The organism is Acidovorax sp. Root267 (genome assembly GCF_001429215.1).
Taxonomy (GTDB): domain Bacteria; phylum Pseudomonadota; class Gammaproteobacteria; order Burkholderiales; family Burkholderiaceae_C; genus Acidovorax; species Acidovorax radicis.
Genome location: NZ_LMJC01000033.1, coordinates 1 through 56,060 on the forward strand (window position 1 = coordinate 1; position 56,060 = coordinate 56,060).

General features: G+C 65.3%; 50 protein-coding genes and 1 tRNA gene (1 of these 51 running past the window's edge). 29 read left to right on the forward strand and 22 right to left on the reverse strand.

Annotated elements, in window-relative coordinates:
- Window positions 1-206: 206 nt before the first annotated feature.
- Together ASE39_RS23430 and ASE39_RS23435 are read right to left on the reverse strand one after the other, a co-directional pair.
- A complete protein-coding gene (locus ASE39_RS23430; protein ID WP_057272691.1) occupies window positions 207-3,143 on the reverse strand; it encodes a PAS domain S-box protein in 2,937 nt (978 codons plus the stop codon).
- A 10-nt stretch (window positions 3,144-3,153) separates the two neighbouring features.
- Window positions 3,154-4,197, reverse strand: a complete 1,044-nt coding sequence (locus ASE39_RS23435; RefSeq protein WP_242421544.1) for an NrtA/SsuA/CpmA family ABC transporter substrate-binding protein — start codon at window positions 4,195-4,197, stop codon at window positions 3,154-3,156.
- A 382-nt stretch (window positions 4,198-4,579) separates the two neighbouring features.
- Between ASE39_RS23435 and ASE39_RS23440 the strand changes: the two genes are divergently transcribed.
- Window positions 4,580-5,764, forward strand: a complete 1,185-nt coding sequence (locus ASE39_RS23440; RefSeq protein ID WP_057272838.1) for an ATP-binding protein — start codon at window positions 4,580-4,582, stop codon at window positions 5,762-5,764.
- A gap of 275 nt (window positions 5,765-6,039) precedes the next feature.
- On the opposite strand, the gene ASE39_RS23445 is transcribed toward ASE39_RS23440, so the two are convergent.
- The 4 genes from ASE39_RS23445 to ASE39_RS23460 form a co-directional block, all read right to left on the reverse strand.
- Window positions 6,040-6,129 (reverse strand) — tRNA-Ser (locus ASE39_RS23445).
- A 64-nt stretch (window positions 6,130-6,193) separates the two neighbouring features.
- On the reverse strand, window positions 6,194-7,414 hold the full coding sequence (locus ASE39_RS23450) for a GGDEF domain-containing protein (RefSeq protein WP_057272693.1): 1,221 nt from the start codon (window positions 7,412-7,414) through the stop codon (window positions 6,194-6,196).
- Window positions 7,415-7,673: 259 nt separating this feature from the next.
- A complete protein-coding gene (locus tag ASE39_RS23455; RefSeq protein ID WP_057272694.1) occupies window positions 7,674-8,603 on the reverse strand; it encodes a stomatin-like protein in 930 nt (309 codons plus the stop codon).
- A 32-nt stretch (window positions 8,604-8,635) separates the two neighbouring features.
- Entirely contained in the window at window positions 8,636-9,061 is a 426-nt protein-coding gene (locus ASE39_RS23460; protein WP_199864325.1) for an NfeD family protein, read from the reverse strand.
- Window positions 9,062-9,207: 146 nt separating this feature from the next.
- On the opposite strand from ASE39_RS23460, the gene ASE39_RS23465 reads away from it, so the two are divergent.
- Together ASE39_RS23465 and ASE39_RS23470 are read left to right on the forward strand one after the other, a co-directional pair.
- The gene (locus tag ASE39_RS23465; RefSeq protein WP_010461017.1) at window positions 9,208-11,580 is read left to right on the forward strand and encodes an arginine/lysine/ornithine decarboxylase; all 2,373 of its coding nucleotides are present in this window, start codon (window positions 9,208-9,210) and stop codon (window positions 11,578-11,580) included.
- A gap of 210 nt (window positions 11,581-11,790) precedes the next feature.
- Entirely contained in the window at window positions 11,791-12,351 is a 561-nt protein-coding gene (locus ASE39_RS23470; RefSeq protein ID WP_057272695.1) for a fasciclin domain-containing protein, read from the forward strand.
- A 69-nt stretch (window positions 12,352-12,420) separates the two neighbouring features.
- Here the strand turns inward: ASE39_RS23470 and ASE39_RS23475 are convergent, their stop codons facing one another.
- Window positions 12,421-13,284, reverse strand: coding sequence for a DNA ligase (locus ASE39_RS23475; RefSeq protein WP_010461021.1), 864 nt, complete (start codon window positions 13,282-13,284; stop codon window positions 12,421-12,423).
- A gap of 77 nt (window positions 13,285-13,361) precedes the next feature.
- On the reverse strand, window positions 13,362-14,162 hold the full coding sequence (gene fabI, locus ASE39_RS23480; RefSeq protein WP_010461023.1) for an enoyl-ACP reductase FabI: 801 nt from the start codon (window positions 14,160-14,162) through the stop codon (window positions 13,362-13,364).
- Window positions 14,163-14,266: 104 nt separating this feature from the next.
- Between fabI and ASE39_RS23485 the strand changes: the two genes are divergently transcribed.
- The 4 genes from ASE39_RS23485 to ASE39_RS23500 are packed head-to-tail and all read left to right on the forward strand — an operon-like array spanning window position 14,267 to window position 19,846.
- Window positions 14,267-16,093, forward strand: a complete 1,827-nt coding sequence (locus ASE39_RS23485) for an extracellular solute-binding protein (RefSeq protein ID WP_057272840.1) — start codon at window positions 14,267-14,269, stop codon at window positions 16,091-16,093.
- Window positions 16,094-16,111: 18 nt separating this feature from the next.
- Window positions 16,112-17,143 (forward strand): ABC transporter permease subunit, encoded by a 1,032-nt coding sequence (locus ASE39_RS23490; RefSeq protein WP_057272696.1) that lies wholly within the window; start codon window positions 16,112-16,114, stop codon window positions 17,141-17,143.
- A 22-nt stretch (window positions 17,144-17,165) separates the two neighbouring features.
- The gene (locus ASE39_RS23495) at window positions 17,166-18,212 is read left to right on the forward strand and encodes an ABC transporter permease (protein ID WP_035196876.1); all 1,047 of its coding nucleotides are present in this window, start codon (window positions 17,166-17,168) and stop codon (window positions 18,210-18,212) included.
- A gap of 14 nt (window positions 18,213-18,226) precedes the next feature.
- Window positions 18,227-19,846, forward strand: coding sequence for a dipeptide ABC transporter ATP-binding protein (locus tag ASE39_RS23500; protein ID WP_057272697.1), 1,620 nt, complete (start codon window positions 18,227-18,229; stop codon window positions 19,844-19,846).
- Between the two features lie 94 nt (window positions 19,847-19,940).
- Here the strand turns inward: ASE39_RS23500 and ASE39_RS23505 are convergent, their stop codons facing one another.
- Window positions 19,941-20,537 (reverse strand): lipocalin family protein, encoded by a 597-nt coding sequence (locus ASE39_RS23505; RefSeq protein WP_057272698.1) that lies wholly within the window; start codon window positions 20,535-20,537, stop codon window positions 19,941-19,943.
- Window positions 20,538-20,804: 267 nt separating this feature from the next.
- On the opposite strand from ASE39_RS23505, the gene ASE39_RS23510 reads away from it, so the two are divergent.
- Window positions 20,805-21,365: a DUF1003 domain-containing protein gene (locus ASE39_RS23510; protein ID WP_057272699.1), complete on the forward strand. Its 561-nt coding sequence runs from the start codon at window positions 20,805-20,807 to the stop codon at window positions 21,363-21,365.
- Between the two features lie 81 nt (window positions 21,366-21,446).
- Window positions 21,447-22,091, forward strand: coding sequence for a hypothetical protein (locus tag ASE39_RS23515; protein WP_057272700.1), 645 nt, complete (start codon window positions 21,447-21,449; stop codon window positions 22,089-22,091).
- A 101-nt stretch (window positions 22,092-22,192) separates the two neighbouring features.
- On the opposite strand, the gene ASE39_RS23520 is transcribed toward ASE39_RS23515, so the two are convergent.
- Together ASE39_RS23520 and ASE39_RS23525 are read right to left on the reverse strand one after the other, a co-directional pair.
- Entirely contained in the window at window positions 22,193-22,537 is a 345-nt protein-coding gene (locus tag ASE39_RS23520; RefSeq protein ID WP_057272701.1) for a FlxA-like family protein, read from the reverse strand.
- 30 nt (window positions 22,538-22,567) lie between these two features.
- Entirely contained in the window at window positions 22,568-23,491 is a 924-nt protein-coding gene (locus ASE39_RS23525) for a LysR family transcriptional regulator (protein ID WP_057272702.1), read from the reverse strand.
- A gap of 120 nt (window positions 23,492-23,611) precedes the next feature.
- On the opposite strand from ASE39_RS23525, the gene ASE39_RS23530 reads away from it, so the two are divergent.
- From ASE39_RS23530 to leuD, 3 genes are read left to right on the forward strand one after another with little or no spacing between them, the layout of a single operon-like run.
- Window positions 23,612-24,538, forward strand: a complete 927-nt coding sequence (locus tag ASE39_RS23530) for an alpha/beta hydrolase (protein ID WP_057272841.1) — start codon at window positions 23,612-23,614, stop codon at window positions 24,536-24,538.
- The gene (leuC, locus tag ASE39_RS23535; protein ID WP_057272703.1) at window positions 24,535-25,953 is read left to right on the forward strand and encodes a 3-isopropylmalate dehydratase large subunit; all 1,419 of its coding nucleotides are present in this window, start codon (window positions 24,535-24,537) and stop codon (window positions 25,951-25,953) included. The genes ASE39_RS23530 and leuC overlap by 4 nt, the downstream gene beginning before the upstream one ends.
- The gene (gene leuD / locus ASE39_RS23540; RefSeq protein ID WP_057272704.1) at window positions 25,950-26,609 is read left to right on the forward strand and encodes a 3-isopropylmalate dehydratase small subunit; all 660 of its coding nucleotides are present in this window, start codon (window positions 25,950-25,952) and stop codon (window positions 26,607-26,609) included. Before leuC ends, leuD begins: the two co-directional genes overlap by 4 nt.
- 49 nt (window positions 26,610-26,658) lie before the next feature.
- On the opposite strand, the gene ASE39_RS23545 is transcribed toward leuD, so the two are convergent.
- Entirely contained in the window at window positions 26,659-27,657 is a 999-nt protein-coding gene (locus ASE39_RS23545; protein ID WP_029413715.1) for a PhnD/SsuA/transferrin family substrate-binding protein, read from the reverse strand.
- Window positions 27,658-28,042: 385 nt separating this feature from the next.
- Here ASE39_RS23545 and ASE39_RS23550 point away from each other — a divergent pair, with 385 nt between their 5' ends.
- From ASE39_RS23550 to ASE39_RS23565, 4 genes are all read left to right on the forward strand, one after another.
- Complete coding sequence (locus ASE39_RS23550) at window positions 28,043-28,948, forward strand: hypothetical protein (RefSeq protein WP_057272705.1); 906 nt, start codon at window positions 28,043-28,045, stop codon at window positions 28,946-28,948.
- 19 nt (window positions 28,949-28,967) lie between these two features.
- The gene (locus ASE39_RS23555; protein ID WP_057272706.1) at window positions 28,968-29,468 is read left to right on the forward strand and encodes a hypothetical protein; all 501 of its coding nucleotides are present in this window, start codon (window positions 28,968-28,970) and stop codon (window positions 29,466-29,468) included.
- Between the two features lie 182 nt (window positions 29,469-29,650).
- Window positions 29,651-30,871: a hypothetical protein gene (locus ASE39_RS23560; protein WP_057272707.1), complete on the forward strand. Its 1,221-nt coding sequence runs from the start codon at window positions 29,651-29,653 to the stop codon at window positions 30,869-30,871.
- The gene (locus ASE39_RS23565) at window positions 30,856-33,072 is read left to right on the forward strand and encodes an ATP-binding protein (RefSeq protein ID WP_057272708.1); all 2,217 of its coding nucleotides are present in this window, start codon (window positions 30,856-30,858) and stop codon (window positions 33,070-33,072) included. The genes ASE39_RS23560 and ASE39_RS23565 overlap by 16 nt, the downstream gene beginning before the upstream one ends.
- 50 nt (window positions 33,073-33,122) lie before the next feature.
- Here ASE39_RS23565 and ASE39_RS23570 read toward each other — a convergent pair whose 3' ends face one another.
- The 3 genes from ASE39_RS23570 to ASE39_RS23580 form a co-directional block, all read right to left on the reverse strand.
- Window positions 33,123-33,911 (reverse strand): sterol desaturase family protein, encoded by a 789-nt coding sequence (locus ASE39_RS23570; RefSeq protein WP_057272709.1) that lies wholly within the window; start codon window positions 33,909-33,911, stop codon window positions 33,123-33,125.
- 122 nt (window positions 33,912-34,033) lie between these two features.
- Entirely contained in the window at window positions 34,034-34,366 is a 333-nt protein-coding gene (locus ASE39_RS23575) for a metalloregulator ArsR/SmtB family transcription factor (protein ID WP_010461063.1), read from the reverse strand.
- A gap of 96 nt (window positions 34,367-34,462) precedes the next feature.
- Entirely contained in the window at window positions 34,463-35,515 is a 1,053-nt protein-coding gene (locus ASE39_RS23580) for an NAD(P)-dependent alcohol dehydrogenase (protein WP_242421545.1), read from the reverse strand.
- A 297-nt stretch (window positions 35,516-35,812) separates the two neighbouring features.
- Between ASE39_RS23580 and ASE39_RS23585 the strand changes: the two genes are divergently transcribed.
- Both ASE39_RS23585 and ASE39_RS23590 read left to right on the forward strand, forming a co-directional pair.
- On the forward strand, window positions 35,813-36,346 hold the full coding sequence (locus ASE39_RS23585) for a 2'-5' RNA ligase family protein (RefSeq protein WP_057272711.1): 534 nt from the start codon (window positions 35,813-35,815) through the stop codon (window positions 36,344-36,346).
- A gap of 82 nt (window positions 36,347-36,428) precedes the next feature.
- Window positions 36,429-36,821, forward strand: coding sequence for a VOC family protein (locus ASE39_RS23590; protein WP_057272712.1), 393 nt, complete (start codon window positions 36,429-36,431; stop codon window positions 36,819-36,821).
- Window positions 36,822-36,908: 87 nt separating this feature from the next.
- Here ASE39_RS23590 and ASE39_RS23595 read toward each other — a convergent pair whose 3' ends face one another.
- Complete coding sequence (locus tag ASE39_RS23595; RefSeq protein WP_057272713.1) at window positions 36,909-37,802, reverse strand: LysR family transcriptional regulator; 894 nt, start codon at window positions 37,800-37,802, stop codon at window positions 36,909-36,911.
- Between the two features lie 125 nt (window positions 37,803-37,927).
- Between ASE39_RS23595 and ASE39_RS23600 the strand changes: the two genes are divergently transcribed.
- The 4 genes from ASE39_RS23600 (at window position 37,928) to ASE39_RS23615 (ending at window position 43,077) form a co-directional block, all read left to right on the forward strand.
- The gene (locus ASE39_RS23600) at window positions 37,928-39,298 is read left to right on the forward strand and encodes an acyclic terpene utilization AtuA family protein (protein WP_057272714.1); all 1,371 of its coding nucleotides are present in this window, start codon (window positions 37,928-37,930) and stop codon (window positions 39,296-39,298) included.
- A 13-nt stretch (window positions 39,299-39,311) separates the two neighbouring features.
- Window positions 39,312-39,710: a hypothetical protein gene (locus ASE39_RS23605; protein ID WP_057272715.1), complete on the forward strand. Its 399-nt coding sequence runs from the start codon at window positions 39,312-39,314 to the stop codon at window positions 39,708-39,710.
- A gap of 113 nt (window positions 39,711-39,823) precedes the next feature.
- Window positions 39,824-40,774, forward strand: coding sequence for a tripartite tricarboxylate transporter substrate binding protein (locus ASE39_RS23610; RefSeq protein WP_242421559.1), 951 nt, complete (start codon window positions 39,824-39,826; stop codon window positions 40,772-40,774).
- A 182-nt stretch (window positions 40,775-40,956) separates the two neighbouring features.
- Complete coding sequence (locus tag ASE39_RS23615; RefSeq protein WP_057272717.1) at window positions 40,957-43,077, forward strand: alpha/beta hydrolase domain-containing protein; 2,121 nt, start codon at window positions 40,957-40,959, stop codon at window positions 43,075-43,077.
- A 254-nt stretch (window positions 43,078-43,331) separates the two neighbouring features.
- Here ASE39_RS23615 and ASE39_RS23620 read toward each other — a convergent pair whose 3' ends face one another.
- The gene (locus ASE39_RS23620) at window positions 43,332-44,225 is read right to left on the reverse strand and encodes a LysR family transcriptional regulator (RefSeq protein ID WP_057223672.1); all 894 of its coding nucleotides are present in this window, start codon (window positions 44,223-44,225) and stop codon (window positions 43,332-43,334) included.
- A gap of 127 nt (window positions 44,226-44,352) precedes the next feature.
- Here ASE39_RS23620 and ASE39_RS23625 point away from each other — a divergent pair, with 127 nt between their 5' ends.
- From ASE39_RS23625 to ASE39_RS23640, 4 genes are read left to right on the forward strand one after another with little or no spacing between them, the layout of a single operon-like run.
- Window positions 44,353-45,216 (forward strand): MBL fold metallo-hydrolase, encoded by an 864-nt coding sequence (locus ASE39_RS23625; protein WP_057272718.1) that lies wholly within the window; start codon window positions 44,353-44,355, stop codon window positions 45,214-45,216.
- 36 nt (window positions 45,217-45,252) lie between these two features.
- On the forward strand, window positions 45,253-45,693 hold the full coding sequence (locus ASE39_RS23630; RefSeq protein WP_010461080.1) for a nuclear transport factor 2 family protein: 441 nt from the start codon (window positions 45,253-45,255) through the stop codon (window positions 45,691-45,693).
- 14 nt (window positions 45,694-45,707) lie between these two features.
- Window positions 45,708-45,977 carry a hypothetical protein gene (locus ASE39_RS23635; RefSeq protein ID WP_242421548.1) on the forward strand — a complete coding sequence of 90 codons (270 nt, stop codon included), beginning with the start codon at window positions 45,708-45,710 and terminating at the stop codon, window positions 45,975-45,977.
- 3 nt (window positions 45,978-45,980) lie between these two features.
- On the forward strand, window positions 45,981-46,631 hold the full coding sequence (locus ASE39_RS23640; protein WP_057272719.1) for a DsbA family protein: 651 nt from the start codon (window positions 45,981-45,983) through the stop codon (window positions 46,629-46,631).
- 25 nt (window positions 46,632-46,656) lie between these two features.
- On the opposite strand, the gene ASE39_RS23645 is transcribed toward ASE39_RS23640, so the two are convergent.
- Window positions 46,657-47,547, reverse strand: a complete 891-nt coding sequence (locus ASE39_RS23645; protein WP_010461083.1) for a LysR family transcriptional regulator — start codon at window positions 47,545-47,547, stop codon at window positions 46,657-46,659.
- Between the two features lie 120 nt (window positions 47,548-47,667).
- Here ASE39_RS23645 and ASE39_RS23650 point away from each other — a divergent pair, with 120 nt between their 5' ends.
- The 3 genes from ASE39_RS23650 to ASE39_RS23660 all read left to right on the forward strand — a co-directional run bounded on the left by ASE39_RS23650 (window position 47,668) and on the right by ASE39_RS23660 (window position 52,366).
- A complete protein-coding gene (locus tag ASE39_RS23650) occupies window positions 47,668-48,636 on the forward strand; it encodes a DMT family transporter (RefSeq protein ID WP_057272720.1) in 969 nt (322 codons plus the stop codon).
- Between the two features lie 78 nt (window positions 48,637-48,714).
- Window positions 48,715-50,049: a sorbosone dehydrogenase family protein gene (locus ASE39_RS23655; protein WP_057272721.1), complete on the forward strand. Its 1,335-nt coding sequence runs from the start codon at window positions 48,715-48,717 to the stop codon at window positions 50,047-50,049.
- A gap of 160 nt (window positions 50,050-50,209) precedes the next feature.
- The gene (locus ASE39_RS23660; protein WP_057272722.1) at window positions 50,210-52,366 is read left to right on the forward strand and encodes a TonB-dependent receptor; all 2,157 of its coding nucleotides are present in this window, start codon (window positions 50,210-50,212) and stop codon (window positions 52,364-52,366) included.
- Between the two features lie 88 nt (window positions 52,367-52,454).
- On the opposite strand, the gene ASE39_RS23665 is transcribed toward ASE39_RS23660, so the two are convergent.
- The 4 genes from ASE39_RS23665 to ASE39_RS23680 all read right to left on the reverse strand — a co-directional run.
- Window positions 52,455-53,015, reverse strand: coding sequence for an ATP-binding protein (locus ASE39_RS23665; RefSeq protein WP_057272723.1), 561 nt, complete (start codon window positions 53,013-53,015; stop codon window positions 52,455-52,457).
- Window positions 53,016-53,223: 208 nt separating this feature from the next.
- Window positions 53,224-54,210: a dienelactone hydrolase gene (locus ASE39_RS23670; protein ID WP_057272724.1), complete on the reverse strand. Its 987-nt coding sequence runs from the start codon at window positions 54,208-54,210 to the stop codon at window positions 53,224-53,226.
- Window positions 54,207-55,070, reverse strand: a complete 864-nt coding sequence (locus tag ASE39_RS23675) for a GyrI-like domain-containing protein (protein WP_057272725.1) — start codon at window positions 55,068-55,070, stop codon at window positions 54,207-54,209. The genes ASE39_RS23670 and ASE39_RS23675 overlap by 4 nt, the downstream gene beginning before the upstream one ends.
- A gap of 201 nt (window positions 55,071-55,271) precedes the next feature.
- On the reverse strand, window positions 55,272-56,060 hold the 3' portion of the coding sequence (locus tag ASE39_RS23680; RefSeq protein ID WP_057272726.1) for an NAD(P)/FAD-dependent oxidoreductase. The gene runs 168 nt beyond the window's last position; 789 of the gene's 957 nt are visible here — the last part of the coding sequence; its start codon lies off the right edge, out of view; its stop codon occupies window positions 55,272-55,274.

Sequence of the window (56,060 nt, forward strand, 5' to 3'; positions counted from 1 at the left end):
GGACAAAAACCGTTCTTGAACCGGGTTCGGTGAGTCGCCTTGCGGGTTCGGCTCATCGATGGGTTGAACTGTACGCCGCTGTTGTTCAGAGAAAAACCATCGGGTTGCGAACTGACCGTTTCAGTATTACGAACAATGCAGTGGGCCTTTCGGCCCGTGAAGGGCTCTATTTCTGCAATGCTCCGTGGGGTCTGCAATACGCTACGCTACGCTGCCGAGCTTCCGCTGCTTCCTACGAGCCTAGAGAGGTGGATAAAGGTCTTGCGCAACTCCCCGAGTTTGGGTGGTTTGCTGAGGATGCAGTCAATGTGCGGTGGAGTCTCTCCATTGGACATCAGCTTGCGCCCCCAACCGGTCAGAAGAATGACCGGTGTCAACGGTGACATTTGCTTCACTGCTTCGGCGACCCTGCGTCCATCGATATGCGGCATGCCCAGGTCCGTGATGACCATGGCAAACGCTTCCCCCGCTTCTTGTGTTGCGCGAAAAGCGTCGATCCCTGCCTGTCCGCCATTGGCGGTGGTCACGTCATGACCGTCCACCTCCAGGACGTCGCGCAGCGATTTGAGCAGCATGGGATCATCGTCCACGATCAAGAGACGCAGGCGCGGGATGGATACATCGAGTATTTCAGTCGATGCAAGAGCCGCCGCGACAAAGGGCACCGAAAACACCAGGCGCATGGTTGTCCCCAGCCCCTGTGTGCTGTCGATTTCAATTTCTGCGCTGTGACGCTCCACAACGCCATACACCATCGCCAAGCCAAGTCCAGTGCCCCGTGCGCCCTTGGTGGTGAAAAATGGTTCCAGGCAGCGGCGTCTTGTCGCCTCGTCCATCCCCGTCCCGGTGTCTTCCACCTCAAGATGTACTTGCTCCAGTGGAAGGGATGCGTCTGCCACCCTTTGCACTGCCTTCGTGCGCAATGTCAGCGTGCCGCCATCCGGCATGGCATCAATGGCGTTGAAGAAGAGGTTGATCAATGCTTCGCGGATCTCGCTTTCGATGCCCATGACCACTGGCAAATCCGGCGCAAGCTCGGTCCGCAACTGGATCACAACACCCCGCTGCTGAGGTATGTCGTGCCATCTGGCCCGCGTGAGATCGATCACCTGTTGCAGCAGCAGATTCAGTTGTACGGGGGTGAGTGTCAGCTGAGGTTCGCGGTGTCGGTAGAACTCTCCCATACGCGTGACCGTCTGTGCTACGTCTTCAATCGAGCGCTGAATGGTTTCAAGATAATTGCGACCGCGAGCGCTGAGTCCGGGCTCATTGGTCAGCAGCGTCTCGGTATAGAGCGTCACCGGCGAGATGGCGTTGTTGATGTCATGCGCAATGCCGCTGGCCATTTGTCCGAGTGCCCCCAGGCGTTCCTGTTGCATCACAGCCTGCTGGCTCAGGCGCAAATCGTCGTACGCTTGGTGCAGCGTTCCGTAGAGTTGCGTTTGGTGCGCTGCCAGGGCAACATGCTCACTCAGTTGCTGCAAGAATTCGCATTCACCACTGCTGAAGGCATGCGCTGCATGGCGCGCGGTAATCAACACACCGAACACACGGCTTTCCGTCAACAGGGGCGCGACGACCAAAGAACGCAGCTTCCCGCGCGCCAGGCGTTGCGGAAAAGGAAACGCGACCTGACTGATGTCGGGCTCGTACACGAGTTCCCCACGTACACAGCGCGACAAACCATTGGCATCAATGGTCACCTGTTCGTGAGCCGTCATGGCCAGCTCCGTGGCCAATACAGCACTGCGTATCCCCACGCTGGCGATTTCTAGGATGTTGTTGGATGAGTCATGCAGGGACATGCAGGCAAAATCCACGGGAAGCTGGTCCTCCAGGCTATTCACAACCACCTGGAAGATGCTGGGCAGGTCCTGCCGCTCTCCAATCGCGCGAGTGATCTGATGCAGCAAATTAAGGCGTCCCAACTGCGCCTGGAGCTTCTGTTCGCTCAACTTGCGTTCGCTGATATCTCGCACAAATCCGGTGAAGGTGGGGGGGTGTGCAGAGCCGCTACGTGTGATGGACAACTCGGCCGGAAACTCCGTTCCGTCGGCGCGCAGGGCCGTCAGCTCCACACGCTGGCCCAGTATTGGGCCAAGCCCGGTCGCGAGGTAGTGTTCCAGGCCTTGGCGGTGCTGCGCGCGCCACTGTGGCGGGATAAGCAACTCAGCCATGTCCCGGCCAAGCACGTCGCCCTTGGTATGGCCAAAAATGCCTTGGGCTGCAGCATTGAAATCGACAATACGTCCTTCATGGTCGATGGAAACGATGCCGTCCAGGGCCGTGTTGACCACCGCGAGGTTGCGCTCCTGGCTCTCGCGCAAGGCAACCTCGGTGCGTTTGCGTTCGGTGATTTCCGATTGCAGCTGCGCGTTCGACATCACCAATTGATCGCGCGAAACGGTCGTTCCCTTCAGCGTTGACGTCATGGCATCGAATGCGCGTGCCAGGTCGCCAATCTCGTCACGGGAAGTCACATCGAGCCGATAGTCAAGATTGCCTGCACCCACGACCTCAGTGCTGGCGCGCAGCCTTTCAAGAGGTCGTGTCACGCTTCTGAGCACGAGAAGGAGCGTCATCATGATGACCAGTAAAACTGCTCCACCGAATGCCGCCACGGCCACACTGGCGCGCTGCTGGGCTTTGAGAACGCCCTCCCGGCTTCGCACGGACAGACGCAAGGCATCTGAGATCATGGCTTGCGTCTGGTTGATGATCTGCCCGGTGAGCCGGGAGTCCAACTCCTCCAGCACCTCGCTGGCTTGTGGGGCGGCCTTGCGCTCCTGCTGGTTGGCAACAAGCTGGTCGAACAAGGTGTCGACAACCGCGTGGGTGCGCCTGAATTCTTCCAAGATGGCAAGTTCTTCGGCGTCGCTGAATTCCGGTATTGGGGTCAGCAGCTTCAGCAGCGACGCTTGGCTCAAGCGCCGCTGCACCCTTGCGCGCTCTTCATGGCGCAGCACGTACTCCAGCGTCAGGTGTCTGACTGCGGTGACAGCGTTGAGAATTTCGCCGGCCGCCTCGTTTTTGGCGAGCTCCTTTTTGACCTGCTGCGTCGTGGTCCACAACACGGCGCTGATGACGATTACCACGGCGGCGGAGAACAGTCCCGCAAGTTTGAGTCGGGTTGCGATTTTCACGCTGGCATTCCTAGTGGATGACCGTCACTGCGCGTGGCATCACCGCGAGCAGCCCGTCTAGGTGGATGTTGTTCAGGTAATTCGGCATCTCTTTTTTGTCACCGACCAACCCATTCTTAATCGCCCACCGCGCCTCGTCCTCCAATGTCAGTAGCAGGCTCTGGTCCAGCACAACCCGAAAGCGATACAGCGCCCAGGGCTCTTTCAGTTCCTCCGCACTGAATTTCATGAACCGCCCCGTCATTTCTCGGGCCTGCTCGGGTGCATCCTGGCAAAACCGCCCACCCTGGATCAGCGCGCGCAGGACTTTCTTGACAGCTTCCTGGTTGTTCTCCACGTAGTCGCGTGTTCCGCTCACGCTGGAGGTTGCCTCGTAGATGCCTGTGGCGGAAAAGGCTGTGCTATTGGTGCCCAGGGCCTTTTTCATCGCGCTGACGTGCGGTTCCCACGTTGCGGCAGCATCGATGTCCCCCCGGGCCAGTGCGGGCGCGATGTCTTCCGGCTTGAGGTCAACTGCCGTCACGTCGCTGGGCGATAGCTTTTGCCGGTTGAGAAACGCATCCAGTACGAAATGTCCGGACGTGCCCAGCGATACACCGATGCGTTTGCCTCGCAAGCTGGCTGGCGTAGTGATGCCCCGGTCCTTGCGCCCCACGACTTCATAGTCGGATTCCGATGCAAAGATCGTGGCAATCACGGCAATCGGCTGCTGGCGCATGCCAGCGAACATGATGGGGATGTCGGCCGATACACCGAGGCTGGCTTTGTCCTCCAAAACCGCGTCCAGCGCGGCCTTGCCGCTGGTGTGCGGCTGGATTGTGACGTTCAGGCCTTCGGCACCGAAGTAGCCATTCTCGTGCGCAGCCAGTATCGGGCACGAGCCCGCATAGAAGGTGTTGGCGGCAATGGTCACCTGCTCAAGGGGCCTGGGATCTTGCGATGAGGTACGGGTGCCCCATACCACGGTCCCCGCCACTGCCATGGCCAGAACAAGCAGGCCTGCTGCGATGCGAACAGACCCGTTTCCCTCTTTTGATGCCGTCGCTCGTTTCATCTTGAACCTCTCTGGCACTGCGCCCAGGCTTCTGCTGCAGGCCCCGGTACACGGCATTTGTCCTGCAGGTCAGTGCATGCCCAATGATTGTGCGTATTCCGGAGGCCAAGGCAAGGCGCAATTGACAGCGGATCAACCACCCAACACGTTGTGCGCGGAGCCGAATGGACAGGCCCAGCGTTTGAAACTACCATTGAACACAGAAATAATTGACAGAGACCTCTTGTGGATTGGGTGTCGTTACTACACAGGACAGGGACTTTGCGTTCTTCTGAGGGAACAAGGCATGCAACTGCGTCAGTTTCTCCGCGTCGGCTGTTGGGCCCCTCGGTCGGGATGTCCCCATTTTTTTGTGACCTGAGTTCGCATCAAGCACATGCCTATGCAAGCCCCGCGCCTTTTGATCGTGGACGACGAAGTGATGCAGATGACAGCGCTGTGTGACACGCTGACACCCCAGGGCTATGAAACCGTCGGCTTCACGTCTGCCAAAGCGGCACTCCTGGCGCTACGGGAACAACGGTACGAATTGCTATTGACCGACTTGACCATGCCGGAGATGGACGGCATTGAGTTGTTGCGCGCTGCGTTGGATATAGATCCACAGATGGTGGGGGTCGTCATGACGGGCGATGGCACTATTTCTTCGGCGATTCAGGCCATGAAAGTTGGTGCCTTCGACTACATACTCAAACCTTTCCGGCTGAGCGCCATTCTTCCGGTGATTGCGCGTGCCTTGGAGGTCCACAGTTTGCGCCAGGAAAATGCGGTGCTGGAGCTGCAGTTGCAGGAGCATATGGCGGCGTTAGAGGCGCGCAACAAGGAGCTGGCCTCAGCCAACAGCGAGCTTGAGGCATTTGCCAGCTCCGTCTCACACGATTTGCGCGCACCTTTGCGCATCATTTCCCAGTTTGCCCAGATCCTTGAAACCGACTTTGGGTCCGAAATGCCTGCAGAGGCCCGCGAGATGTTGGGCCGCATTTGCCTGGGGACGCAGCGCATGCACCAGCTTGTTGCCGATTTGCTGCGCTTGTCCAAACTGGGGCGCCAGACATTGATCAAGCGTCGCGTCGATCTGGACAGTCTTGTGCATGCGCTGATTGATGAGTTGCGCCCGGACTACGCGCGTGATGGCATCGGCATCCATGTTGGCCCGCTGAACCACTGCACTGCGGATCCTGCGCTGCTTCAGCAGGTGATGACCAATCTTCTGTCGAATGCGTTCAAGTTTACGCGGGGTCGCGATCAAGCCCGGGTGGAAATCGGGCGCCTTCCGCAGCAAGAAGAGGCAGCCTATTTTGTACGCGACAACGGTGTAGGTTTTGACATGGCCCATGCTGGCAAGCTGTTCGCTCCCTTCCAGCGGCTGCACCGTGCGGAGGACTATGAGGGTACGGGCGTCGGCCTGTCGATTGCGCAGCGGATAGTGGAGCGCCACGGTGGTCGTATCTGGGCCGAGGCAGAGGAGGGTAAGGGCGCCACGTTTTTCTTTACCCTTTCCTCCGAGGATGACCCTATGAGGTCGAAGGCTGCAGCTGCGGGCGAGTCGGGTCGAGTCGCCGACTGATGCCAGGGCATACGCTACTCCGTGACCTGCCCGGGCGCGTATGAGGGTGTCCAAGGACTCTTGCTATCCTGCGATCTCGCTTTGACTGAGGCAGTACCTACTTCGAGAGCAAGGCTGGAATTGGGACAACCGAGCAAGCGGGCGTGCGGCGCCAGCAATCCATAGGGACGAAAAAAAAGCTCTGCCTTTCAAGACAGAGCTTTGTTTTGTGTGGGACTTTGTGTTGAACGGATTTGGAAGTCGTTCCTAAGTCATGGGTGGCTTGGTGTGCCAAATGGCGGAGAGGGCGGGATTCGAACCCGCGGTGGGGATTAGCCCACACACGCTTTCCAGGCGTGCGACTTAAACCGCTCATCCACCTCTCCGAAGCCCTCTATTCTAGCAGTGCTTTTGGGCGTTTTCTGCGCCCCACAGATGTATCGGTTGTTTTTAGTGGGCGGGTCGGGCCCCGAGTGGTGCTGATTCTGTGGCGGAGTCGATCTTTGTCGCGTCGTCGCTCCTCTCGATGCGGTTGCGTCCGGTGTGCTTGCCCCGGTACAGCGCTGCATCGGTTTGTTGCATGGCGCGGTCTAGTTCCTGTGGGCCAGCGAAACCGGCCGAGATGCCGATGGTCACGGTGCAGCGGATGGGGCCGCCTGGGGCGGCGGCGGTCACCACTTCGCTGTTCTCGATGGCCATTCGCGCGCGGCTCGCAAGGCGCAGGGCGCCCTCGGCGTCGGTGTCCGGGCAAATAACAACGAACTCTTCGCCACCCAGGCGGCACGCGAGGTCGCCCTGGCGGGCGGTGTCCCTCAGCACGTCGGCCACATGGCACAAAACGGTGTCGCCGATTTGGTGGCCGTATGTGTCATTGATGCGTTTGAAATGATCGATGTCCACGATCAGCAGGTGCGCAGGGCCTGCAGTGCGTGAGCGGAAATATGCATCCAACCCGTCGAGCATGCCGCGACGGTTCAACAGCCGCGTCAGCGGGTCGTGGGCCGCCATGGCGCGCAGTTCGTCGGTGAGCCTGCGCAGCACCAGCCAGATGATGGACGGTGCCAGCACGGTCGCCAGAAAGGACATATAGAGATAGAACACGGTCTGGAAACGGCTGTTCATGTCCAGTGCCTCCAGTCCGTCCTTGAGAATCATCACGAACTTCATGGCGTTGAGGGCAAAGATGCCGCCGATCAGGACTGCGAACAGCATCATTTCCGCCCGCAGATCCCTGGCAAAAGTGTGCGCGCCCTGGATCACGGTGGCGGTCATGGCGAGAAAGAGCATGGCAGAGGCGCCCGCCAGCATGGCGTATCGGACCTCTGTTCCCAGCGTCCCTTGCACCACTATCTGCGCAGCGGCGTAGGCAAGGGCCAGTGTGAGGAGGGGGCGCCACAGCGGAGCCGCTCGACCGAAGAACCGCATGGCACCTACCGCGTAGACTGCCGGTGCACACAGGGTGAGCGTATGGTTGACCACGCTCATCGCGTTCCACCCCGGGGGGCCGCCCACCAGCTGCAACACGTAGGCTGAGCCCAGCAAGAAGTTGCCGATGGCGAAAACTTCCATGCCCATCTTCTTACCATGCAGGCGCGTGCTGATCAGCAGGAACATGGCGCTAAAGCACAGCAAATGCACGCACAGCATGCTGACGATAAGGGTGGCACCCATGGGTACTTGCACGTGAAGGTGTCTCGGTGGGAAAGCGAAATGGCACTTCATCCTAGCCGACACCATGCCGGCCTTACACCGTGGCACGCCTTCGCTGTTTGCTCAGCAAAGGGGTTGTGGAACGACCGGCAGCGTGGACGAACACCCATTCCTGGAATCAAAAAACCGGCACCGGGCGCTGGCGGCTTGTGCCTTGCAGCGTGCTCGGTTCGCCGGTTCACTGGGACCAGGGCCGATGGCGTCGGCCTGCCGTGTGATTTCAGTTGCGTGGAGTGCCGGTGGTTTGCACCATTTTCATCGCCGAGCCGATCAGTGCCGACACCTCGGTCATGTTGCTCGGCACGATGAGCGTGGTGGTCGAGTCCGCTGCCACCTGGCTGTACGCCTCCACGGCCTTTTCCGCGACCTTGAGCTGTACGGCCTGTTCGCCGCCGGGCTGGCGGATGGCGGCGGCCACGCGCTCGATGGCCTGGGCATTGGCTTCAGCCACGGCCTTGATGGATTCGGCCTCGCCCTGGGCCTTGTTGATGACGGCCTGCTTTTCACCTTCGGAGCGGGCAATGAAGGCTTCGCGTTCGCCGGTGGCGATGTTGATCTGTTCCTGGCGGCGGCCTTCGGAGGCGGCAATCAGCGCGCGTTTTTCGCGTTCTGCCGTGATCTGGGCCTGCATGGCATGCAGGATTTCCTTGGGTGGTGTCAGGTCCTTGATTTCATAGCGCAGCACCTTCACGCCCCAGTTCAGGGCTGCTTCGTCAATGGCTTGCACGACCTGGGCGTTGATGATGTCCCGCTCTTCAAAGGTCTTGTCCAGTTCCAGCTTGCCGATGACCGAGCGCAACGAGGTCTGTGCCAACTGCGTCACGGCCACGATGTAGTTGCTGGAGCCGTAGCTTGCGCGCATCGGGTCGGTCACCTGGAAATACAGGATCCCGTCCACTTGCAATTGTGTGTTGTCGCGGGTGATGCAGACCTGGCTGGGCACGTCGAGCGGGATTTCTTTCAGGCTGTGTTTATAGGCAACCTTGTCGATGAATGGGATGATGAGCTTGAGCCCCGGCGCCAGTGTGCTGTGGTACTTGCCCAGCCGCTCCACCACCCATGCGTTTTGCTGGGGGACCTGCTTGAAGCTGCGGATGACAAAGACCGCCACGATGGCGGCGATGGCGAGTGCTATGTATGTTTTATCCATGAACGGCTTTCAGTATTTGGGGGGCTGCGAGCTCACATAGGGTCAACTAGCAGGCGGTTGCCCACCAGCTCGGCGACCCGGTGCATGCCGGTGGAAGGGGTAACGCCGGGGCGATGGATGGCGGTCCACGTAGCGCCCCGGTATTTCACCGTGCTGGTTCCGTCAGGGTTCCAACCCTCGATGAGTACGGCCTCGCCAACGTCCAAGTTGACGCTGCGGTCTGCGCGCGGAGATGGATCTCCCGAGCGCTCGCGTTTGGCAAAGTGCCAGGCCACGACTGCGCCGCCGCCTACCAGAGCCGCGACAGTGATTTGGGAGGCGGACGAAAGCCCCATGTGCGCGGCTAGGGCAGCAGCAACCAGTCCCACAGCCATCATGAGCAGATAAAACGTGCCGGTAAGCATCTCTGCCACGACCAAGATTCCTGCTGCCAGCCACCAGATGGTGGATTCCTCCATAGCCAACTCCTTGTTGTGGTTGTGTTTAGTGCACCACATTCTGGGTCAAAAGGGTTGCAGTTCAAAGGCGCGTCAACGTTATTCCTTACACTTCGCGCCTATTTCGTTTTTTGGCCGGGCAGGGCACGGTTGCACGGAGGCTGCGCATGAAGTTTCGCTTTCCCATCATCATCATCGATGAAGACTATCGTTCCGAGAACACTTCGGGGCTCGGTATTCGCGCGCTGGCGCAGGCCATCGAGGCCGAAGGGTTCGAGGTGGTCGGGGTCACCAGCTATGGTGATCTGTCGCAGTTCGCGCAGCAGCAAAGCCGCGCCAGTGCGTTCATTTTGTCCATCGACGATGAGGAATTCTCGGAGGGCGAAGGCCTCGATCCGATCGTTCTGAGCCTGCGCAACTTCATCGGCGAGGTGCGCCGCAAGAACACTGAGGTGCCGATCTACGTGCACGGCGAGACCAAGACCAGCCGCCACCTGCCCAACGATATCCTGCGCGAACTGCACGGCTTCATCCACATGTTCGAGGACACCCCCGAATTCGTGGCGCGCCACATCATCCGCGAGGCCAAGAGCTATCTGGAGGGCGTACAGCCGCCGTTCTTCAAGGCGCTGCTCGACTACGCCGAAGACGGCTCGTACAGCTGGCACTGCCCCGGCCACTCGGGCGGCGTCGCCTTCCTCAAGAGCCCCGTGGGCCAGATGTACCACCAGTTCTACGGCGAGAACATGCTGCGCGCCGATGTGTGCAACGCGGTGGAAGAATTGGGCCAGCTGCTGGACCACAACGGCGCCATTGGCGAGAGCGAGCGCAATGCCGCGCGCATCTTCAATGCCGACCACTGCTTCTTCGTGACCAACGGCACGTCCACGTCCAACAAGATGGTGTGGCACCACACCGTGGCCCCCGGCGATGTGGTGGTGGTGGACCGCAACTGCCACAAGTCCATCCTGCACAGCATCATCATGACCGGGGCCATCCCCGTGTTCATGAAGCCCACGCGCAACCACTTCGGCATCATCGGGCCCATCCCGCAAAGCGAGTTCGAGCCAGCCGCCATCCAGGCCAAGATCAAGGCCAACCCGCTGCTCAAGGGCGTGGACGCCAAGAAGGTCAAGCCGCGCGTGCTCACCCTCACGCAGTCCACCTACGACGGCGTGCTGTACAACACCGAGACCATCAAGGGCATGCTCGATGGCTACGTGGAGAACCTGCACTTCGACGAGGCCTGGTTGCCGCACGCGGCCTTCCATCCGTTCTACGGCACCTACCATGCCATGGGCAAGAAGCGCACGCGCCCCAAGCATTCGGTGACGTATGCCACGCAGTCCATCCACAAGCTGTTGGCCGGCATCAGCCAGGCCAGCCATGTGCTGGTGCAGGACTCGCAGACCACCAAGCTCGATCGCCACCTCTTCAACGAGGCCTACCTGATGCACACCAGCACCAGCCCGCAGTACAGCATCATCGCCAGCTGCGACGTGGCGGCCGCGATGATGGAGCCGCCCGGGGGGACCGCGCTGGTGGAAGAGAGCATCCTGGAGGCACTCGACTTCCGTCGCGCCATGCGCCAGATTGAAGACGACTTCGGCAAGAAGGACTGGTGGTTCAAGGTCTGGGGCCCCGAGAAGCTGGTGGACGAAGGTATCGGCCGCGCGGAGGACTGGATCATCCGCAGCGATAGCAAGAGCAAGAAAGCCGGCGCCAAGTGGCACGGCTTCGGCCAACTGGCCGATGGCTTCAACATGCTGGACCCGATCAAGTCGACCATCGTCACGCCGGGCCTGAACCTGGACGGCAAGTTCGACAAGACCGGCATCCCCGCGTCCATCGTCACCAAGTACCTCGCCGAGCACGGCGTGGTGGTGGAGAAGACGGGCCTGTACAGTTTCTTCGTGATGTTCACCATCGGCATCACCAAGGGCCGCTGGAACACGCTGCTCACCGCGCTGCAGCAGTTCAAGGACGACTACGAGAAGAACCAGCCCATGTGGCGCATCCTTCCGGAGTTCTGTCAGCAGCACAAGCGCTATGAGCGCATGGGCCTGCAGGACCTTTGCCAGCACGTGCACGAGATGTACGCCAAGTACGACATTGCGCGCCTGACCACCGAGATGTACCTGTCGGACCTCACGCCCGCCATGAAGCCTTCGGATGCGTACGCGCACATCGCGCACCGCCAGACCGAGCGCGTGGAGATCGACCAACTCGAAGGCCGCATCACCGTGGGCCTGGTCACGCCGTACCCACCGGGCATTCCGCTCCTGATTCCGGGCGAAGTGTTCAACAAGAAGATCGTGGACTACCTCAAGTTCGCCCGCGAATTCGCCAAACTGTGCCCGGGCTTTGAGACCGATATCCACGGCCTGGTGGAGGTGGAGGATGAAAACGGCCAGGTGCGCTACTACGCGGACTGCGTGGCCGACACAACCGCCAAGACCGGCAAGAACACCAAGCCGCTGGCCACCGCCAAGAACCTGGTACAGGTGGGCGACGACGGACCTTACGGCCGCAACGTGTGAGTGCGGTTTGACGCCGTGGTGATCGGCTGGTGGGGTCGTTCACCCGGCCCAAGATCGTGAACGCGTTCTAAAAATCGCTCCCCGGCACCGCTGGGGAGCGATTTTTTAGTTTGGAGGGTTTGAATCCGCTGAACAAGTACCCCCGTATTGCCTGTCAGCCGCGTGATTTTCAGGCGGTGTCAGTCCCTACATCACTTTCAGGAGATTCTCATGACCCACCGATTCAACACCCGTATGGCCACCATTGCATTGGCCGCTGCCATGGCTGCAGCCGCTGTACCTGCCATGGCGCAGGTCATGGTGGGTGGCGCGCCCATGCTCGCCAGCAAAGACATCATCGACAATGCAGTGAACTCCAAGGACCACACCACGCTGGTGGCTGCCGTGAAGGCCGCAGGCCTGGTCGAAACGCTGAAGGGCACCGGTCCCTTCACCGTGTTTGCACCCACCAATGCCGCCTTTGCCGCTTTGCCCGCTGGTACCGTGGACACCCTGCTCAAGCCCGAGAACAAGCCGACGCTGACCAAGGTGCTTACCTACCACGTGGTTGCAGGTAAGTACGATGCCGCAGCGCTTTCCAAGATGATCGCCGACGGCAAGGGCATGGCCAGCTTCAAGACAGTGGCAGGCGGCACACTCACCGCCAAGGCCAGTGGCTCCAGCATCATGGTCAGCGATGAAAAGGGTGGCATGGCCAGCGTGACCATTGCCGATGTGTACCAGTCCAACGGCGTGATTCACATTGTGGACAAGGTACTGCTGCCCAACTGACCACATTGACGAAAGCGCTGAAAAGGCCTGCCCGTTGTGGAAGGGCGGGTTGCCTGGCTTGGCGCTCGATTAGCGTGCAGCAGGCATGTCTTCCCGCACACGCACAAAACTCGCGAAACGCGGCAGGCCGCCGTCGTGTGTTCCGCGAAACCGGTAGGTAACCCAGCTGCCCACCGGCGGAGGGTCAGCCCGTTGCGCATCGCTGAAGCCCGCGCCCAACCGAAAGCGCTGACCCGAGGGCATTTCTACCAGCAGCGCTCCCATGCGCCCTGCGTGGCGACCCTTGCCCGGCAGGTGGGCAACGACGCGGGCTTCCGTGTCATCGTGGGTCTTGACCTTCACCAGATCATCGCTGCGGCCAGACTGGTAGTGCGAGCTGCCCCGGTGCAGCATCAGGCCTTCGCCGCCCGCCCGCACCGTACGTTGCAACAGGGCCTGCAGGGCCGCATCGTTTTCGATGCGCTTTTGGGGCACTGCCTGGACCCAAGGCTGGTTGATCTGCATCACCAAGGCGTTGAGCGACCGCAGTCGCTCGTCAAACGTGTCGCCGTGCCGGGGCAGGTCAAACACCATGAAGCGCATCTGCCGCCAGGCCACGTCGTTGGGCTGCTGCTGGCGCGTGGTGGACTGCGCGTGCGCAAAGCGCCCGCGCCCAGCCCACAGTTCGCCATCCATGGGGGTGCTGGGCCAGCTGGCGGTGAACCACGCGGGGGCCACTACCGTTTCACCACCCCGGGTGCGCAGCGTGTGGCCGTCCCAGTACCCACGCACGCCGTCGTACTTTTCGCTGACCCAATAGTCCGCCAACGCCATACCCGGCCGGTACACATTGGCCAGCAGCAGAGCCGGAGCATCTGCTGCATGGCCAGGACGTGTGGAAAGTGCGGGGAGGGCTGCGAACGCCAGCCAGGCCAGGTAGCTTCTGCGTTGCATTTGCTATTTAATTGATAGCTTATTGCGCTTTTGTATCAAGCGCTGGGGCCTGTTTTGACTCAAATTTCGAGGCGAAATCAGACTTGGTCTGCGCTCAGGCCTGCCGTCTGGCTGAAGCCGCCGTCCACGTAGGTGATCTCGGCGGTCATGCCCGAGGCCAGGTCCGACAGCAGGAAGGCCGCCACATTGCCCACGTCCTCGATTGTCACGTTGCGGCGCAGGGGCGAGGCATCGGCCACGCGGCTGAGCAGCTTGCCAAAGTCCTTGATGCCGCTGGCGGCCAGTGTCTTGATGGGGCCCGCGCTGATGCCGTTGGCGCGGATGCTCCGGCCGTCTTCGGTGCGGCCGACGGCTTCGGCCAGATATCGCACCGATGCTTCCAGACTGGCCTTGGCCAGGCCCATGGTGTTGTAGTTGGGAATGGTGCGCAGCGCGCCCAGGTACGACAGCGTGAGCAGCGACGACTTGTCGTTCAGGTAGGGCAGAGCGGCCTTGGCCATGGCCGGGAAGCTGTAGGCGCTGATGTCGTGCGCAATGCGGAAACCTTCGCGCGACAGGCCTTCGAGGAAATTGCCGGCAATCGCCTCACGGGGCGCAAATCCAATGCTGTGCACAAAACCATCAAATTTGGGCCACACCTGGGCCAGGTCGGCAAACATGCGATCGATCTGCTCGTCGCTGCCCACATCGCAATCAAAGATCAGCTTGGAGTCGAACTCGGCGGCAAAGTCGGTGATGCGGTCCTTGAAGCGCTCGCCCACGTAGCTGAAAGCCAGCTCGGCACCCTGCGCATGGCAGGCCTTGGCGATGCCGTAGGCGATGGAGCGGTTGGACAACACACCCGTGATGAGCAGCTTCTTGCCGGTCAGAAAACCCATGTTCAATCTCCTTTTGGAATGGCGAAATGTCGGCGGGCGGCCTGGTGCATGTGGATATGCGCGATCTGCAGCGAGGCCCGGCGAACGTAGTGCAGAATTGTCGCATGCGGTTTTGGCTGACTTTTTTGCTGATGGGGTGTGCGGTTCCGGCGTGGGCTGCGCATGGGTATGCCCTGTGGGGCGAGCCGCGTTATCCCTCCGGGTTTGCGCACTTTGCCTATGTGAACCCTGATGCGCCCAAAGGCGGCGAGCTGCGTCTGGTCAGCAACCTGCGGGTGTCCACCTTTGACAAATACAACCCGTTCACCATCAAAGGCAACGCACCAGCGTACTTGTCGTCGCTGATGTTCGATTCACTGCTTGCCGGTTCGATGGACGAAACCGCCACCGGCTATGGCCTGCTGGCCGAAGATGTGGAAGTTGCCCCCGATGGTTTGTCCGCCACCTTCCGCCTGCGGCCCGAGGCGCGTTTTCACAACGGCAAGCCGGTGCTGGCACAGGATGTGAAACACAGCTACGACACGCTGGTGGGCCCCTTCACATCCCCTGCCTACAAGACGCTGCTGATCGAGGTGGCAGGCGTGGACGTGATCAACGACCGCACCGTGCGTTACCGCTTCAAGCTGCCCAATCGCGAGTTGCCCCTTACGGTGGGCGGTTTGCCCGTGTTCAGCCGCGACTGGGGTGTCGAGAACGGCAAGGCCAAACCCTTTGACCAGGTGGTGATGGACATCCCCATTGGCAGCGGCCCCTACAAAATCGGTCCGGTGCGGTTTGGCAAGGACATCACCTATGTGCGCGACCCGCAATATTGGGCGCGTGATCTGAACGTGCGCAAGGGCACGGCCAATTTCGACAACATCCTTGTCAAGATCTACAAGGACAACACCGCGCGGCTGGAGGCCCTCAAGGCGGGCGAGTTCGACCTCATGCGGTTTTTCAGCGCGGGTGACTGGGCCCGGCGCGTAACGGGCAAGAAGTTCGACACGGGTGAACTCGTCAAAGGCGAGTTTGTGCACAAGCTCCCTTCGGGTTTTCAGAGCTATGTGCTCAATACCCGTCGCCCGCTGTTGCAGGATGCCCGGGTGCGCGAGGCCCTGGGCCTGGCCATGGACTACGAATGGATGAACCGCCAAATGTTCTATGGCGCCTACCAGCGGGTGAACGGCCTGTTTGGCAACACGGCATGCGAAACCAAAGGGAGCCCATCGCCCGAAGAACTCGCGTTGATGGAGCCCTATCGCAAGGATATTCCGGCGTCGGCTTTTGGCTCCATGACGGTGGCCCCGCGCACGGATGGCGATTCGTCTCTGCGCGCCAACCTGCGGCGCGCCCAGGCTTTGCTCAAGGAAGCAGGCTGGGAGGTGCGCGATGGCGCACTGCGCAACGCCAAGGGCGACGCCATGGTGCTCGAATACATGGACAGTAACGAAGGCGGCGTGCGCACCATCACCCCCTGGATGCGGAATCTGGAGAAGATCGGCATCACGCTGCGCTTTCGCACGGTGGACTTTGCGCTGTACCAGCAGCGGCTGCAGAAGTTTGACTTCGACATTACCTCCATCGCCTACCAGGGCACCAACAACCCGGGCCAGGAGTTTGCCGACATGTTCGGCAGCCAGGCGGCCGATGTGGAGGACTCCGGCAACTTCGTCGGTGTCAAGAACCCAGCGGTGGACGCCATGATCAAGGCCATGACCTCGGCCAAGACCGAGGCGCAATTGCTGCCCGCCTGCCACGCCCTGGAGCGCATCATCGCGCACAGCCACTACCTGATTCCGCAGTGGACGGCCGGCACACACCGCATGGCCTACAACGCCTGGCGGCTGGCCCGGCCTGCCACGGTGCCGCCTTACGCCAGCGGCGAAGGGTGGGTCATCGACACCTGGTGGGCGCGCATTCCGCCCCAGACCGCGCCAGACAAGAAATAACAACAAGACCGCCCACCCATGTTTGCCTACATCCTCAAACGTGTCTTGCTCATGCTGCCCACGCTGCTGGGCGTGCTCTTGCTGACTTTTGTGGTGATCCAGTTCGTGCCGGGCGGTCCGGTGGAACAGTACATGGCCGAGGCCAAGGCCGGTGTGGGCGGTGGTGGTGCCGAAGGTGGCGGCCTGAGTTACCGGGGTGCGCAGGGTGTGGACCCCAAACGGCTGGAGCAGATCAAGGCGCTGTACGGCTTCGACAAACCCGCTCACGAGCGCTTCCTGCAGATGCTGGGCCAGTTCGCACGGTTCGACCTGGGCAAGAGCTTTTTCCAGAACAAGGATGTGTGGCAACTGGTGAAGGAAAAACTGCCGGTTTCCATCAGCCTGGGCCTGTGGACTTTTTTCATCAGCTACCTGGTGGCCGTGCCGCTGGGCGTGGCGAAGGCGGTGCGTGCCGGTTCACGGTTTGACCTGGTGACCACGCTGCTCATCCTGGTGGGCTACGCCATCCCGGGCTTTGTGCTGGGCGTGGCGCTGCTGGTCATTTTTGGTGGGCAATTGCAATGGTTTCCATTGCGCGGTCTCACGTCGGCCAGCTGGGATGAGATGTCGTGGGGCGCGCGCATCGTCGACTATCTGTGGCACATCACGCTGCCTGTGACGGCCATGGTGCTGGGCAGTTTTGCCGTGACGGCAATGTTGACCAAGAACGCCTTTCTGGAAGAGATCCGCAAACAATATGTACTCACGGCCCGCGCCAAGGGGCTCAGCGAGCGGCAGGTGCTGTGGAAGCATGTGTTCCGCAATGCACTCATTCCCATCGTCACCGGGTTTCCGGCGGCCTTCATCGGCGCATTCTTTGCGGGCTCTCTGCTGATCGAGACCCTGTTCTCGCTCGACGGCCTGGGCCTGCTCAGTTATGAGAGCGTGATCCGCCGCGACTACCCGGTGGTGCTGGGCACGCTGTATCTTTTCACGCTGATCGGGCTGGTTACCAAGCTGGTCAGCGACCTTTGTTATGTGTGGGTCGACCCGCGCGTGAAGTTTGACTAGCCCGAACGAACCCATGGCCCTGATGAGTTCTGCTTCCGCATCGCCTTCGCTTTCTCCCTCGCGCCGTGCCTGGCTGCGCTTCAAGCGCAACCGCCTGGGTTACTGGAGCCTGCTGATCTTCTGCGCCCTGGTGCTGGTCAGCCTGTGTGCCGAGCTGGTCAGCAACGACAAGCCCCTCGTCGTGCGCTACGAAGGGCAGACCTACTTCCCCATGCTGAAGGACTACCCCGAAAAGACGTTTGGCGGGGACTTCGAGACCCCCACAGACTACCTCGATCCCTTCATCAAGGATCGCCTGAGTGCGGGCAGCAATTGGGCGCTGTACACCTTGAACCCCTACGGCCCCAACACGCTCAACTACTTTGCCAAGGCGCCCAACCCGTCTGCGCCCACGGCCGACAACTGGCTGGGAACGGACGACAGGGGGCGTGACCTGCTGGCGCAGTTGCTCTACGGCTTTCGCGTGAGCGTGCTGTTTGGCCTGGCGCTCACGGTCACCGGCGTGCTGCTGGGAATGCTCACCGGCGCCATCCAGGGTTTTTTTGGGGGCAAGACGGACCTGGCCTTCCAGCGCTTCATCGAGATCTGGGGCTCCATGCCCGAGCTGTACCTGCTCATCATCTTCAGCGCCGTGTTTGCACCCAGCATCGCGCTGCTGCTCATCCTGCTCTCGTTGTTTGGCTGGATGGGGCTGTCGGACTACGTGCGTGCCGAGTTTCTGCGCAACCGCCAGCTCGACTACGTGAAGGCCGCGCGGGCCCTGGGCGTAGGCAATGCTCAGATCATCTGGCGCCACATCCTGCCCAACAGCCTGACGCCCGTGGTCACCTTTTTGCCGTTTCGCATGAGTGGTGCCATCCTGGCACTGACCTCGCTCGACTTCCTGGGCCTGGGTGTGCCACCGGGCACGCCGTCGCTGGGTGAGCTGCTGAACCAGGGCAAGAACAGCATTGATGCATGGTGGATTTCGCTGTCCACCTTTGCGGTGCTGGTCACCACCTTGTTGCTGCTGACCTTCATGGGCGACGCGCTGCGCGATGCCCTGGACCCCCGAAAGGCCGACCAGTGACCACCCCTTCGGCCATGACCCCTTTGTTGCAGGTTCAGGACCTCCACGTTCGCTTTGGCGCCAAAGAGGTGGTGCGGGGTGTCAATTTCAGCATTGCAGCGGGCGAAAAACTGGCGCTGGTGGGTGAGTCCGGCTCGGGCAAAACCATCACGGCGCTGAGCCTGCTGCGGCTGGCGGGCGATGCTGCCATCACCGGCCAGGCGCTGCTGCAGGGGCGCGGAGACCTGCTGGCGCTGACCGAACGCGAGATGCGCGGCGTGCGTGGTGGCGACATCGCCATGGTGTTCCAGGAGCCCATGACCGCGCTCAACCCGCTGATGACCATTGGCCTGCAAATTGCCGAAATCCTGCAGCTCAAAAAAGGACTGACCGGCGCCCAGTGCGCGCAGGCCGCCATCGAGCTGCTGGCCCAGACCGGCATCCCCGAGCCTGCGCGCCGTGCCAACAGCTTCCCGCACCAACTCTCAGGCGGCCAGCGCCAGCGCGCGATGATCGCCATGGCCCTGGCCAGCGCGCCGAAGCTGCTGCTGGCCGACGAACCCACCACCGCGCTGGATGTGACCTTGCGTGGCCAGATCCTCGACCTGCTCAGCGACCTGCAGCGTCAGAACGGCATGGCGGTGCTGCTGATCACGCATGACCTGAACCTGGTACGCCGCTTTGCCGACCGCGTGGCCGTGATGGAACAGGGCGTGCTAGTGGAGCAGGGCCCCGTGGCCGAGGTGTTTGGCGCCCCCCAGCATGCCTACACCCGGCGCCTCATCGCCAGCCAGCCCCGCCGCGATGTGGCCGAGGCCGACCCGCCCGCAGGCACTGCCCCGGTCGTGAAGACGCAGGACCTGCGCGTGGTGTACCCCACGCCGCTGCCCGGTGTGCGAGGGTGGTTCAAGAAGGGCGAGTTTGTGGCTGTGCAGGGCGCCGCGCTGCAGTTGCTGCCAGGCCAGACGCTGGGTGTGGTGGGGGAGTCCGGCTCGGGAAAATCCACGCTGGCCCAAGCCATCCTGGGCCTATTGCCTTACGCAGGCGAATTGCAGGTGGGTGGGCAGGCATGGCAGCAGCCCGCCATGCGCAATACACCGGCCAACCAGCAGCTGCGCCGCCGGGTGCAGGTGGTGTTTCAAGACCCGTTCTCATCGCTGTCTCCGCGCCTCACGGTGGAGGAGATCGTGGGCGAGGGCCTCAAGGTGCACGAACCCACACTGACCGTGGCCCAGCGCCGCGCCCGCGTCGAGGCGGCCCTGGAGGAGGTGGGGCTTGCCGAAGCACAGTACCCGCGCCTGCTCGAGCGCTACCCGCATGAATTTTCTGGCGGCCAGCGCCAGCGCCTGGCCATCGCCCGGGCGCTCATCGTGCAACCCCAGGTGCTGGTGCTGGACGAGCCCACCAGCGCCCTGGACGTGACCATCCAGCAGCAGGTGCTGGGCTTGCTGCAGCGCCTGCAAAAAGAGAAGGGCCTGAGCTACCTGCTCATCACCCACGACGTGGATGTCATCCGTGCCATGGCGCACGACGTGGTGGTGATGAAGGACGGTGCCCTGCTCGAAAGCGGCAGCGTGACAGACGTGCTGGATGCGCCGCAGCATCCGTACACCCAGCGGCTGGTGGCGGCGGCCACGGTGCCGGTTTTGGACTGATGAATTTTGATGAAAATAGCCGATAGCGCTTGCTGGTAAAGCGCAGTGCGCTATTGAAAATATAGCATTCTCGAAATGGCCGGGTCGTACCTTCTCAGGTCATCACGGCCCGCCGGGCATGTTGTTCGCTGGCAGGGGGTGTCCACAGAATCCTGCGCACGTCCATACCCAGCGTCTGCGCCCGCTCCATGAGGTGCTCGCGCACGTGTCCGGGCAGGGTGGGGGTGCGTGACAACACCCACAGGTAGTCCTTGCTCGAGCCCACCACCATGGCCCACTGGTAGTTTTCATCGAGCGCCACCACGTTGTAGCCGCCGTAAAAAGGCCCGAAGAATGACACCTTGAGTGCAGCGCGCGTGGGATCGTCCACAAAGCGGGCCGTGCCCTCGGCTTCCTTCCACACCTTGCGTACCGGGTCATAGCCACGGTTGACCACCTTGATCGTGCCTTCGGCATTGCGGCTGTAGGTGGCGCTGGTCTGGGTCAGGCCGCGCTCAAAGGAGTTTTCGATGCGTGCCACTTCGTGCCAGTGCCCTGCGTAGCGGTCCACGTCAAATTCCGTCACGGGCTGGATGCCCTCGGGCGTGCGCGGTGTGGAGCAGGCAGTCAGTGCCAGCGCGGCCATCAAGGCGGCTGCGCCGACCACCAGGGGCCATGGTGAGGGGCGGCGTGGCGGGGCATGAATACGCATGGGGTGCTCCGGCGGTGTTGTGGGCGTGTGGCTGGAGAGGGCCGCACCGGTTGGGGTGGCGCAAAGGCTCGTTTATCGATGGATCTGACTTTAGGCAGGGTGCCGCACAGGGCCTGTAGGAGCGCGCTGTCAGCGCTTGTCAGAGCCCGGCAGCAAGGAGCGGCGCCCCCATTTGCGGATGTGCAGGTGTGTGGGTGGGCGAGCGCGTAGAGTGCTGCAACGGTTTTGCCGATTGTGCGAACGCCCGGCCCGCTTTGGAGAAAACCCATGACAGCCCCTGCCCATCACCCCGCACACCCCGCAGCACCTTCTGCAGAGGACCCCCCACCAACCGACCACCTGCGCTTTCATCGGCGCCATGCGCATCTGGCGCCCACGTTCGGGACGGACCGGTTCGCGCTGCGGGCGGAGGCCTTTGCGCGCTTCTTTGGCACGCCCCTGTTTCTGGGGGCGCAGACGCTGATCGTGGCCACCTGGATATTCATCAACGTACTGGGCATCGCCAAGTTCGACCTCTATCCGTTCATCCTGCTCAACCTGGCGTTCAGCCTGCAGGCGGCCTACGCCGCCCCGCTCATCCTGCTGGCCCAGACGCGGCAGGCTGCGCGGGACAAAAGCCATGCGGAAGCCGATGCGCAGCATCGCGAAGCGCTGGCCATTGCCAATGAGCAGCGCCAGTCCATCGCCGCCCAGAGCGCGGCACAGGTGCTGGAGCTGCTTCAGCAGAACACCCTGCTCACCGAGCAGACCCGCGAACTCACGGCACGCATCGAGGCGTTGACGGTAGAGATTCACCAGCGTTTTGTTGCCCCTCCGGTAAAGCCGTAAAAAAATGCACGAGCCCACATGGGCCTGCGCTGACCGCCATCGCTCGCCCGCACCGCCGCTGTTTGAAGAATCGGAGCCACCATGACCTCACCCCGGCCCGCGCCCTTTGCGTCCCACAGTCCGTCAGCCTCGCTGCTGCCCCAAGTCGCCGAGCCCCGTTTTGATATCTCTGCCCTGTACCGGCAGGCGCACGGGCTGGCTGCACCCGGTCAATGTGTCACCGCCTTGCACATGGGCGCCGAGCACACCCTGTTGGCAACGGGAATCGACCCAACAACGCCGTCCGTGGTGCTGACACTCGCCCTGGGCAGCCAGAAGACCGCGCGTGATTTTTTCCGCAGCACGCTACCCACCCCGCTGGAACTGGAGACTGCCATCGCCTGGGTGGAAGACGAGGTCTATGCGGCACACACGCGCCACCGCCAATGGGTACCCGAAGGGGTGGTGGTGATTCCATGTTCCACTGACCCCGCCCTGCACGAGATCGCCACCCTGGCGGGCGTTGCCGAAGCACCCACCCGGGTTTTGCCCCTGGAGGCCATGGAGCGTTTGTTCAACCGCCTTGCTGCCGTGGCCCAAGGCCGGCCTCCTGCACATGAGGGGTTGCCCGCGAGCCCCACCTTGGCCGCCACGCTGCTGGTCCTGCGCGAGTTGATGCACCACATGCCTTTTGCCGCCATCACGCTGACACCCACTGCGAGCGGGGCGGGATTCTCTACGGCTTGAAGTGCCTGCAGCGCTTTTTTGTAAAGCGCTGATTGCTATCCATAAGATAGCAATCTTCCGAGACGTGCACCCACCGACCCGAGTCCCACGGGTCGCCGTGCTCACGCAAAAATGTCGACGGTGTCACCCAGCCCAGGTGTGCGACGGCCTGCAGGTGCGGGTGCCGCTTTCGTACTCGGGTCCCTGGTCGCCTGGGCCTGCTGTTGTCTGGCGGCCTGCTCCTGCTGGCTTTGCCGTGCAATGGCAGCAATCTGTTGCTGCACCATCTGGATCTGTGCCTGCAGCAGCTTGATCTTTTCCTGCTTGGCCTTGGCGTCGATGTCCTGTCCGGCTACGCCCCGCAGTTCGTCGGTCAGCTCGCGCAGCTGCTTCTGAAGCTTCGCGATGTTGCTGCTGGCCGCCCCGCGGGAGGCAGCATTGGTGGAGTTGGCGCCGGAGATTTGCATCCCCTTGTTATCGGCACGGAATGGGCCATCTCAAGCACTGTTTGTTGTGCGCTGCGTTGCCGTGGGGCGCTGTGCAAACCACTCCCGCAAGAAATCCGCCAGGGCCCGCGTTTTGGCTGACAGATCACTTTTGGTTGGATAGACCAGGGTCACGTCCGCAGCGGGCAGCGTCCACGCGGCCAGCACGCGCTGTAGTCGGCCTGCGGCCAGGTGTTGCGCCACATCCCATTCCGACCGCATGAGCACGCCATGGCCCTCCAGTGCCCAGACCGTGGCGGCTGCGCCATCGTTGGTGCTGAGCATGCCGCGCACCTTCAGGGTTTCTTGCCGCTCGCCCTGGCGCAGGTGCCAGGTGCCATAGGTTTCGTCACTCTCGCGGATCACGATGCATTGGTGGGCCAGCAGGTCAGCGGGCTGTGTGGGCTCGCCCGCCAAGGCCAGGTAAGCGGGTGAAGCGCACAACACGCGCTGGTTGGCCAGCAGCCGGCGCGCGGTCAGGCGCGAGTCGGGCAAATCACCAAAGCGCACAACGGCGTCAAAACCTTGCTCCACCAGGTTGACGGGCCGGTCGGTCAGGTGCAGCTGCACCTCGACCTCAGGGAAGGCGCGTGCAAACTCCGACAAGGCAGGTGCAATGTGCGCGCGGCCAAAGCCCAGCGTGGCGGCCAGCTTGATGAGCCCGCGCGGAGAGCTGCGCGCGCCCGCCACTGTGCGCTCCAGCGCCTCCAGATCGCCGAGGATGCGCGCACCGTCGAGCAGGTAGGTCTCGCCCTCGGGCGTAAGGCTGATGCGGCGCGTCGTGCGGTGCAATAGCCGCACGCCCAGCCGGTGCTCCAGCTGCGCCAGGCGCCTGCTCACAGCCGGGGGGGTGATGCCCATCTGCTGCGCTGCGGCGGCCAGGCTGCCTTCCTTCATGAGCAAAGCAAAAAAGCGCAGGTCCGAAAAGCCGTCCATAGGGTTTATTCGTGCTTTTGGTTTATGAATGAAGTGATTTTGAATGACTTTATGCCGTTTTCAATCACTCATAAGATGCCCGTCAGACAGAACACCACCAATCTGCCGGAGACAAACCCCATGACCACCACCCCACTTTTCCCCGGCTTCACTCCCCATCGCGTCGCCACACCCGACGGGCAGCACATCCACGCCCTGGTGGGCGGCAGTGGGCCGCCGCTGCTGCTGTTGCATGGCCACCCACAAACCAGTGCGATCTGGCACAAGGTGGCGCCCGCGCTGGCACAGCATTTCACGCTGGTACTGGCCGACCTGCGGGGGTATGGGGACTCGGCCAAGCCCTCGGGGAGCCAGGCCCCAGGCAACGGTGATGCAGAGCATGCGCTCTACAGCAAGCGCACCATGGCCGCCGACATGCTGGCCGTGATGCAGCACCTGGGCCACACCCGGTTTGCCGTGCTGGCGCACGACCGGGGCGCCCGCGTGGCCCACCGGCTGGCGGCCGACCACCCCGATGCCGTGGTGCGCCTGGTGCTGCTTGACATTGCCCCCACCCTGGCGATGTATGAGCAGACCAGCGACGCCTTTGCCCGCGCCTACTGGCACTGGTTCTTTCTGATCCAGCCCGCGCCGCTGCCCGAACGGCTGATCGAGGCCGACCCTGCTGCCTACATCCGCGACGTGATGGGCCGACGCAGCGCGGGCCTGGCGCCGTTTGATGCCCGGGCACTGGCCGAATACGCGCGCTGCCTGGCCCTTCCGGGCACAGCCCATGGCATTTGCGAGGACTACCGCGCCGCCGCCGGCATTGACCTTGTGCACGACCGGGCCGACCGCGATGCAGGGCGCCACCTGGCCATGCCGGTGCTGGCGCTGTGGGGCGAGCAGGGCGTGGTGCACCAATGCTTCAAGCCCCTGGCCGAATGGCAGCGCGTGGCGCGTGATGTGCGCGGCCACGCCTTGCCCTGCGGCCACTACATCGCCGAAGAGGCGCCCGATGCCCTGCTGACCGCCGCCTTGCCCTTCTTGCTGGAAGCCACACCATGACCCATCCCCAGACCCTGTATCAGAAGCTGGTCGCATCGCACACCGTCACGGTGCTGGACGCGCAGAACGTGCTGCTGTTTTGCGACCTGCACCTGATGAACGAATACACCAGTCCCCAGGCCTTTGCGGGCCTGCATGAGGCCGGGCGCGGCGTGCCCATGCCGGGGCAGAACGTGGCGGTGGTGAGCCACATCATCCCCACGCACCCGGTGCGCCACCGCGTCATCCAGGACCCACCTTCGGCCCTGCAGGCGCGCAACCTGAAGGCCAACTGCGAGCGGCACCAGATCCCGCTGTTCGACACCAACGACCCGCTGCAGGGCATCGAACACGTGGTGGCGCCTGAGCATGGCATGGTCCGCCCCGGCATGGTCATCATCTGCGGCGACAGCCACACCACCACCTACGGTGCGCTGGGTGCTCTGGGGTTTGGCATCGGGACGTCCGAGGTCGAGCACGTGCTGGCCACCCAGACCCTGGTGTACCGGCTCGCGCAGAACATGCGCATCCGCGTGGATGGCGTGTTGCCCACCGGCACCACGGCCAAGGACCTGATCCTCATGGTCATCCGCCACATTGGTGCCCAGGGCGCGCGCGGCTATGTGGTGGAGTTTTGCGGCAGCGCCATCAGCGCGCTGTCGGTGGAGGCGCGCTTCACGCTGTGCAACATGGCGGTGGAGGCGGGCGCACGCGGCGCCTTGATCGCGCCCGACGCCACGGCCATTGACTATGTGCTGGCCCGGGCCCCTGACATCACCGGGGCGTGGCGCGAACGGGCCCTGGCGCACTGGGCCACCCTGCACAGCGATGGGGATGCGGCGTTTGATGTGGAGCACCATTTCGACGCCAGCAATGTGGCCCCCTATGTGACCTGGGGCACCAGCCCTGACCAGGCCATGGCCATCGATGCCACCGTGCCGCTGCCCGCCCACATGGCCGATGCGGCCCAGCGCAGCAGCGCGGAGCAGGCCTTGCGCTACACCGCGCTTTGTGCCGGGCAGGCGCTGCAGGGTGTGCCCGTGCAGCATGTGTTCATCGGCTCGTGCACCAACGCGCGCATCGAAGACCTGCGTGAGGTGGACCGCATCGTCGGCCACCGCCATGTGGCCAGCGGTGTGCGCGCCATGGTCGTTCCCGGCTCGGGTGCCGTAAAAGCCCAGGCCGAGGCCGAAGGCATTGCCGCACGCCTGGTGGCTGCGGGCTTTGAATGGCGCCAGCCCGGCTGCTCCATGTGCCTGGCCATGAACGACGACGTGCTGGCCCCCGGCCAGCGCTGCGCTTCCACCACCAACCGCAACTTCGAAGGGCGGCAGGGCCGGGGCGCCATCACCCACCTGATGAGCCCGGCCATGGCGGCCGCTGCCGCCATCACGGGCTGCATCACCGATGTGCGCAACCTGGAAATTGCTATATGACCACCGACAACGCTATTGTTCGCGGCCGCGCCGCCGTGCTGGCCACGCCCAACCTCGACACCGACCAGATCATGCCCAAGCAGTTTCTGCGTGGCATCGACAAATCGGGCCTGGCACCCGGCCTGCTGTACGACCTGCGCTTTGACGGGGCAGGCCAGCCGCGCGCCGACTTCGTGCTCAACCAGCCCGCGTTTGCAGGCGTGGATGTGCTCATTGCGGGCGCCAACTACGGCTGCGGCTCCAGCCGTGAACACGCCGTGTGGGGCATGCAGCAATACGGCTTCAAGGCCGTGGTGGCGTCGAGCTTTGGCGAGATTTTTTACTCCAATGCGCTCAACAACCGCCTGCTGCTGGCCATGCTGGCTGAGGACGATGTGCAGGCCTTTGTGGCCGAAGCGGCCGCGCAGCCGGGGCCGCTGGCGCTCACGATTGACGTTCAACGGCGCGTGGTGCGCAGCCCTGGGTGCAGCGCGGGTTTTGTGCTGTCTGACCGGCACCAGCGCATGTTTCTGGAGGGGCTGGACGTGATCGGCGTGTCGCTGAGCCACGCCGACCAGATCCGTGCGTTCGCAGACCAGCACTGGGCGGCGCAGCCGTGGGTGAAGGATGTGGCGCGCCGCACGCGCGAGCGGCTGTCGGCCGCCACAGGCGGCTGAGCCTGGTGCGGCGACCATGGGGGTAGTCGCCGCCGACCCAAAGGCTTGCTTACTTGGCTGCGCCCTTGGCCGCCTGCGCCTTCTGGGTCTTGTTGTAGACCTCCATCACGGTGGCGAAGTCGCGCTCGAAATTGATGGGCAGGAAGGTGTCGTTGCCCGGCAGCAGCTGGCGCAGCTTGGGCGAGAAGCTGTAGCTGTACGAGCACTTCTTCACGCGCGCCTGCAGCTCGGGCGAGACATCCTTGCCCATCGTCCAGGTCTCCGTCATGAAGGGCGGGCTCTCCCACAGCGTGCGGATGCTGGAGCCCTTCACATCGCCCTTGACCACCATGCGCTGGTACAGATCGCTGGCCACGGCAGCGGCGGGGTAAAAGCCGTGCATCACGCCCGTCACCGAGCGCTCATGGCCATTGGAGAACACCACCTCGTAATTCTGGTCCGGCACCAGCCCGATGGCCGGGAACAGCGCGCGCGGTGCCAGGTTGCCGGAGTTGGAGGTGGGCGTGGTGTGTGCAATCTTCTTGCCCACCAGGTCTTGTGGCTTGGTGAAAGGGCTGTCCACGCGCGAGATGAGGATCAGCTTGTACGAGTTGCGCTGCCCGCTGGCCTTGTTGCCCGGCACGCCAAACGGCGTGGGCTGGCCCGCGGCCACCAGTTGTGGCACCAGGCCAGGGTTCACCTGGGCCAGCTGGGCCTTGCCGGCCACCAGGCTGTCGATGAGTTCCTTTTCTGCCAGCACGTCGATGTTGGTGCTGCGCTCCAGCGATTCGCCCTGCAGGTTCTGCAGATCAATGTTTCCGCAGCGTGCCAGGTGGTTGAAGTAGTCGCCCCACAACAACATGGTTTCGCTTTTGGCGTAGGTCTTGGGCATGGCCACCACGAGTTTTTCGCGCGGGCCGCTGGCGATGGGCGCCGGGGCGGCGGCTGCACGGGCCGCTGCCGCACGGGCCTGTGGGGTGTTCGTGGGGGTGTCGGTTTGTGCGGCCACGGGGCCCAGCATCAACGTAGCGCCTGACAAAAGCGCGCAAAAACGTGCATCACATCGCATGGTGATTTCCCTCTGAAATTTTTGTTGGGTTTCGCAAGGCTGGCTGCAGCTGTGTGGCACAGGTGCGCGCCCGTGGGCCATGGTCTGCCCAGTATGCATGAAGGCGAGGGGCTTGCAGTAACCCGTGCGACTCGTGGACAGCTGCCGGGCGTCGTAGCCCACCGCCGCAAGGGGCCGCGCCTGGGCGTTGTTGCGCCGTGCCATGCCAGTGGGAAGGACGGGACCAGTTTCTCGTCAGGTGCGCGGATGAGGAAGGCGCGGTGGACACGGCGTCAAGTGCACTGTGGCGTGGATGGACAACGTGGTGAAGGACAGCGGCCTGGAGCTCTGTAACAATTCGTTCCATTCCACAAACCCTCCAGCCCGTCCTTCACAACGCAGAGCCATGTCGCAAAACGCCCATACCCTTCACCTCTTTTTTGAAGACCCGATCAAGCTCAAATTCGGCCAGCTGGTCTATCAATACCTGGTAACCGGCAACACCGAGCAGGCGCAACGCTGGGCCGACAAGCTCGGCGGGGCGGACCTGGCGGCGTTGTGGGATGAAGAGTGGTTCAACCAGGAGGTGTCGGCCACGCCGTCCCACCTGCTGCTGCGTTTTGACACGGGTACCAGTGGCGATCTGCCCTTGCGGGCGCTCGAAACACTGTTTTCCCATGGGTTGAAGGCGGCCGTCCTCCAGGTGTTTTACGACCAGGTGGGTGAGACCGAACGCATGCACTTTGACGACGGCCAATGGGTGTCGCGCCAGGCATTCTTTGACAAGCACCCTGAGCGCCGCAGCATCGTGGAGCCTGCAGACCCGGACCACCCATCCGGTTCTGCCGATGAAGGGCCTGAAGACGAGTACGACTGTTCCAAAGACCCTGGCAAGCCCGTGTCCGTGGCAAAGCTGCGCAAACAGGAAGCCGAGCGCAAACAGAAGGGCCAGGAAGCGGCTGAGGCTTTCATCGAAATGGCCAAGGCCATGGGCAAAAGCGGCGTATCGCCTGTGAAGGGCCTGATTGCCGTGCTGTTGCTGCGCGCAGGGCTCAAGGGCCTGCTGCAGGCCTTCGTGTTCACGGTGGTCACCGTGCTGCTGTTCAAGGGCTTCTGGCTCTGGCTGGGCCTGGGCCTGGTGTTGGCCATCGTGCTGCCTCTGTACTACATCGTCTCCACGCACAAGGACCTCAAGGGCGACGACGATGATGAGGACAGCGACCCCGATGAAGGTGGCGGCGACGAAGGCAGTGAAGACAAGGACAGCGACCACAACCAGGGCAGCGCAGCCACCACGGGCAGCAGCCACTGAACCGCAGGGAGAACACAACATGCTGACGCAAATCGAATGGTGGGGTGGGGTGATTTTTGTGCTGGGCGCACTGACGTACCGCATGGTCATGGGCGCGCTGGAGAAGAAGGAAGGGGGCATCCCCTGGTACCGCCTGATGATGCACATCTTCTTTGTGGCGCCCGCCATCGTGCTGGCCGGGTACTTCTATCCGCTGGAGCGCATCGAACTGCAATATGCCTACCTGGCGGCGCTGGGCGTTTCGCTGGTGGTGGTGGCGGCGATGCTGGTGCAGGAGATGACGGGCGATGCCTCCGAAGAGGAAGCCGAGGCGAAAAGACAGGGCGCACAAGACAAGGCCGCCAAGATCGCAAAGCCCGAAGGAGGGGGGCAAGAAGAGGGCGCGCAGGCAGAGGCGGAGGAGGAGGAACCCGGCTGGCTGATGACCATCGTCGGCGCGATCGTGTTGTACAGCCCGGTGCTGGTGGCATGTGGGCTGGGCTGTACCAAGGCCTGGCCGATGGTGCAACGGTGGATGTGACCCCACGGAGCTGAGCCTGCACGCACCGGCACGGGCTCAGCGCTTCTCCGCCTGGTCTGCAGCCCCTGGGCGGGCGGTGCGCGGGCACAGATGACAATCCGTGCAAGCCACCGCCATTTTTTCTTCTTCCGGCTGTGGGCAGTTTTGCCCCGCCATCCCTCCTTAGCACCCTTGCGCAGCCCATGGCGACCGACTCTTTTGCCGACCTTCTCTCGCTCTACATGCGCCGCATCCGCGCCAGCGCTTCGGGCGTGGCCACCGAAATCGGCCTGAGCCGCGAGGCGGTGAACAACTGGCGCAACGGCGTTTCTGTCCCCAACGTGCGTTCGCGCGACCGCGTGGTCGCCTGCACGCGCTACCTGCGCCTGACCGAGAGCGAGGCCAACCGCCTGCTCAGTGCTGCCGGCTTCGAACCCGAGTTTCCGCTGCAGGCCGAGTCCGTGGGTGCGCAGCCTTTTGCTGCGTTCCAGGGCCGTGTGTTCGCCCAGCTGGCGCAGGCCGTGCCGTACCCCATCTCGCTGCTGCTGTCGCCCGCGCACTGGGGGCAGCCGCCGTTTCGGCAAGAGCTGCTGCAGCGCGCGCGTGCGCAGTATGGCGAGGGCTCGGTGCTGCACATCCAGCCGCCGTACAGCGTGAGCACCGCGCAGGCCGACTACTTCGCGGCCATCGGCCGCCAGTGCGGCCTGGGCGAAGTAGCGTCGGACTACGAATTCGAATCCGCGCTGGAGCGTCGCCTGCTGGCGGGCGAGCGCATTTTCTGCCTGGTCAGCCGCTTTGAGCAAGGCACGCCCGCGTTGCGCGAAACCCTGGCGGGCATTCTGCGCAGCCTGAGCGAGATGCACAGCGGCCGCCTGCACCTGCTGCTGTGTGGCGGCGAGGCGCTGGCCGACCTCAAATACCGCAGCGGCGACCTGTCGCTGCTCAACATCGCGCAGGTCAACCACTGGCCCGACCCGTCGCTGGACGACCTGATGCAACTGGCCCGCCACCGCTGGCCCGAGCACACCTGGACCGGGCCGGTGGTGGCCGAGTTGCAGGCGCTCAGCGGCGGCCACCCCGCGTTGTTTGAAGAGGGGCTGCAATGGCTGGTGGACCAGGGTGTGGGCGACGGACATGCGTCGTCCAGCGCACTGCGCACGCACCTGGCCAGCAGCCCGCGCCTGTGGCAGACCTTTTTGCCGCTGGCCCAGGCGCCTGCCACCCGCACGCGCTTGCAGCAACTGCTGCAGGCCGACGACCTGGGCCGTGCGCGCCCCTACCTGCAAGACGACGAACTGCGCAGCCTGTTCTGGGGCAACCTCATCCATGTGCGCGGCACGGGCGATGCGGCGCGGCTGCACTGGCGCTGCGCCACCATTCGCGATGCGGGTTTGATGGTGCTGGATTCATGCTCGACCGACTGAAGCCCCTGCTGTCCAAGGCCGTGCTGCGTGCGGTGGCCATTGCGGCGGTCACGCTGTTCGTGGGCAGCGCGCTGTTCACGCCGCAGCTCAACCCGGTCACGCGGGGCGCGTTCCTGGCCTCGGTCAATGTTGGCCCCGTGTGGGGCGAGCTGGTGCAGTGGCGCGTTGCCCTGATCCAGGCGCGCAATGAGCTCGATGCCTGGCCCAAGGACATCCAGGAATACGCACCGCGCATCGCCAACCCGCAGCTGCGCGTAACCTCCCCGCGTCCCAACGTGCTGCAGGCCGACATCGCGCATAACCCTGAGCTCGGCAAGCTGGCCGGCACGCAGGTGGTGGTGGAGCTGAAGCCCGGCACCCACACCTGGACGTGCCGGCCCGGCAACCCGCCGATTCCCTCTGGCTACCTGCCCATCAACTGCCAGGAAGGCAGCACCGACGACTTCGAGCCCGCCACCAAGCCCGCGCCCGATGCCGACCCGTTCGGCTGGCTGCGCTCGCTCATCCTGTGGTGCGCAGTGATTTTTGCCGTGGGCGCCGTCGTGTGGGTGGTACGCCACCCCCTGATCGGCGCGGGCCAGCTGCGCCCTGCGCGCCTGCGGCGCACGCCCCTGGCGCGTCTGCCGCAGATCGATCGGCTGCTGCGCTGGCTGCGGCGGCTGGAGGCTACCTTGTTGGCGGCGGACATCCGCATGGTGGACTGGCGCCGCGCCGTGCTGTGCGCGCAGGCCACGGGCGCCGACCATGCACCGGCTCTGGCACGCGCATTGGCCGAGCGCGTGTCGGCCCGCTGCCAGCCCAGCAGCGACTGGGCGTTGCCCGGCCAGGTGTTCGAGTGGCAGTTTCCGCCCGACCTGCCCGTGTCGCTGGACCGCTGCCTCGTCTTTGTGCCCACCCCGGGCATCGACGAAGCCACCGTGCTGCGCCAGCTGCGCGCCGCGCAGACCGGCAGCGACGTGCTGTTGATCCTGAGCGAGCACAGCGTGGAAACCCCGTGCCCCCTGCTGCGCGCGCACGCCGATGACCGCGCCAATCTGCACGTGATGGTGGACAGCGCCAGCCAGACCGAGTGGCTGATCGGCGGCGAATCGCTGCAGGTGCTGCTGCGCCAACTAGCCGCGCAGCTGCGCATCACCCGCATCTCGCCGTACCAGACGCGCGGCGGCGTGACCCGCGAAGGCGCCTTCTTTGGCCGCGCACAGCTGCTCGCCCGTGTCATCAACCGCGAGCCCGCCAACTACCTGGTGGTGGGTGGTCGCCAGCTGGGCAAGAGCAGCCTGCTCAAGGCCGTGCAGCGCCGCCTGCAAGGCCACCCGCATACCGTGTGCCACTACGTCTCGCTGCGCGACCACCGCCTGGCGCCCCGCATGGCGCTGCAGTTTGGCCTGGCCGCCGACACACCGCTCGAAGCCATCGTGGACCACCTGCAGGCCCAGTACGAGGGCAAGCGCCTGGTGCTGCTGATCGACGAGGCCGACCTGTTCTTCCGCGACGAGTCGAACCACGGCTACGCCCAGTTGTCCACGCTGCGCGCGCTGAGCGAAGAGGGGCGCTGCTGGTTCATGCTCGCGGGCTTCTGGGACCTGTACGCCACGGCCGTGCTCGACTACCAGAGCCCCTTGCGCAACTTTGGCGAAGTGCTGGCCATCGGCGGGCTGGAGCGTGCCGCCTGCCGCGAGCTGGCCACCGAGCCCTTGCGCAGGCTGCGCCTGGGCTTTGCCAGCGACACGCTGGTGGAAAAGCTCGTGGACGCCAGCGGCCAGCGCGCCAACCTCGTCGCCATCCTGTGCCAGGAGTGCCTGGAAGCCCTGCAGCCCGGCGAGCGCGCCATCGAAGCCCGCCACCTCACGCAGGCCCTGGCCTCGCAGGCGGTGCAGGACGCACTGGCCGGCTGGGGCCGCCTGAGCCACGACGAGGCCGCCTGCCGCCTCGACCGCATCGCCGTCTACCACACGGCCCAAGCCGGGCAGACCGGCCTGGTGGCCCTGGCCCAGCTGCTGCAAGGCCACGGCATCACCGCCGACGCGCAGGCGCTGCGCCAGTCGCTGGCCCGCCTGCAGCTGGCCTATGTGCTGCGCAAGCAGGACGCCGACTACCGCTTTGCCATCCCGCTGCTGCAGGGCCAGTTCGAGCCGACCGAGGTGGAACTGCTGCTGCGCCAGGAGCTGGCGATGCTGGCGCGCAGTGCGGTAAAAATATGAGTCAAATTGGCCACCAGCACTTGATGGATAAGCGCTAATAGCTACTATTTTTATAGTAATCCGCAGCAACCCCGTGCCGCAGGCGATTCCACCCCGGCCTTGTGCACATCCCGCATGCGCAGCATGTCGCCCCAGCGGGTGGCGAGCTGCGGCACAAAGCCCACTTCGCCGTCAAACCGCGCGGGGTTGGCATAGGTGCCAAACAGCATGTCCCACACCGGCAGGTCGCCATAGTTGCGGGCATGCACATCGCGTTCGTGGTGCAGCGCGTGCATCTCGGGCCGGGGCAGCAGCCAGCCCAGCCAGCGTGGGGTGTGGATGTTCCAGTGCTGAAAAATGCTGAGCACCGCCAGCAGGGCCGTGGTCAGTGCCGCGGCTGCGGGCGCCAGCCCCAGCACCACCGTGCCCAGGGCCACGCCCATGCCGGTTTTGACCAGCACCTCGAAGGGGTGCACCACATAGGCGCCTGGCACATCCACGCGCGGCGCAGCATGGTGCAGCTGGTGGCCCATGCGCCACAGCCCATCGAACCGGTGCTCGGCCCGGTGCCATGCGTAGTGCACCAGCGACAGCACCAGCAGCCCCACCGGCACACCCCACAGGCCCAGCGCGCTCAGGTCGAGCACGCGCAGCGCGGCGAACCCCGCGGCCTGCAGCAACCAGGGCACGAGCGAGCCCACCATGGCCGTCAGCACAAAAAACGCCACGCCCAGCCGCTGCCAGCCGGGCACGGGTGCATAGCTGCGCGCGGGTGAGCGCGCCTCCACCGCCCACATCAGGGCATAGGCCGTGGGGACCAGCAGCGGGGCCAGCAAGGGGAAGTGGGGGGCGTCGATCATGGAAGGCCTTTCTTGGTGAGCATATGTGCGTCGATGTGCACATGTTGAGTGGAAAAAATGGGCACATTGCTGTGCCCGCTTGGCGGAGTTGGCGTGGCTGGGGAGGATTCTTGTGGCGGCGGTCAACGGGGGCAGCACAGCGGCTGCAAGGTCTGTAGCAGGGTGGTCAGGGCCTTCATCTGCTCCAGCACACCGTCGCCATCGATGGCGTAGAAGGTGTGCCGCCCCTCGGTCTCCGACCGCAGGATGCGCGCACGCTCCAGCACCTGCAGGTGGCGCGCCACCACGGAGCGGTCTTGGGGCACCTGCTCGGCGATCGAGCCCACATCGGCGCGGCCCTGCAGCACCAGCACCCGCAAGATGGCCACGCGCGCGGGTTCGGACAATGCTTTGAAGAAGGCGCTGTCCAGTGCATCAATGCAGGCGGCGGCAGCGGTTTCGCGGGGGGAGGTCATGTGCAGAGCATATGTGCACATTAATGCACATGTCAATCTCGCGGCAATCCTCTTTGCCGGACGCTCCGTCAGCCTGAGGGGGGCGGCCCACTTCGGTCATGGCTCGGGCCAGGCCACCACCACCGCCCCGCGCTTGCGCCCCGTCTCCACATACGCGTGCGCAGCGGGCAAATCGGTGAAGGGGTAGGTGCGGTCCACCACGGGCTGCAGCGCACCGGCCCGGGCCAGATCCACCAGCATCTGCAGGTCCTGCACACGCTCGGGCGCAGGGCCGCCGATGCTGCGGCGTGTGCCGCGCGGGCGGGCCAGCAATTCCATCAGGCTGCCCGCCACCGACAGGTAGCGGCCGTGCTCGTTCAGGCTTGCCAGGCAGGTGGCGAAGCTGCTGGCGCCCACGGTGTCGGCAATCACGTCCCAGCGCTGCGCGGTTTGGGTGAAGTCCTGCGCGGTGTAGTCGATCACGTCGTGTGCGCCGAGCGCCAGCACCAGCACCACATTGCCCGCGCTGCACACCCCCGTGACCAGCGCACCCCGGTGCCGCGCCAGCTGCACCATGGCGCTGCCCACGGCACCCGACGCGCCAATCACCAGCACCCTCTCGCCCGCCCGCACCTGGGCCTTGTTCAGAAAGTGCAGCGCCGCCAAACCACCAAACGGCAGGCTGGCCGCTTCGACAAACGACAGCCGCGCGGGCTTGTGCACCAGGGGCTTGGTGGCGGGCAGCACGCAGTATTCGGCATGGCAGCCCATGGCAACGCCGGCCACGCCCAATACGGCGTCGCCCGGTTGAAAGCCCTGCACGTCACGGCCCACGGCCTCCACCACACCGGCCACGTCGGTCCCCAGCACCGGCTGGCGTGGCCGCGCCAGACCAAACGCCAGCCGTCCCAGCAGCCCAAATCCACGCGGCAGGTTTTGCGTGCGGATGCGCACGTCGGCCGACGACACGCTGGCCGCAAGCACCCGCACCAGCACGTCGCGCGGGCCGGGTGTGGGGCAGGGGCGCGTCTGCAGCTCCAGCACCTCGGCGCCCCCGTAGTCGTGGCACACCCAGGCCCGCAAGGTGGTGGGAGCGTGGGCCGCAGAGGGGCTGGAAAACGGGACTGCGGATGTATGGGGGGTGTCGAGCATGGGGGTTGGCAAGGTCACGGGAAGGGAGGGCAGATACGCGCAGCCGCAGAGCGTAGGCAGATACATCTCCCGCACGCAACCCGACCTTGGGTGGGGTACCTAGCGATCCGTCCGTCCAGTCCATCGTGCAGTACGCTTAAGAACCTGTTCAAGATCTTTTTGAGTGGATGCTTCGGATGCACGGCATGGGCTCGTGCCCATGCCAGCAGCCGGGGCTTCCAATCGCCCGATTTCACTCCAACCCTTCGGGCAAGGTACTTGTGCGACCCTGAAAAGATCTTGAACAGGTTCTAAGACACCCTGCGGAGGCCCCCCTTGAACCCCACCCTCTACACCGTGGCTTACCCCGAATGCGATGCACAAGACCTGCTTGCCGTGGACACCTGGCGCGCCGACAACGACCCCACCGGCCATGCGCTGATCCGCCCACATTTCACGCTGGTGTTTGCTGGTGACGGGGTGGACGCCACCACCTACCTGGCCCATGTGGCGGCAGTGGCGGCGCGCACTGCGCCCATCTCCTTTCACTGCCGCTACGCGATGCTGGGGGCCGATGCATACAGCCAGCGCGCCCATGCTTACCTGGTGCCGGACGAGGGCTACGCCGCGCTGTCGTTGCTGCACGATGCCCTGTACAGCGGCCCGCTGGCCGACCATCTTCGGCTGGATCTGCCCTACACGCCCCATATCACGGTGGGGGCGTTTGCCTCCGCCGCGCGGGCGCGGCAGTGGTGCATTGACCGCAACCTTGCAGGTGTCTCGTTGCCCGGCCGCGTGGAGGCGCTGTGGGTGGGGCAGGTGGTTGAGGGGCGGTTTGAGCACCTGGGGCAGTTTGCGCTGGCGGGCTGAACCCCTGCGGCTGCCCCTACACTGCGGCCATCTGGTTCCCCCAAAGCCGTGAGGCCTTGGACTTCTACGGGAGGTTTGGACAATGCCCATCCAGCTCGATCACCTCATGGTGCCCGCCCGCGACAAACTGGCCGCCGCCCGGCTGCTGGCCGAACTGCTCGGCGTGCCCTGGTCCGAAACCGGCGTCGGGCCGTTTGCGCCCGTGTTCGTGAACGATGGTTTCACCATCGATTTCGACGAATGGCCCGAGCCCATTCCGCGCATCCACTACTGCTTTCTCGTGAGCGATGCGGAGTTCAGCGCCATCCTCGCGCGCATCCAGGCTGCGGGCATCCCGTACCGCAGCGCCGTGCACGGCCCCGTGGACGGGCAGGTGGACACGGCCCACGGTGGCCGCATCGTCTACTGGAACGAACCCGATGGGCACCAATGGGAGATGCTGACCGTGAGCTATGCGCGTGCCGCAGCGGCTTGAGGGCTGAATTTCAAGTGAAATTGGCCGCTAGCTCTTAATCTATAAGCGCTAATAGCTATCAAATTTATAGTAATTGCCGCCTGTGATTCAAGGCCGCTGCGCCATCACCAGCGCATACAGCGCCTGCGCCGCCACCGACAGGCTTTCGTCCCGCCGCCGCACCAGGTAGATCTGCCGTGTGAGCCCGGGCAGCGACAACGGCCGCGTGACCAGCCCCGGCTGCTCGAAGTGGAACAGCGTGAGCGCCGGCACCACGCTGATGCCCAGGCCCGCGCGCACCATGCCCATCACGGTGGCGAGCTGCTCCACCTCCATCAGCGTGTGCATGGCCTGCGGGTGCAGGGCGGCCTCCAGGTACTGGCGCACGCTGCTGGTGCGCGCCAGGTGGATGAAGGGCCAGGCCGCCAGGTCCTGCGCGGTGATGGCCTTGCGCCGGCGTGCCAGCGGGTGGTCTGCGGGGCACACCAGGTAAAAGCCGTCGCTGCAAAACGGCTCGGCCTGCAGGGCAGGGGTGTCGGCGCGGATGGCGGCCAGCGCGAAGTCGGCATGGCCGCTGGCCACGCGCTCGATGCACGGCTCGGACAGCACGTCGGCGATGTCGATCTCGATGCCGGGGTGCGCCGCGCGGTACTGCGCCAGCACGGCGGGCAGCCAGCCCGCGGCCAGCGACGGCAGCAGCGCCACGGCCACGCGCCCGCGCTGCAGCGTGGCGGCATCGCGCACGGCCGACAGTGCGTTGGTGATCTCTGCGCGGATGCGGCGGGCCGATTCCAGAAAGTTGTGCCCCTCGGGCGTGAGGTCCACATGCCGCGTGCTTCGGTCGAACAGCCGCAGGCCCAGGTCGTCCTCCAGCGCGCGGATCAGGGCGCTGAACGCCGGCTGCGACAGGTGGCACAGGGCTGCCGCGCGGGTGAAGCTGCGCTGCTCGGCCAGCGCGATGAAGGCGTCGATCTGGCGGCTGGAAAGGTGGGCGGTGCTCATGGGTAAACGCTAGGGCAGAAGAGCCTCAAGGGCTATTTATCTGCAATACAGATGGATTCATCATAAATATCGATTTCACAGAATACCGCAGTGTTTCTACAGTGGGGCCCAGGAGACACATATTCATGGCGAACAACACCCAACTGCGGGTCGGCTGCGCCGCCGGCTTTTCGGGCGACCGCACGGACGCGGCCTTGCCCGTGGTGCAGGCGCTCATTGCCAGCGGCCAGCCGTCGGTGCTCATCTTCGAGACCCTGGCCGAGCGCACACTGGCCCTGGCGCAACTGGCCCGCCGCACCGACCCCGATGCCGGCTACGAGCCGCTGCTGACCGACCTGCTGCGCCCCGTGCTCGGGCTGTGCCTGGCGCACGGCGTGCGCATCGTCAGCAACTTCGGCGCGGCCAACCCGCACGGCGCGGCACGCCGTATCCACGCGCTGGCGGCTGAGCTGGGTCTGGCCCGCCCACGCATCGCCGTGCTGCAGGGCGACGACCTGAGCGGCCCCGCCCACCGCGCCCTGCTGCAGGACGCCCTGGGCAGTGCCATGCCCACCGAGCCCATCGTCAGCGCCAACGCCTACATCGGCGCACAGGCCATTGCCGATGCGCTGCGCGCCGGGGCCGACATCGTGGTCTGCGGCCGCGTGGCAGACCCATCCCTCGTGCTGGGCCCGGCGCTTGCGCACTACGGCTGGGCCACTGACGACTGGGACCGCCTGGCCCGCGCCACCATGGCCGGGCACCTGCTCGAATGCGGCGCGCAGGTCACGGGCGGCTACTTTGCCGACCCCGGCTACAAGGACGTGCCGGGCCTGGCGCAATTGGGCTACCCCATCGCCGAGATCGACGCCGACGGCCACTGCACCATCACCAAGCCGCCCGGCACCGGCGGGCGCATCGACGAGCGCACCGTCAAGGAGCAGCTGCTGTACGAGCTGCACGACCCCGCGGCGTACCTCACGCCCGACGTGGTGGCCGACATCACCCAGGCCCGCGTGCAGGCCGTGGGCACCGACGCCGTGCGGCTTACCGGCGTGCGGGGCCACGCGCAGCCCCCTACGCTCAAGGTCAACGTGTGCTTTGAATCCGGCTGGTTCGCCGAGGGCGAAATCTCCTACGCCGGCCCGCGCGCCGAAGCCCGCGCACGCCTGGCGGGCGAGGTGCTGCGCGAGCGGCTGGCCGGCCTGGGCCCGCTGCGCATCGACCTGATCGGCGTGACCAGCATCTTTGGCGACGACACCAGCCGCTGGCTCGATGCGCCCGCCAACGGCAGTGGCGACGCCCGCGACGACGTGCGTGATGTGCGCCTGCGCGTGGCCCTGCAGCACCGCGACCACGCCAGCGCCCAGCGCCTGGTGCGCGAGGTGACCGCGCTTTATACCTGCGGGCCTGCCGGCGGCGGCGGCGTGCGCACCGCCATGCGCCCACGCCTGGGCACGGTGTCATGCCTGGTGCCGCGCGATGCCGTGGCCGTGCGCTTCGAGATGGTTGATTGAGGGACCACACACCATGACTTCTGTAACCCAGGCCGCAACCCAGCCCGCCACCACGGCAACCATCACTGTTCCGCTTTATCGTCTGGCCCACAGCCGCACCGGCGACAAGGGCAACCGCTCCAACATCAGCGTTATCGCCTGGCACCCCGCGCTGTGGGATGTGCTGGTCGAGCAGGTCACCGAAGCCGCCGTGGCGCGCCAGTTCGCGCTGCGCCAGCCGCGCCAGGTCACGCGCTACCTGCTGCCCCAGCTGCAGGCCATGAACATCGTGCTGGACGATGTGCTGGACGGCGGCGTGAACGACGCGCTCAACCTCGACAGCCACGGCAAGGCGCTGAGCTACCTGCTGCTGGACTTGCCCCTCACCTTGCCCGCGGCGCTGGCGCCGCACTTGGGCGGGCCGACACCGTAGCCGTCGCTTGTTTGACTGGTTCCCGACTCCCTTTCCGCTTTTCCATACCTATACACAAGGAGACAAACATGAACCGATCCATTTCACTGTTGAACCTGTGCCGACGCCACGCGATGGCCGCCGCCGTGCTGGCGCTGGGCGCGCTGCAGGGCGGGGCTGCCCATGCGCAGGCATATCCCGCCAAGCCCATCACCTTCGTCGTGCCGTTCGCGGCCGGCAGCGCCACCGACCAGCTGGCGCGCGCGCTGGGCCAGTCCATCACCACCGACACCAAGCAGGCGGTGGTCATCGACAACAAGGCCGGTGCCAGCGGCATGATCGCGGCGTCTGCCGTGGCCAAGGCGGCGGCCGACGGGTACAGCGTGCTCATCACCACCAACACCACACACGCGGCCAACGAGCATTTGTACAAGAAGCTCTCGTACGACCCGGTGAAGGACTTTGCGCCCGTCACGGGCCTGGGCAAGGGCGGGCAGGTGCTGGTGGTCAACGCCACTGCGCCGTACAAGAACGTGGGCGAGCTGCTGGCCTTTGCCAAGAAGAACCCCGGCAAGCTCAGTTTTGGCAGCGGCAGCTCGTCGAGCCGCATGGCCGGCGAAATGCTCAAGCAACTGGCCAGCGTGGACATCCTGCACGTGCCCTACAAAAGCAACCCGCTGGCCATCACCGACCTGCTGGGCGGGCAGATCGACCTGATGATCACCGACACCTCCACCGGCGTGCCCCAGGTCAAGGCCGGCAAGCTGCGGGCCCTGGGCTACTCCACCCAGAAGCGCAGTGCACAGTTGCCCGACGTGCCCACGCTGGACGAAGCGGGCGTGAAGGGCTACGACATGGGCTACTGGTTTGCGGCCTACGTGCCGGCCGGCACGCCCGCACCGGTGGTGGCGCGCCTCAACGAGCTGCTCACGGCGGCCACCAAGAGCGCAGCGGCCAAGAGCTTCTTCGACAACGCAGGCTCCGAGGCGTGGACGACCACGCCCGATGAACTCGCCAAGTTCCAGGCCGCCGAAACCCAGAAGTGGGGCAAGGTGATCAAGGCCGCCGGCATCGAGGCCGAGTAAGCCGCAGCCCGGCGCGCTGACCTGCGCTGGGTTTCATCTCCTCCTTCCATATTTCTTACGCAGCCTGCCTTTCACCGGCAGGTGTGGGCGAAGCCTTGCCTGCGTGCGGCACACAAGACGCCGCCACTTTTTCTTAGAGCCGCACAAGCGGCCACTACCACCCATCCATCCAAGGAGACAACATGCAATCCCTTCATGCATTCGGAAAACTCGCGCTGACCGCCGCTGCCGCTACGGCCTTCGCAGCCTGCGGAGGCAGCAGCAACGATTCCGCCCCGGGCCCGGCCTTCAAGCTGGCAATCACCTCCACTGAAGCCTTCCCCGGCAGCTACGGCGATGTGGGCGAATACGAGCGCCTCACCGGCACCGTCAGCGGCGAGGTCGACCCCAAGGACCCCAAGAACGCCACCATCCAGGACCTGGCGCTCGCGCCCACCAACGCCAACGGCATGGTCGAGTACCAGGCCGACTTCGTCATGCTCAAGCCCAAGAACATGGCCAAGGCGAGCGGTGTGCTGCGCTACGACGCGCCCAACCGCGGCAACATCCTCACCATGCTCAACCCCACGGCCACGCCCAGCGATGCGGTGTACCTGGAGCGCGGCTACGTGATGCTGTATTCGGCCTGGCAGGGCGACGTGCCCAAGAGCACGCCGGCGCGCCTGACGGTGACGGTGCCCGTTGCCAAGAACAAGGACGGCAGCAGCATCACTGGCCCCTACCGTGCCGAGCTCGTGCCCACCGTGGCCAGCCCGTCGATGGCACTGCCCGGCGGCGTGTTCAATGGCTCCATGATTCCTTACGAGCCCGCCAGCCTGGACAACACCCAGCCCGGCTATTCGCTCACTCGCCGCGCCAACGAAACGGATGCACGCACGCCGGTGCCGGCCAGCGACTGGAAGTTCGCCAGCTGTGACGCGGGCGCCAACGCCTTCCCCGGCACCGCCAGCCCCACCAGCGTGTGCCTCAAAGGCGGGTTCGACCCGGCCTACCTGTACGAGCTGGTCTACGTGGCCAAGGACCCCAAGGTCATGGGCGTGGGCCTGGCCGCGCTGCGCGACACGGTGAGCTTCTTTCGCGGCAAGTCGGCCGACTCGTCGGGCACGCCCAACCCGCTGGCGGGCCGCATCCAGTACACGCTGGGGCAGGGCACCTCGCAGTCGGGCAACGCGATGAAAACGTTCTTGCACCTGGGCTTCAACCAGGCGCTCGACGGTGGCAAGGTGTTCGACGGCATCTTCGCCCACGTGGCCGCGCGCCAGACCCACATCAACACCCGCTTTGCGGTGCCCGGCGGCGGCGGGGGCCTGCGCACCGACCACACGGCCTTCGGCCAGACGGCGCCGCGCGGGCTGGACAAGGACTACCAGGACGACATCAGCGGCCGCCAGGGCGGGGTGATGAAGCGCTGCGCCGCCACCACCACCTGCCCCAAGTTCTTTTTGGGCCTGTCGGGCACCGAGTTCTGGCAGCTGCAGGGCTCACCCGTGCTGACCGATGCCCGCGGCACCAAGGATCTGGCCCAGCCCGAGAACGCGCGCATCTACTACTACGCCAGCACCCAGCACGGCGGCGCAGGGGGCACGGCCAGCATCGCGTACGCGCCCACGCGGGCCACCTACCCCACGGGCACGGTGGTGCACTTCAACGACACCTTCCGCGCGCTGTTCCTGAACCTGGAAGACTGGGTGGTGCGCGGCACGCTGCCGCCCGCCAGCCAGGTGCCACGCATCGACAACGGCACGCTGGTGCGGCCCGAGGCGCTGGCCTTTCCGGTCATGAAGGGGCTGACCTGGGCGGTGGGCGGCGTGCAGACGGCCATCCCTGAGTTCAGCTACCGGGGCCTGTACAACAACTTCCCCCTGTTCGACTTTGGCCCGCAGTACATCCCGCAGGACGAATCGGGCGTCGCCACCATCCTGCCCCCGCGCAACCTGGGCCGCGACTACGCCATCATGGTGCCGCAGGTCGATGCGTCCACGGGCCTCACCCGCGCCGGCATCCGCAGTGTGGAGGCGCGTGCGCCCTTGGGCACCAGCATCGAGTTCAACTACGTGGCCACGCCCGGCATCACCGACCTGGCCAACCTCACCGGCAGCTTCATCCCCTTCCAAAAAACGCGCGCCGCGCGCTTGGCGGCGGGCGATGCGCGCACGTCGCTGGAGGAGTTGTATGGCACACAAGACGGCTACGTGGCGGCCGTGACCGAGGCCGCCAACGCGCTGGTGGCGCAGCGCCTGCTGCTGCAGCGCGATGCGGACCTGCAGATTGCGCGGGCCAAGGCGGCAGCGGTGCTGCCCTGAGGTGATGGCGCGGCGGGGCCCGCTTCCACTCCCTCTCCCCTTGCGGGAGAGGGCCGGGGGAGAGGGGGGTTGATAAAGCACCATGCCCCTTGGCGATAGCCCCCTCTCCCCAGCCCTCTCCCGCAGGGGGAGAGGGAGCAAGAGTCCCGCAAAGTTCCGGCGGGCTTGGGTATTCAAGAAAAAAAGCCTGTGGCGCTTGACCAGAAAGCGCTGATGGCTATCAAAAACGTAGCGTCACATCGACCCACGCCCCCCTACCACGGCACCCCTGCAAACCGCAGCACCAAAAAATCCAGCAGCGCCCGCACCGCCGGCGACAGGTGCCTGCGCGAGGTGTACAGCGCGTGGATGGTCATCACCGGCAGGCTCCACGCGGGCAGCACGGCCTGCAGTTCGCCGCTGTGCAGATAGGGGTTGACCAGGTAGGTGGGCTGCAGTGCGATGCCGCCACCAGCCAGCGCCGCGCGCATCAGCGTGGTGGCCTCGTTGGCGCTGAAGGGGCTGGTCACGCCCACGCGGGCGACCTCGTCGCCGCGGGTGAGCTGCCACACGCTTTTGCCAAAGTTGGCGTAGCTCAAACAACGGTGGCGGGTCAGGTCGGCGGGCTCCTGGGGCGTGCCGTGTGCCGCCAGGTAGGCGGGCGATGCCACCAGCGCCGAATCGCAGCGCGCCAGCGGCCGGCCGATGAGCAGCGGGTCGGGCTCGGCGCTGATGCGGATCGCCAGGTCGATGCGGCGCTCCACCAGGTTCAGCGAGCCCTCGCTGGCGTCCAGGTCGATCTTGAGCTGCGGGTGCTGCGCCAAGAAGTCAGCAATCGCCGCGCCCATCTGCGCATACGCAAACGACACGCTGCAGGTGATGCGCAGTTGCCCGCGCAGCTCGCCCTCGGTGGTGGTGGCGGTTTCTTCTTCCAGGTCCTGGGTCAGCGCCAGCATCTGCTGGCAGCGGCGCAGCGCCAGTTCACCGGCATCGGTCAGCGTCACGCTGCGGGTGGTGCGCTGCAGCAGCCGCGCCTGCAGCCACTGCTCCATCTCGCCCACATAGCGCGTGACCATGGCACGCGACATCTCCAGCCGGTCTGCCGTGGCGCTGAAGCTGCCGCTGGTGGCCACTTCCACAAACACCCGCATGGCGGTCAGACGGTCCATATTTGCTCTATTTGTGCAACAAATATGCGCATTTTATGGGGTTTATTGGATCGATTGGTGCAAATAAACTTCATTCCGCCATCAACGCAAACCCCTTCAAACCCCTTCAAACCCTGGAGAAACCGCCATGTTCCGCACCACCCTCATCGCCGCCACCCTGTCCCTTGCCTTTGCTGGCGCCCACGCCGCCCAGCCCCTGCAGATCAAGGTCTACAACGCCGACGGCAACAGCTTCAACGTCAACTCCACGCTGGTGTACGGCGAGAAGGAGGCCATGGTCATCGACGCTGGCTTCACCCGTGCCGACGCGCTGCGCATTGCCGCCAACGTGTTCGACAGCGGCAAGGAGCTCAAGACCATCTACGTGAGCCAGGCCGACCCCGACTATTACTTCGGCGTGGAAACGCTCAAGGAATTTTTCCCCAAGGCTGAGGTGGTAACCACCCCCGCCGTGCTGGAGAAGATCAACGCCAAGCTCGCCGGCAAGCTCGCCTTCTGGGGCCCCAAGATGGGTGCCAATGCACCGCGCACGCCTGTGCTGCCCAAGGCCATCAGCGGCAATACCCTCACGGTGGACGGCCAGACGGTCGAGATCCGTGGCACCACCGGCCTGCTGGCGCACCGCCCTTATGCGTGGATTCCTTCGGTGAAGGCCGTGGTGGGCAATATCGGCGTGTTCGGCAACCTGCACGTGTGGACGGCCGACACCCAGACCGTGGCCGAGCGCAGCGCCTGGATCGCCCAGCTTGACGAAATGGCTGCCCTGCAGCCCACCGTAGTGGTGCCCGGCCACATGCTGCCCGGCACCACGCTGGACTTGACAGCGGTGACCTACACCAAGGGCTACCTGCAAGCGTTTGAGAAGAATGCCGCCGCCACCAAGACGGGCGCCGAACTCATCGACGCGATGAAGAAGGCCTACCCTGCAGCGCCCATGGGCCTGTCGCTGGACATCGGCGCCAAGGTGAACAAGGGCGAGATGAAGTGGTAAGCCCGTAGTCAACAGCAACCCTCACTGGAGTCAAGAATGAAACCGTTCAAAGTGTTCCTCGTCGCTGCATCGCTGGCCGCAGTTTTCTCTGCCAATGCGTTTGCCCAGACCAACAAGGAAATCGTCGTGGCCGGCATGAAGGGCCTGTTCATCACGCGCGATGCCTCGGTCATCGACAAATACTGGTCCCCCAACTACATCCAACACAACCCTGCGGTGCCCAACGGGTCCGAGGTTCTGAAGGGGTGGGTCGGCAGCCTGCCGCCCGACTTCAAGTACGAGCCCGGCATGGTGGTGGCCGAAGGTGACTTCGTCATGATGCACGGCCGCTACGCGGGCATGGGCCCCAAGGTCATGATTGGCGTCGATATCTTCCGCCTGGCCAACGGGAAAATTGTGGAGCACTGGGACGTCTTGCAAGAAGAAACGGTCAAGACGGTCAGTGGCAACCCCATGTTCACCAACCCCCAAAAGTGATCGGACACCAGATCGTGCCAACGCACTCCCTTCAACCCGTCCTGGATCACCTGCACGCCGGGCGCTGGAACGCGGCGCACGATCTGGTGCAACACGACGGCTCCATGCTCGCCGCCTGGCTCCACGGCATCCTGCACCTGCAAGAGGGTGATCTGGAAGATGCCGAGAACTGGTACGACCGTGCAGGCCGCCACTTCCGCAGCCGGGGCACCCTCGCCGAAGAGCTGGCGCTTTTCGAGGCCGCGCTGGCTTCATCCTCACCCCCTGACGTTGAAAGACCCTGATCCATGCCCTCCATGCCCACCACGGTGACCTATCTGTTCGACCCCTTGTGCGGTTGGTGCTATGCCGCCGCGCCGGCGCTGCAATACCTGCAAGGCGTGGACGGCGTGCACGTCTCGCTGGCGCCCACGGGCCTGTTTGCGGGCGCCGGGGCGCGGCCCATGGATGCGCAGTTCGCTGCGTACGCCTGGTCCAACGACCAGCGCATCCAGCGGCTCACAGGCCAGCCCTTCACGCAGGCCTACCGCGACCAAATTCTGGGTGCTGCGTCCGGCCGCTTTGATTCAGGCCCTGCCACCCTCGCGCTGACCGCCGTGGCGCAGACTGCGCCTGAAAGTGAACTGGAAGCCTTGCACGCATTGCAGCACGCACGTTATGTGGAAGGCCGCGACACGGCAGAACCCGAGGTGCTGGCGGACCTGTTGCGGGCTTTGGGCCTGGCGGATGCCGCAGCGTTGACGCACGCAGCCACTGCCGCGCTGCACAACCTGGTGGCCGAACGCATCGCCAGCGCCCAAGCAACGCTGCGCGCCGTGGGCGCCCGGGGCGTGCCGCAATTGGTGGTGGCGGGGCCGGGCGGTGCGCTGCGGTTGATCGGGGGCGATGCGCTGCTGGGGCCGCGCGAAAAGCTGCTGGAGCACATCCTGGCGGCCTGACGCCGTGGATGACCGGCGGCGGCGCTCAGGCCTTGGGTAGCAGTTCGCCCCGCCGCCCCAGTGTCCGCACCACCTGTTCGTACATCGCATCCACAGCCGGTGAGCGCAGCGACACCTTGCTGCGCAGCACCGCCACATTCATCGAAGCCAGCGGCGGAAGGTCAAACTCCGCGGGCAGGTTCTGCAAGATTTGCAGATGGGCTGGCGCGCTGCACCGCGTGAGCACCGCCACCGCCAAACCGCTCTCCACCGCAGCCAGCTGGCCCGCCAGGCTGGAGCTGTGGTACACGATGCGGTAGGCTCGGCGCCGCGTGTCCAGTGCCGCCAGGGTGGCCTGTCGGGCCATGCTGGCCGATTCGTACACCGCAATCGGCAGCGGGTCACGCCGCCACGCTTCAAACTGCGCAGCCCCCACCCACACCAGCGGCTCTTCAAACAAAAAATGCCCCCGCTGCGGCTTGTCGCGCGAGACGAGGGCCAGGTCCAGCTCGCCGCGCACCACGCGTGGGATGAGCGAGGTCGATTGCTCGCAGGTCAACTCAATCTCCACGCCCTGGTACCGGTGCGAAAAGCTGCGCAGCACCGGTGTGAGGTAGGTCGATGCGTAGTCGTCCGGCACCCCCAGCCGCACCCGGCCCGCCAGCTGCGGGCCGAACAGCGCCGCGTGCGCCTCGGCCTGCAGATCGAGCACGCGGCGCGCGTACGACAGCAGCTCGGCCCCGGCGGGTGTCACCTCCAGATGGCGCGGCCCGCGCAGCAGCACTGGGCGGCCTAGTGCGGCCTCCAGCTTCTTGATCTGCATGCTGACCGCCGACTGCGAACGGTGCACCAGCGGCGCCGCGCGCGAGAGCGAGCCCGCGTCCACCACGGCCACAAAGGCGCGCAGCCAGTCAATCTGGAAATCGGGGTAGTTCATCGCGTCAGCTCTCTGGTTTTGTGTTGGCAAAACCTGTCGGGATAAAAATTCGTTTATCGAATGGTATCTGTTCGAACTATGCGCTTTACACCAGTGTGCCAATCTTCGAGCATCGACGGCATGAACCAGAAAGCCAGTGCCGCCACGCCCTCATCGCTTGCCGCGCCTATCCCCTCCACAGTGCCCGCCAGTACCCGCGAGCGGGACGGCCAGTGGTTGCTCATCGCCGGCGGCGTGCTGCTGGGCACCATCGGTGTTTTTGTGGAAGAGGCGGGCCAGCATCCGCTGGTCACCGTGTGGTTCCGCTGCGCATTCGGTGCGCTGGCGCTGCTGGCCTGGTGCCTGGCCACGGGCCGGGGGCGTCAATTGCTCTTGAACGGGCGGGCGCGCTGGGTGGCCTGCGCCACGGCCGTGCTCATGGTGATGAACTGGGCGCTGTTCTTTGCAGCCATCCCGCGCACGTCCATCGCCGTAGCCACGGTGATCTTCCACATCCAGCCCATCTGGGTCATCGTGTTTGGCGCGCTCTTCCTGCGCGAGGCCGTCTCGCCCACGCAGTGGCTGGCCACCCTGGCCGCGCTGGGCGGCCTGGTGCTGACCACCGGCTTGCTGGACGGCGCCGCAGCCGCCGCGGCCAACAGTAGCAGCGGCGGGTACATGGCCGGAGTGCTGATGTGCCTGGGCGGCTCGCTCTGCTACGCGGGCGTGACGCTGCTCGCCAACACGCAAAAGGCCATCAGCCCCTTCGCGATGGCGCTGTGGCAATGCCTGGTGGGCGCCGTGGCGCTGGTGTGGGCGCCTTTTGTTCTGGGCGGGCCGCAGCAGGGCACCGCATGGGCCTGGCTGCTGGGCCTGGGTGTGGTGCACACAGGCCTGGCGTACGTGGTGCTGTTCGCCGGCATGGCCCGCCTGGCGCTGGGTCGCATTGCAGTGCTGCAGTTTGTGTACCCGCTCACGGCGGTGCTGGTGGACTGGGTGGTGTATGGCCGCACGCTCAGCCCCTTGCAACTGGGCGGCGTGGCGCTGATGGCCGCTGCGCTGTGGACCATCCGGCGGCCGGGTGTGGCCCCCGCCACGGCGGCGAGCTGACCTCCCCGCTGTGGGGGCCGCAAAACTCGCGGCCTTGGCCTACACCCTCCGCAAATTGCACCCGCCCATACTGCGCTGATGTTGCCCTGTCCCAATCGCTTCCCACAATGGCTGCTTTGGGCGGCGTTGGCGGGTGGCGCGGCAGCCGCAACAGCCCAGCCCACAGCGGGTTCTGGTGTGGGGCCAAGCCCGCAACTGCCCGCACCCGAGAAGAGCTTTTTCGTGCCCACCGTCAATATCGCACCTGCACAGGGTTGGCCGCAGGGCGCCCAGCCGCAGGCCCCTGCGGGGTTCAGGGTCACGGCGCTGGCGCGTGGGCTGGACCACCCGCGCTGGGTCTACACCCTTCCCAATGGTGACGTGCTGGTCGCTGAAAGCAACAAGCCGCCGCCTGCAGAGGGCGCCAAAAACGTGCACTCCGACGGTCTGCGTGGCCTGGCCATGGGCCTGGTGATGAAGCGTGCCGGTGCCGGCACGCCCAGCGCCAACCGCATTACGCTGCTGCGCGATACGGACGGTGACGGCGTGGCAGACGTGCGCACCGTCTTCATGCAAAACCTGCTATCGCCCTTTGGCATGGCGTTGGTGGGCACCCAGCTGTTCATTGCCACGGCCGACGGCGTGGTGAAGGTGCCTTACGAAACCGGGCAGACCTCCATCACCGTGGCCCCCGTCAGGGTCACCGATCTGCCCGCCGGGGCCAATCACCACTGGACCAAGAACATCATCGCCAGCCCCGATGGCCGCAGGCTGTACGCCACCGTGGGCTCCAACAGCAATGCGGGCGACAACGGCATGGCCGCCGAAGAGGGCCGCGCCGCCATCTGGGAGGTGGATGTAGAGACCGGCAGCAAGCGGCTGTTTGCCACCGGCCTGCGCAACCCCAGCGGCCTGGGCTGGGAGCCACAGAGCAAGGTGCTCTGGACGGTGGTGAACGAACGCGACGAACTGGGCAACGAGCTGGTGCCCGACTACCTCACATCGGTGAAGGACGGCGCCTTTTACGGCTGGCCCTGGAGCTACTGGGGCCAGCATGTGGACACCCGTGTCAACCCGCCCAACCCCGACATGGTGGCCAAGGCCATCGCCCCCGACTTTGGCCTGGGCTCACACGTTGCGCCCCTGGGCCTGGCGTTTTCTGATGTCCGCATGCCCGGCGCCTACGCCAGCGGTGCTTTCATCGGCCAGCACGGGTCCTGGAACCGCAAGGAGCTGACGGGCTACAACGTGGTGTTCGTGCCTTTTGCCGACGGGCGCCCCTCGGGGCCTCCCCAGCCGTTCCTGACCGGCTTCTTGAGCAAGGACGGCGACGCCTATGGCCGCCCCGTGGGCGTGGCTCTGGACGGCCAGGGCGCGCTGCTGGTGGCCGACGACGTGGGCAACGTGGTCTGGCGCGTGGTGCGGTCTGAATGACGTCTGCGTAGGTGCTCGGCGCTTCGTTGCGTTGGGTTCGCATGACCGCCACGGGGCCACAGCAGACTATCCTGCGGTTTGCTGGGCTTGGCCCCTGTGCCCGCCACGCGATGCTCCGTAAAACCCCGTTCTGAAACTCCGCAACCAGGAAGCGGCACCAATGTCTTTTGCAGCCACCCATTGGCCCCGTATGCCCCGCGCCGCCCGAGTTGCCCGCTTCCTGGCCAGTTGCGCTTGCGTGGTGGCGCACGCCCATGCCCATGCGCAAGATGGCCCGGCCGATCCCGCCCAGTCGCCGCCCACCACGCCCACGCCCCCTACGCTCGAAACCCTGCAGGTCACGGGCAGCGCGCAGGCGCAGCGCCTGTTCGACAGTGCAGCCAGCCACAGCAGCGTGGCCGTGGATGCCTTCTCCGCCGCGACGCCGCTGGTGAACCTGTCGGAGCTGCTGGCCGGGCAGGCTGGCGTGGTGGCCACAGACCGTGGCAACTACGCGCAGGATCTGCAGATCGCAGTGCGTGGCTTTGGCGCCCGCGCCACCTTTGGTGTGCGGGGTGTGCGCATTCTGGTGGACGGCATCCCCGCCACCATGCCCGACGGCCAGGGCCAGGCTGCCACCGCGCACCTGCCTTCGGCCCGCCAGATTGAAGTGCTGCGCGGCCCGCTCGCGCAGCTGTATGGCAACGCGGCAGGGGGCGTGGTGCAGGTCACCACCCGCGATCCCCGGCCCGGCGGTGGCGCCCAGGCGGGGGTGGCGGTGGGCTCGTTCGGCCAGCGGCTGGTGGACGCATCGATGGACTTTGGCGACCAGCGCCTGGGCGGGCTGCTGGGCGTTTCGCACTTCGAAACGGAGGGCTGGCGCGGCCACAGCGCCGCGCGGCGCACGCACCTCAACGCCAAGCTGCAGGCCCAGCCCGACAGCCGCACGCGCATCACAGCCCTGGTCAACCTGTACGACCAACCCCTGGCGTTGGACCCGCTGGGCCTCACACGCGCGCAGCTGGAGGGCGACGCGCGCCAGGCCAGCGCCCTGGCCACCAGCTTCCACACCCGCAAGTCGGTGGGCCAGAACCAGCTGGGCCTGGTGCTGGAGCGCCAGCTCAGTGACACCGACAGCGTGCGGCTGCGCGCCTATGGCGGTGGGCGCCAGCTCACGCAGTACCTGTCGTTCAGCGGTGCGGCGGCCAACAGCGCAGGCGGGGTGGTGGACCTGGACCGCAGCTACCACGGCGCGGCCGCCACCTGGACGCGGGCCGTGCGCCTGCCCTCGGGCCTGCCGCTGACGTGGACGGTGGGGGCAGAGGCGAATCGCCTGTCTGAACACCGCCAGGGGTTTGTGAACAACGCGGGCACCAGCGGCGCGCTGCGGCGCGACGAGCAAGACAGTGCAGCCAACACCGATGTGTATGCCCAGGTCGACGCTTGGCTCTCGCCCCGCTGGCGCGCCATCGCAGGGCTGCGGGCCAGCCGGGTGCGCGTGCAGGTGGATGACCGCTACATCACCCCCGCCAACCCCGACGACAGTGGCTCGCGCAGCTGGCGCCACACCAGCCCCGCGTTGGGTCTGGTGTGGGCCGCCACCGACCAGCTCAACCTGTACGCCAACGCAGGCCAGGGCTTTGAAACCCCCACGCTGGCCGAGATGGCCTACAGCACCGGCAACACCGGCCCCAATTTCGGACTGGCTGCCGCCCGCAGCCACCAGTGGGAGGTGGGCGCCAAGTGGCAAGGCACCCACCAGCAGCTGGAGCTGGCATGGTTCGACACCCGCAGCCAGGGCGAGATCGTGCCCGTGGCCACGGTCAACGGCCGCTCGGTGTTCCAGAACGTGGACAACGTGCGGCGCCGGGGGCTTGAAGTGGGTTGGCGTGCACAGTGGGGCACCTGGGCCCCGCGCGCCAGCTACACCTACCTGGATGCCCACTTTGGCAGCGCCTACGCCGGGGCAGGGGGCGCCAACGTCGCCGCAGGCAACCAGTTGCCGGGCACAGCGCGGCACGCTGCGCAACTTGCCATCGACTACGCGCCCACCACGCGCTGGCAACTGGGTGCCACGGCGAACGTGTCGGGGCCGGTGTTTGCCAACGATGTCAACAGCGAGCGGGCAGCCGGCTTTGCCGTGCTCGGCGTGCACGCGGCCTATGGCTGGGGTGGCCGCGAAGCGGGCGCGGCGCGCTGGCAGCTCTGGGCCCGGCTCGACAACGTGTTCAACCGCCACCACACGGCCACGCTCATCGTGAACGACGCCAACGGCCGCTACTTCGAGCCCGCCGCAGGCAGACGCCTGATGGTGGGTCTGCGCGCGCAGTTCATGTAGTCGAGGCGGTCTGGCCCGCCGCACCTGCCAAGATCATGGACGGGCCTGTCATGGACGGGCCTGCGCGCGGCAAAGCTGCAACGAGGGCCTAACGTTCCGCCATCGGCACAAACACCACCGACCGCTCGGCGCACTCCGCCTCCCCGGGCGGCTGCCACAGGTCGCTGGCCAGCTCAAAGATGTGCGGGGGCACCACCATCGAGAACGTCTCTCCCTGCTCGGCATTGCGCCGCAACACGCGCTCGCGCCGCACCTCGCGCGGTGCGTCCAGCACGTACACCGTCATGGCGCCGGCCCACGGCCCCATGCGCGCATAAAAGGCGTCGCGCTGGTGCTGCTGGATCAGGCCCACCTCCAGCACCACATCGTTGCCCGCGGCCAGCACAGCCTCGGCGGTTTTCCAGATCTGCTCCAGGCAGCGCAGGGTGCGGGGGATGTACCAGGCCATCACATCGGCCGTATCGGGCCGGTCGGGCGAAAACAGCGTGGCCATCCAGTCGTCCAGATTGAGCGGCACGGCGCGGTGCTGCTGCACCAATTGGCGGACGAAGGTGGACTTGCCTGCGCCCACCGGGCCGATGACCAGGTGAATGCGGGGGGCGGTGCCTGCAACGGCTGCGGGGCCGGTGTGGGTTGAAGCGGTGTGCATGAGAAAAGGCTCCAGAAATGCAAAAAGCCCTCTCTGCAAGCAGGGAGAGCTTTCCATAGGGCGGACGAAAAAAAGCCCTCAACGGTGGTGGAGGGCTTTGCGGTTCGCTCCGACCCCAAAGGTCAGATGCGAGGTTGGCAGTGTAGGTGGCCGGCGCTGGCTGCGTCAACCCACGGGCCGCGTGGGTGCGACGAATTCCAGACTGCCCTCAGGGTGCTCTGGCTGCCACGATGTGCCGCTGAAAGAACGCCAGCACCTGGGCATTAAAAGTCTGGTGAAAAGCCACCCGGTCAAACCCCGCTGCATCGCGGCAGATTGCTGGCATCGCTTCCACCAGTGCTGGCGGGCAGGGCGCCAGAAAGGCGAAGTGCCCCGCGTTGGCCGCCACGTGCCAGTCCGGCGCGCTGGGCAGGCCCTGGCGCACCGTCTCCACGCTCTGGGGCGTCACGCCATCGCCACCCAACGCTGAGGCCCACAGCTGGACCGGGATGCCGACCTGCCCCAGCCCCTTGGCATCAAACACGCTCAAGGGGTCGACGATGACGGCCGCCCGAATGCGTGCGTCCCGCGCGGGCGGGGCGGGCAGTTCTTTGCGACGGATCTCGCCGCACAGGGGCCTCGACGACTCGGGCGGGCACAGGTCCTGCCGCAGCGTCCAGTCCGGCACGGCACCGATGGTGACAAGGCCCGTGTAGCCGCCGCGCGAAAAGCCGAACAGGCCGACCTTGCTGGCGTCCAGCTGGGCATGGCGGTGCCACGCGCCCAGCATGTAGTCCGTCAGCCGCTTCATGTCCACGGGCCGCGTGGCAAAGGCCGACAGGTGGCCCTGGCGGCTCAGGTCCTGAAAGTTGTCGCCCGGGTGGCTGATGGCGGCCACCACATAGCCCGCATCGGCCAGCGTGGCCGCCGTGTCGTGGTGCCCCAGGGCCGAGCCGCCCGTGCCGTGCGACATGACGATCAACGGCAGGCCTTGGCCGGTGAGGGGGCAGTCCCGCGTGCCTTGCAGCACCAGGGGCGACAGGTCGATGCGGCCCGGCGGCGCGCTGCAGGGCGACCACACGGCGCCGCGCAGCGCGGGCCCGTCCTTGTCTGCAGGCACCTCGATAAAGGCAAAGCCCGCAGCGTGGGCCAGGGTGGTGGCGCCGCAGAGCGCTGCGGGCAAAAGGGAACGAAAGAGCCAGCGAAAACGGGTCATAGGGATGGGGTGGGGCGGATGGGAATCAGCAGATCGGTGCGCAGGTCCGCCTGCGCGGCGTTGCGGGGGGAGTTGAGGTAGTGCTCCAGCGTGGGGCGGTCGTCCGGTTCGTAGCCGCTGGCCGGGAGCCAGCGTGTGTGGATGGCCGCCAGTGCCGCGTTGATGCGCGTGTAGGGGCCGGTGAGCGTGTGGCGTGCATAGAGGCCTGCCGGGATGTCCAGCAGTTCCAGCCCGCCATCTGCCGCCGGGAGCGGCTCTGGCAGCACCACCGCCGCGTAGTAGCGAAAATCGCCGCCTGTGTCCTGCGGGTCTCCGCACGATGCGCCCAGCCGGTGGGTTGCACGCTGGCCGCACTGCAGGTACAGCCGCCGCTGCGTGTGGGGGATGGTGGAGGGCGGCCCCTGGTGGCGCAGCGCATGCAGGCGCTGCGCCGGGCGCTCGACGATCTGCACGGCCAGCGTGTGCTCGGTCCTTCCAGCCGTGTGTCCGGCGCCTGGATCAAGGATGAGGCGGTGCATGTCCCGCTGGAACGCCCGTGGCGATTGCCCGGTGAACTGGCTGAATGCACGGGTGAAGGCCTGCGGGCTGTCGTAGCCCACCTCCAGCGCCACCTGGGTGATGCTCTGCCCGCCTTGCTTCAGCAGCCGCGTGGCCAGGGCCAGCCGCACGCGGCGCACCGTGGCGGCCACGGTTTCGCCCGCAATGCTGCTGTAGACACGGTGGAAGTGGAAAGGGGAAAAGTGGGCAATGGCGGCCAGATCCTCCAGCCGATGCGCTGCCAGCGGGTGCGCCACGATGTGGGCGATCACGCGGGCCACGCGGCTGCGGTAGTGCTGATCGGCGCTCTGGTCCAGGCTCATGGCCGCAGAGTGTGCCGCAGCTTGCGCGCCGGTACTTAGCCGATCTTGCTACTTTGTGGCCTGGTGCCGCAGCAGCGCTGCGCTACTTAGAGCGGCTAACAAAAATCAGCGAAGCGGTTCTGGCTAGGCGCTGCGTCGCAGGCAGTACGAGCAGTACGACAAGACGCGGCAACAACGCCAGAAGAGTTTTGTTAGCTGCTCTTATTGCCCAAACACCATCGCCTGGTGCGCCCCCACACCCGCCAGCACCCCTTCGGCAGACGCCAGCGTGGCGTTGTGCCGCATCAGCGTGGCGTCGCCTGCGGCATACACGCCCGGCACCGTGGTCATCTTGTTGGCATCGGTGCGAATGCACGGGCCCATGGGGCCCTCATCCAGCGCGCAGCCCAGTTGTTCTGCCAGCGGGCTGGCGGGGCTTGTCGTGGCGGCCACGTACAAAGCGTCCAGCGGCACCAGGCGGCCATCGGCGCCGCCATTGGCCACCAGGCGCACGCCGCTCAACGCCCGGTCAGGCCCCTCCAGCGCGGCGATGCGCGCAGGCTCCACGGCAATGCCCAGCGCCAACAGCCGCGTGCGCTCGCTGTCCTCCAGCGTGGTTTCGCCATTCAGGAAGAGGGTGGCCGGGCCCCAGTCCGCAATCAGCTGCGCGTGCATGCCGGACTGCGGCGAGTGGTACAGCACGCCCAGCCGCTGGCCCCCAAACTCGTAGCCGTGGCAGTACGGGCAGTGCAGCACGCTAGCGCCCCAGCGCTCGCGCAGGCCTGCAATGTCGGGCAGACCGTCCTTCACGCCAAAGGCCAGCACCAGCTTGCGGGTGGTCAATGGGGTCAGTGCACCCGCGCCGTCGTCCAGCACCACGTCAAAACCAGACGCTGTTAATGCACCAGCGTCTGGCTGCGCCTTGGCCGACACCACCGTGCCCTGGCGCAGCGTGACCGTGGGGTAGGCCAGCAGCTTGCGGCGCGCCTGCTCGGTCATCGCCAGCGGCGG

What these genes read in the sequence shown, in the direction of transcription:
- ASE39_RS23435 (WP_242421544.1), bottom strand. Translation starts at nt 4,197, where the DNA reads ATGAAACGAGCGACGGCATCAAAAGAGGGAAACGGGTCTGTTCGCATC.
- ASE39_RS23440 (WP_057272838.1), top strand. Translation starts at nt 4,580, where the DNA reads ATGCAAGCCCCGCGCCTTTTGATCGTGGACGACGAAGTGATGCAGATG.
- ASE39_RS23450 (WP_057272693.1), bottom strand. Translation starts at nt 7,414, where the DNA reads ATGGGTGCCACCCTTATCGTCAGCATGCTGTGCGTGCATTTGCTGTGC.
- ASE39_RS23455 (WP_057272694.1), bottom strand. Translation starts at nt 8,603, where the DNA reads ATGGATAAAACATACATAGCACTCGCCATCGCCGCCATCGTGGCGGTC.
- ASE39_RS23460 (WP_199864325.1), bottom strand. Translation starts at nt 9,061, where the DNA reads ATGGAGGAATCCACCATCTGGTGGCTGGCAGCAGGAATCTTGGTCGTG.
- ASE39_RS23465 (WP_010461017.1), top strand. Translation starts at nt 9,208, where the DNA reads ATGAAGTTTCGCTTTCCCATCATCATCATCGATGAAGACTATCGTTCC.
- ASE39_RS23470 (WP_057272695.1), top strand. Translation starts at nt 11,791, where the DNA reads ATGACCCACCGATTCAACACCCGTATGGCCACCATTGCATTGGCCGCT.
- ASE39_RS23475 (WP_010461021.1), bottom strand. Translation starts at nt 13,284, where the DNA reads ATGCAACGCAGAAGCTACCTGGCCTGGCTGGCGTTCGCAGCCCTCCCC.
- fabI (WP_010461023.1), bottom strand. Translation starts at nt 14,162, where the DNA reads ATGGGTTTTCTGACCGGCAAGAAGCTGCTCATCACGGGTGTGTTGTCC.
- ASE39_RS23485 (WP_057272840.1), top strand. Translation starts at nt 14,267, where the DNA reads ATGCGGTTTTGGCTGACTTTTTTGCTGATGGGGTGTGCGGTTCCGGCG.
- ASE39_RS23490 (WP_057272696.1), top strand. Translation starts at nt 16,112, where the DNA reads ATGTTTGCCTACATCCTCAAACGTGTCTTGCTCATGCTGCCCACGCTG.
- ASE39_RS23495 (WP_035196876.1), top strand. Translation starts at nt 17,166, where the DNA reads ATGAGTTCTGCTTCCGCATCGCCTTCGCTTTCTCCCTCGCGCCGTGCC.
- ASE39_RS23500 (WP_057272697.1), top strand. Translation starts at nt 18,227, where the DNA reads ATGACCCCTTTGTTGCAGGTTCAGGACCTCCACGTTCGCTTTGGCGCC.
- ASE39_RS23505 (WP_057272698.1), bottom strand. Translation starts at nt 20,537, where the DNA reads ATGCGTATTCATGCCCCGCCACGCCGCCCCTCACCATGGCCCCTGGTG.
- ASE39_RS23510 (WP_057272699.1), top strand. Translation starts at nt 20,805, where the DNA reads ATGACAGCCCCTGCCCATCACCCCGCACACCCCGCAGCACCTTCTGCA.
- ASE39_RS23515 (WP_057272700.1), top strand. Translation starts at nt 21,447, where the DNA reads ATGACCTCACCCCGGCCCGCGCCCTTTGCGTCCCACAGTCCGTCAGCC.
- ASE39_RS23520 (WP_057272701.1), bottom strand. Translation starts at nt 22,537, where the DNA reads ATGCAAATCTCCGGCGCCAACTCCACCAATGCTGCCTCCCGCGGGGCG.
- ASE39_RS23525 (WP_057272702.1), bottom strand. Translation starts at nt 23,491, where the DNA reads ATGGACGGCTTTTCGGACCTGCGCTTTTTTGCTTTGCTCATGAAGGAA.
- ASE39_RS23530 (WP_057272841.1), top strand. Translation starts at nt 23,612, where the DNA reads ATGACCACCACCCCACTTTTCCCCGGCTTCACTCCCCATCGCGTCGCC.
- leuC (WP_057272703.1), top strand. Translation starts at nt 24,535, where the DNA reads ATGACCCATCCCCAGACCCTGTATCAGAAGCTGGTCGCATCGCACACC.
- leuD (WP_057272704.1), top strand. Translation starts at nt 25,950, where the DNA reads ATGACCACCGACAACGCTATTGTTCGCGGCCGCGCCGCCGTGCTGGCC.
- ASE39_RS23545 (WP_029413715.1), bottom strand. Translation starts at nt 27,657, where the DNA reads ATGCGATGTGATGCACGTTTTTGCGCGCTTTTGTCAGGCGCTACGTTG.
- ASE39_RS23550 (WP_057272705.1), top strand. Translation starts at nt 28,043, where the DNA reads ATGTCGCAAAACGCCCATACCCTTCACCTCTTTTTTGAAGACCCGATC.
- ASE39_RS23555 (WP_057272706.1), top strand. Translation starts at nt 28,968, where the DNA reads ATGCTGACGCAAATCGAATGGTGGGGTGGGGTGATTTTTGTGCTGGGC.
- ASE39_RS23560 (WP_057272707.1), top strand. Translation starts at nt 29,651, where the DNA reads ATGGCGACCGACTCTTTTGCCGACCTTCTCTCGCTCTACATGCGCCGC.
- ASE39_RS23565 (WP_057272708.1), top strand. Translation starts at nt 30,856, where the DNA reads ATGCTCGACCGACTGAAGCCCCTGCTGTCCAAGGCCGTGCTGCGTGCG.
- ASE39_RS23570 (WP_057272709.1), bottom strand. Translation starts at nt 33,911, where the DNA reads ATGATCGACGCCCCCCACTTCCCCTTGCTGGCCCCGCTGCTGGTCCCC.
- ASE39_RS23575 (WP_010461063.1), bottom strand. Translation starts at nt 34,366, where the DNA reads ATGACCTCCCCCCGCGAAACCGCTGCCGCCGCCTGCATTGATGCACTG.
- ASE39_RS23590 (WP_057272712.1), top strand. Translation starts at nt 36,429, where the DNA reads ATGCCCATCCAGCTCGATCACCTCATGGTGCCCGCCCGCGACAAACTG.
- ASE39_RS23595 (WP_057272713.1), bottom strand. Translation starts at nt 37,802, where the DNA reads ATGAGCACCGCCCACCTTTCCAGCCGCCAGATCGACGCCTTCATCGCG.
- ASE39_RS23600 (WP_057272714.1), top strand. Translation starts at nt 37,928, where the DNA reads ATGGCGAACAACACCCAACTGCGGGTCGGCTGCGCCGCCGGCTTTTCG.
- ASE39_RS23605 (WP_057272715.1), top strand. Translation starts at nt 39,312, where the DNA reads ATGACTTCTGTAACCCAGGCCGCAACCCAGCCCGCCACCACGGCAACC.
- ASE39_RS23610 (WP_242421559.1), top strand. Translation starts at nt 39,824, where the DNA reads ATGGCCGCCGCCGTGCTGGCGCTGGGCGCGCTGCAGGGCGGGGCTGCC.
- ASE39_RS23615 (WP_057272717.1), top strand. Translation starts at nt 40,957, where the DNA reads ATGCAATCCCTTCATGCATTCGGAAAACTCGCGCTGACCGCCGCTGCC.
- ASE39_RS23620 (WP_057223672.1), bottom strand. Translation starts at nt 44,225, where the DNA reads ATGGACCGTCTGACCGCCATGCGGGTGTTTGTGGAAGTGGCCACCAGC.
- ASE39_RS23625 (WP_057272718.1), top strand. Translation starts at nt 44,353, where the DNA reads ATGTTCCGCACCACCCTCATCGCCGCCACCCTGTCCCTTGCCTTTGCT.
- ASE39_RS23630 (WP_010461080.1), top strand. Translation starts at nt 45,253, where the DNA reads ATGAAACCGTTCAAAGTGTTCCTCGTCGCTGCATCGCTGGCCGCAGTT.
- ASE39_RS23640 (WP_057272719.1), top strand. Translation starts at nt 45,981, where the DNA reads ATGCCCTCCATGCCCACCACGGTGACCTATCTGTTCGACCCCTTGTGC.
- ASE39_RS23645 (WP_010461083.1), bottom strand. Translation starts at nt 47,547, where the DNA reads ATGAACTACCCCGATTTCCAGATTGACTGGCTGCGCGCCTTTGTGGCC.
- ASE39_RS23650 (WP_057272720.1), top strand. Translation starts at nt 47,668, where the DNA reads ATGAACCAGAAAGCCAGTGCCGCCACGCCCTCATCGCTTGCCGCGCCT.
- ASE39_RS23655 (WP_057272721.1), top strand. Translation starts at nt 48,715, where the DNA reads ATGTTGCCCTGTCCCAATCGCTTCCCACAATGGCTGCTTTGGGCGGCG.
- ASE39_RS23660 (WP_057272722.1), top strand. Translation starts at nt 50,210, where the DNA reads ATGTCTTTTGCAGCCACCCATTGGCCCCGTATGCCCCGCGCCGCCCGA.
- ASE39_RS23665 (WP_057272723.1), bottom strand. Translation starts at nt 53,015, where the DNA reads ATGCACACCGCTTCAACCCACACCGGCCCCGCAGCCGTTGCAGGCACC.
- ASE39_RS23670 (WP_057272724.1), bottom strand. Translation starts at nt 54,210, where the DNA reads ATGACCCGTTTTCGCTGGCTCTTTCGTTCCCTTTTGCCCGCAGCGCTC.
- ASE39_RS23675 (WP_057272725.1), bottom strand. Translation starts at nt 55,070, where the DNA reads ATGAGCCTGGACCAGAGCGCCGATCAGCACTACCGCAGCCGCGTGGCC.